50 protein-coding genes, 1 tRNA gene and 1 pseudogene (1 of these 52 only partly in view) are annotated in these 57,327 nt (G+C 71.2%); 25 read left to right on the forward strand and 27 right to left on the reverse strand.

The window, feature by feature from the left end; translation table 11 throughout:
* Positions 1-85: 85 nt before the first annotated feature.
* A complete protein-coding gene (gene leuA / locus ABD143_RS01910; RefSeq protein ID WP_343970274.1) occupies positions 86-1,882 on the reverse strand; it encodes a 2-isopropylmalate synthase in 1,797 nt (598 codons plus the stop codon).
* A 237-nt stretch (positions 1,883-2,119) separates the two neighbouring features.
* Between leuA and ABD143_RS01915 the strand changes: the two genes are divergently transcribed.
* From ABD143_RS01915 to ABD143_RS01925, 3 genes are all read left to right on the forward strand, one after another.
* Positions 2,120-2,452, forward strand: coding sequence for a hypothetical protein (locus tag ABD143_RS01915; RefSeq protein WP_343970277.1), 333 nt, complete (start codon positions 2,120-2,122; stop codon positions 2,450-2,452).
* A 207-nt stretch (positions 2,453-2,659) separates the two neighbouring features.
* Positions 2,660-3,940, forward strand: coding sequence for an aspartate kinase (locus ABD143_RS01920; protein ID WP_343971572.1), 1,281 nt, complete (start codon positions 2,660-2,662; stop codon positions 3,938-3,940).
* Positions 3,937-5,016, forward strand: a complete 1,080-nt coding sequence (locus ABD143_RS01925) for an aspartate-semialdehyde dehydrogenase (RefSeq protein ID WP_343970280.1) — start codon at positions 3,937-3,939, stop codon at positions 5,014-5,016. The genes ABD143_RS01920 and ABD143_RS01925 overlap by 4 nt, the downstream gene beginning before the upstream one ends.
* A 25-nt stretch (positions 5,017-5,041) precedes the next feature.
* On the opposite strand, the gene ABD143_RS01930 is transcribed toward ABD143_RS01925, so the two are convergent.
* The 3 genes from ABD143_RS01930 to ABD143_RS01940 all read right to left on the reverse strand — a co-directional run bounded on the left by ABD143_RS01930 (position 5,042) and on the right by ABD143_RS01940 (position 7,368).
* The gene (locus ABD143_RS01930; RefSeq protein WP_343970283.1) at positions 5,042-5,989 is read right to left on the reverse strand and encodes an endonuclease/exonuclease/phosphatase family protein; all 948 of its coding nucleotides are present in this window, start codon (positions 5,987-5,989) and stop codon (positions 5,042-5,044) included.
* Between the two features lie 186 nt (positions 5,990-6,175).
* Positions 6,176-6,376 (reverse strand): hypothetical protein, encoded by a 201-nt coding sequence (locus ABD143_RS01935; protein ID WP_343970286.1) that lies wholly within the window; start codon positions 6,374-6,376, stop codon positions 6,176-6,178.
* Positions 6,373-7,368, reverse strand: coding sequence for an MFS transporter (locus tag ABD143_RS01940; RefSeq protein ID WP_343970289.1), 996 nt, complete (start codon positions 7,366-7,368; stop codon positions 6,373-6,375). Before ABD143_RS01940 ends, ABD143_RS01935 begins: the two co-directional genes overlap by 4 nt.
* A gap of 297 nt (positions 7,369-7,665) precedes the next feature.
* On the opposite strand from ABD143_RS01940, the gene ABD143_RS01945 reads away from it, so the two are divergent.
* Complete coding sequence (locus tag ABD143_RS01945; RefSeq protein ID WP_343970291.1) at positions 7,666-8,577, forward strand: SCO4651 family lipoprotein; 912 nt, start codon at positions 7,666-7,668, stop codon at positions 8,575-8,577.
* Between the two features lie 3 nt (positions 8,578-8,580).
* On the opposite strand, the gene ABD143_RS01950 is transcribed toward ABD143_RS01945, so the two are convergent.
* The 4 genes from ABD143_RS01950 to ABD143_RS01965 all read right to left on the reverse strand — a co-directional run bounded on the left by ABD143_RS01950 (position 8,581) and on the right by ABD143_RS01965 (position 16,307).
* Positions 8,581-12,777, reverse strand: a complete 4,197-nt coding sequence (locus ABD143_RS01950) for an nSTAND1 domain-containing NTPase (protein WP_343970294.1) — start codon at positions 12,775-12,777, stop codon at positions 8,581-8,583.
* 58 nt (positions 12,778-12,835) lie between these two features.
* On the reverse strand, positions 12,836-13,756 hold the full coding sequence (locus tag ABD143_RS01955; RefSeq protein WP_343970297.1) for a carbohydrate ABC transporter permease: 921 nt from the start codon (positions 13,754-13,756) through the stop codon (positions 12,836-12,838).
* Positions 13,757-13,864: 108 nt separating this feature from the next.
* On the reverse strand, positions 13,865-14,833 hold the full coding sequence (locus tag ABD143_RS01960; RefSeq protein WP_343970300.1) for a carbohydrate ABC transporter permease: 969 nt from the start codon (positions 14,831-14,833) through the stop codon (positions 13,865-13,867).
* 88 nt (positions 14,834-14,921) lie between these two features.
* On the reverse strand, positions 14,922-16,307 hold the full coding sequence (locus ABD143_RS01965; RefSeq protein ID WP_343970303.1) for an ABC transporter substrate-binding protein: 1,386 nt from the start codon (positions 16,305-16,307) through the stop codon (positions 14,922-14,924).
* Between the two features lie 254 nt (positions 16,308-16,561).
* On the opposite strand from ABD143_RS01965, the gene ABD143_RS01970 reads away from it, so the two are divergent.
* Positions 16,562-17,647: an ABC transporter ATP-binding protein gene (locus tag ABD143_RS01970; RefSeq protein WP_343970306.1), complete on the forward strand. Its 1,086-nt coding sequence runs from the start codon at positions 16,562-16,564 to the stop codon at positions 17,645-17,647.
* Between the two features lie 85 nt (positions 17,648-17,732).
* Here the strand turns inward: ABD143_RS01970 and ABD143_RS01975 are convergent, their stop codons facing one another.
* Entirely contained in the window at positions 17,733-18,779 is a 1,047-nt protein-coding gene (locus ABD143_RS01975; RefSeq protein ID WP_343970309.1) for a GNAT family N-acetyltransferase, read from the reverse strand.
* Positions 18,780-18,906: 127 nt separating this feature from the next.
* Here ABD143_RS01975 and ABD143_RS01980 point away from each other — a divergent pair, with 127 nt between their 5' ends.
* Positions 18,907-19,326 carry an organic hydroperoxide resistance protein gene (locus tag ABD143_RS01980; protein WP_343970311.1) on the forward strand — a complete coding sequence of 140 codons (420 nt, stop codon included), beginning with the start codon at positions 18,907-18,909 and terminating at the stop codon, positions 19,324-19,326.
* Between the two features lie 75 nt (positions 19,327-19,401).
* Here ABD143_RS01980 and ABD143_RS01985 read toward each other — a convergent pair whose 3' ends face one another.
* A complete protein-coding gene (locus ABD143_RS01985) occupies positions 19,402-21,243 on the reverse strand; it encodes a S9 family peptidase (RefSeq protein ID WP_343970313.1) in 1,842 nt (613 codons plus the stop codon).
* A 50-nt stretch (positions 21,244-21,293) separates the two neighbouring features.
* On the opposite strand from ABD143_RS01985, the gene ABD143_RS01990 reads away from it, so the two are divergent.
* The 4 genes from ABD143_RS01990 to ABD143_RS02005 are packed head-to-tail and all read left to right on the forward strand — an operon-like array spanning position 21,294 to position 24,129.
* A complete protein-coding gene (locus tag ABD143_RS01990; RefSeq protein WP_343970315.1) occupies positions 21,294-21,650 on the forward strand; it encodes a hypothetical protein in 357 nt (118 codons plus the stop codon).
* A 9-nt stretch (positions 21,651-21,659) separates the two neighbouring features.
* Positions 21,660-22,571 (forward strand): hypothetical protein, encoded by a 912-nt coding sequence (locus ABD143_RS01995; RefSeq protein WP_343970317.1) that lies wholly within the window; start codon positions 21,660-21,662, stop codon positions 22,569-22,571.
* The gene (locus ABD143_RS02000; protein ID WP_343970319.1) at positions 22,572-23,786 is read left to right on the forward strand and encodes a hypothetical protein; all 1,215 of its coding nucleotides are present in this window, start codon (positions 22,572-22,574) and stop codon (positions 23,784-23,786) included. It abuts the gene before it with no gap.
* Positions 23,787-23,790: 4 nt separating this feature from the next.
* Positions 23,791-24,129 (forward strand): YnfA family protein, encoded by a 339-nt coding sequence (locus ABD143_RS02005; RefSeq protein ID WP_343970320.1) that lies wholly within the window; start codon positions 23,791-23,793, stop codon positions 24,127-24,129.
* On the opposite strand, the gene ABD143_RS02010 is transcribed toward ABD143_RS02005, so the two are convergent.
* Positions 24,119-25,042, reverse strand: coding sequence for a cation diffusion facilitator family transporter (locus ABD143_RS02010; protein ID WP_343970321.1), 924 nt, complete (start codon positions 25,040-25,042; stop codon positions 24,119-24,121). The two genes, ABD143_RS02005 and ABD143_RS02010, sit on opposite strands and share 11 nt — an antisense overlap.
* A 528-nt stretch (positions 25,043-25,570) precedes the next feature.
* On the opposite strand from ABD143_RS02010, the gene ABD143_RS02015 reads away from it, so the two are divergent.
* The 9 genes from ABD143_RS02015 (at position 25,571) to ABD143_RS02055 (ending at position 34,764) form a co-directional block, all read left to right on the forward strand.
* Positions 25,571-26,746 (forward strand): P-loop NTPase family protein, encoded by a 1,176-nt coding sequence (locus ABD143_RS02015; RefSeq protein ID WP_343970324.1) that lies wholly within the window; start codon positions 25,571-25,573, stop codon positions 26,744-26,746.
* Positions 26,743-28,473, forward strand: coding sequence for an ABC transporter ATP-binding protein (locus tag ABD143_RS02020; protein WP_343970327.1), 1,731 nt, complete (start codon positions 26,743-26,745; stop codon positions 28,471-28,473). Before ABD143_RS02015 ends, ABD143_RS02020 begins: the two co-directional genes overlap by 4 nt.
* Before the next feature lie 29 nt (positions 28,474-28,502).
* Positions 28,503-29,303 carry an alpha/beta fold hydrolase gene (locus ABD143_RS02025; RefSeq protein ID WP_343970329.1) on the forward strand — a complete coding sequence of 267 codons (801 nt, stop codon included), beginning with the start codon at positions 28,503-28,505 and terminating at the stop codon, positions 29,301-29,303.
* Positions 29,288-30,427 (forward strand): CapA family protein, encoded by a 1,140-nt coding sequence (locus ABD143_RS02030; RefSeq protein ID WP_343970332.1) that lies wholly within the window; start codon positions 29,288-29,290, stop codon positions 30,425-30,427. The genes ABD143_RS02025 and ABD143_RS02030 overlap by 16 nt, the downstream gene beginning before the upstream one ends.
* The gene (locus ABD143_RS02035; protein WP_343970334.1) at positions 30,424-31,548 is read left to right on the forward strand and encodes a CapA family protein; all 1,125 of its coding nucleotides are present in this window, start codon (positions 30,424-30,426) and stop codon (positions 31,546-31,548) included. The genes ABD143_RS02030 and ABD143_RS02035 overlap by 4 nt, the downstream gene beginning before the upstream one ends.
* Before the next feature lie 55 nt (positions 31,549-31,603).
* Positions 31,604-32,731 carry a CapA family protein gene (locus ABD143_RS02040; protein ID WP_343970338.1) on the forward strand — a complete coding sequence of 376 codons (1,128 nt, stop codon included), beginning with the start codon at positions 31,604-31,606 and terminating at the stop codon, positions 32,729-32,731.
* Positions 32,698-33,633, forward strand: coding sequence for a hypothetical protein (locus tag ABD143_RS02045; RefSeq protein WP_343970341.1), 936 nt, complete (start codon positions 32,698-32,700; stop codon positions 33,631-33,633). The genes ABD143_RS02040 and ABD143_RS02045 overlap by 34 nt, the downstream gene beginning before the upstream one ends.
* Positions 33,634-33,768: 135 nt before the next feature.
* Positions 33,769-34,191, forward strand: coding sequence for a DUF1707 SHOCT-like domain-containing protein (locus ABD143_RS02050; protein WP_343970344.1), 423 nt, complete (start codon positions 33,769-33,771; stop codon positions 34,189-34,191).
* A gap of 33 nt (positions 34,192-34,224) precedes the next feature.
* A complete protein-coding gene (locus tag ABD143_RS02055; protein WP_379659780.1) occupies positions 34,225-34,764 on the forward strand; it encodes a DinB family protein in 540 nt (179 codons plus the stop codon).
* A 51-nt stretch (positions 34,765-34,815) separates the two neighbouring features.
* Here ABD143_RS02055 and ABD143_RS38100 read toward each other — a convergent pair.
* Both ABD143_RS38100 and ABD143_RS02060 read right to left on the reverse strand, forming a co-directional pair.
* Positions 34,816-34,974: pseudogene (locus ABD143_RS38100) on the reverse strand (CysS/YqeB C-terminal domain-containing protein); the annotation flags it as partial.
* A 133-nt stretch (positions 34,975-35,107) separates the two neighbouring features.
* Positions 35,108-35,503 carry a PPOX class F420-dependent oxidoreductase gene (locus tag ABD143_RS02060; RefSeq protein WP_343970347.1) on the reverse strand — a complete coding sequence of 132 codons (396 nt, stop codon included), beginning with the start codon at positions 35,501-35,503 and terminating at the stop codon, positions 35,108-35,110.
* Positions 35,504-36,189: 686 nt separating this feature from the next.
* Between ABD143_RS02060 and ABD143_RS02065 the strand changes: the two genes are divergently transcribed.
* Genes ABD143_RS02065 through ABD143_RS02080 form a run of 4 tightly spaced genes read left to right on the forward strand, consistent with a single transcriptional unit; the run spans position 36,190 to position 40,178 of the window.
* Positions 36,190-38,013, forward strand: coding sequence for a multicopper oxidase family protein (locus ABD143_RS02065; RefSeq protein WP_343970350.1), 1,824 nt, complete (start codon positions 36,190-36,192; stop codon positions 38,011-38,013).
* A gap of 22 nt (positions 38,014-38,035) precedes the next feature.
* Positions 38,036-38,665, forward strand: coding sequence for an SCO family protein (locus ABD143_RS02070; RefSeq protein WP_343970353.1), 630 nt, complete (start codon positions 38,036-38,038; stop codon positions 38,663-38,665).
* Positions 38,665-39,306 (forward strand): TlpA family protein disulfide reductase, encoded by a 642-nt coding sequence (locus ABD143_RS02075; protein WP_343970356.1) that lies wholly within the window; start codon positions 38,665-38,667, stop codon positions 39,304-39,306. The genes ABD143_RS02070 and ABD143_RS02075 overlap by 1 nt, the downstream gene beginning before the upstream one ends.
* Positions 39,303-40,178 (forward strand): cytochrome c biogenesis CcdA family protein, encoded by an 876-nt coding sequence (locus tag ABD143_RS02080; protein ID WP_343970359.1) that lies wholly within the window; start codon positions 39,303-39,305, stop codon positions 40,176-40,178. Before ABD143_RS02075 ends, ABD143_RS02080 begins: the two co-directional genes overlap by 4 nt.
* A 158-nt stretch (positions 40,179-40,336) precedes the next feature.
* On the opposite strand, the gene ABD143_RS02085 is transcribed toward ABD143_RS02080, so the two are convergent.
* From ABD143_RS02085 to ABD143_RS02100, 4 genes are all read right to left on the reverse strand, one after another.
* Positions 40,337-41,323 carry a hypothetical protein gene (locus ABD143_RS02085; RefSeq protein WP_343970362.1) on the reverse strand — a complete coding sequence of 329 codons (987 nt, stop codon included), beginning with the start codon at positions 41,321-41,323 and terminating at the stop codon, positions 40,337-40,339.
* A 75-nt stretch (positions 41,324-41,398) separates the two neighbouring features.
* Positions 41,399-41,998, reverse strand: a complete 600-nt coding sequence (locus ABD143_RS02090; RefSeq protein WP_343970365.1) for a hypothetical protein — start codon at positions 41,996-41,998, stop codon at positions 41,399-41,401.
* Between the two features lie 547 nt (positions 41,999-42,545).
* Positions 42,546-42,622: transfer RNA gene (locus tag ABD143_RS02095), tRNA-Pro, on the reverse strand.
* A gap of 24 nt (positions 42,623-42,646) precedes the next feature.
* Complete coding sequence (locus ABD143_RS02100; protein WP_343970368.1) at positions 42,647-43,588, reverse strand: metallophosphoesterase; 942 nt, start codon at positions 43,586-43,588, stop codon at positions 42,647-42,649.
* 45 nt (positions 43,589-43,633) lie between these two features.
* On the opposite strand from ABD143_RS02100, the gene ABD143_RS02105 reads away from it, so the two are divergent.
* Positions 43,634-44,104 carry a GatB/YqeY domain-containing protein gene (locus tag ABD143_RS02105; RefSeq protein WP_343970371.1) on the forward strand — a complete coding sequence of 157 codons (471 nt, stop codon included), beginning with the start codon at positions 43,634-43,636 and terminating at the stop codon, positions 44,102-44,104.
* Positions 44,105-44,133: 29 nt separating this feature from the next.
* On the opposite strand, the gene topA is transcribed toward ABD143_RS02105, so the two are convergent.
* The 5 genes from topA to ABD143_RS02130 all read right to left on the reverse strand — a co-directional run bounded on the left by topA (position 44,134) and on the right by ABD143_RS02130 (position 51,743).
* A complete protein-coding gene (gene topA / locus ABD143_RS02110) occupies positions 44,134-46,977 on the reverse strand; it encodes a type I DNA topoisomerase (protein WP_379659782.1) in 2,844 nt (947 codons plus the stop codon).
* A 274-nt stretch (positions 46,978-47,251) separates the two neighbouring features.
* Positions 47,252-47,845 (reverse strand): hypothetical protein, encoded by a 594-nt coding sequence (locus ABD143_RS02115; RefSeq protein WP_343970374.1) that lies wholly within the window; start codon positions 47,843-47,845, stop codon positions 47,252-47,254.
* A gap of 93 nt (positions 47,846-47,938) precedes the next feature.
* Positions 47,939-48,556, reverse strand: coding sequence for a hypothetical protein (locus ABD143_RS02120; protein WP_343970377.1), 618 nt, complete (start codon positions 48,554-48,556; stop codon positions 47,939-47,941).
* A gap of 180 nt (positions 48,557-48,736) precedes the next feature.
* Complete coding sequence (locus ABD143_RS02125) at positions 48,737-49,288, reverse strand: hypothetical protein (RefSeq protein ID WP_343970380.1); 552 nt, start codon at positions 49,286-49,288, stop codon at positions 48,737-48,739.
* Between the two features lie 142 nt (positions 49,289-49,430).
* Positions 49,431-51,743 carry a sodium-translocating pyrophosphatase gene (locus ABD143_RS02130; protein ID WP_343970383.1) on the reverse strand — a complete coding sequence of 771 codons (2,313 nt, stop codon included), beginning with the start codon at positions 51,741-51,743 and terminating at the stop codon, positions 49,431-49,433.
* 353 nt (positions 51,744-52,096) lie between these two features.
* On the opposite strand from ABD143_RS02130, the gene ABD143_RS02135 reads away from it, so the two are divergent.
* Positions 52,097-54,442, forward strand: a complete 2,346-nt coding sequence (locus ABD143_RS02135) for a DEAD/DEAH box helicase (RefSeq protein ID WP_343970385.1) — start codon at positions 52,097-52,099, stop codon at positions 54,440-54,442.
* A 191-nt stretch (positions 54,443-54,633) separates the two neighbouring features.
* On the opposite strand, the gene ABD143_RS02140 is transcribed toward ABD143_RS02135, so the two are convergent.
* The 5 genes in view from ABD143_RS02140 to ABD143_RS02160 are tightly spaced (at most 59 nt apart) and all read right to left on the reverse strand, a layout consistent with a single transcriptional unit that may run on beyond the window.
* The gene (locus tag ABD143_RS02140) at positions 54,634-55,134 is read right to left on the reverse strand and encodes an Rv3654c family TadE-like protein (protein WP_343970387.1); all 501 of its coding nucleotides are present in this window, start codon (positions 55,132-55,134) and stop codon (positions 54,634-54,636) included.
* The gene (locus ABD143_RS02145) at positions 55,131-55,538 is read right to left on the reverse strand and encodes a TadE family type IV pilus minor pilin (protein ID WP_343970389.1); all 408 of its coding nucleotides are present in this window, start codon (positions 55,536-55,538) and stop codon (positions 55,131-55,133) included. Before ABD143_RS02145 ends, ABD143_RS02140 begins: the two co-directional genes overlap by 4 nt.
* Positions 55,538-55,753: a DUF4244 domain-containing protein gene (locus ABD143_RS02150; RefSeq protein ID WP_343970391.1), complete on the reverse strand. Its 216-nt coding sequence runs from the start codon at positions 55,751-55,753 to the stop codon at positions 55,538-55,540. The genes ABD143_RS02145 and ABD143_RS02150 overlap by 1 nt, the downstream gene beginning before the upstream one ends.
* Positions 55,754-55,812: 59 nt before the next feature.
* Positions 55,813-56,547 (reverse strand): type II secretion system F family protein, encoded by a 735-nt coding sequence (locus tag ABD143_RS02155; RefSeq protein WP_343970394.1) that lies wholly within the window; start codon positions 56,545-56,547, stop codon positions 55,813-55,815.
* Positions 56,544-57,327, reverse strand: the 3' portion of a protein-coding gene (locus ABD143_RS02160; protein WP_343970397.1) for a type II secretion system F family protein. The gene runs 8 nt beyond the window's last position; the window shows 784 of its 792 coding nt (coding positions 9-792); its start codon lies off the right edge, out of view — the gene reads right to left on this strand; it ends in the stop codon at positions 56,544-56,546. The genes ABD143_RS02155 and ABD143_RS02160 overlap by 4 nt, the downstream gene beginning before the upstream one ends.

Genomic DNA, 57,327 nt, shown 5'->3' on the forward strand with positions numbered 1-57,327 from the left:
AGACCCGGCTACCACCGGCGGCTGCCTGACACTCCGGACAAGTGCCAAAGTTCTAGCGACCAAGGATCCCTAGCCGGGTAGCGCGTCAGCGCAAGGCGCGGTTCACCGCGGACACCACGGCCTTGAGGGAGGCGCTCACGATCGAGCTGTCGACCCCCACACCCCAGAGCACGGTGTCCTCCACGGCGCACTCCACGTAGGCGGCTGCGCGGGCGTCGTCACCGGAGGACATGGCGTGCTCGTGGTAGTCGAGCACCCGCACGTCGAAGCCGATGCCCGCGAGGGCGTCGACGAACGCGGCGATCGGACCGTTGCCGCTGCCGGTGATCTCGTGCAGGTCGTTCTCGACGCGCACCGTGGCGACGATCTCGTCGGTGCCCTCGCCGTCGCTCGTGAGCCGGTGGCGGATCAGCTTGAGCGGGGTGACGCGGTCGAGGTACTCGGTGTCGAAGACGTCGCGCATCTCCTTGGGGGAGACCTCACCGCCCTCGGAGTCGGTGACCTCCTGGATCACCCGGCTGAACTCCATCTGGAGCCGCCGGGGCAGGTCCAACTGGTGCTCGGCCTTCATGATGTAGGCGACCCCGCCCTTGCCGGACTGCGAGTTCACCCGGATCACGGCCTCGTAGCTGCGGCCGATGTCCTTCGGGTCCACCGGCAGGTACGGCACCTCCCAGCGGAGCTGGTCGACCTCGACTCCCGCCTCGGCCGCGTCGGCCTCCATGGCCTGGAAGCCCTTGTTGATCGCGTCCTGGTGGCTGCCCGAGAACGCGGTGTACACGAGGTCACCGCCCCACGGGTGGCGCTCGGCCACCGGCAGCTGGTTGCAGTACTCGACGGTGCGGCGGATCTCGTCGATGTCGGAGAAGTCGATCTGCGGGTCGATGCCCTGGGTGAACAGGTTCATCCCCAGCGTCACCAGGTCGACGTTGCCGGTGCGCTCGCCGTTGCCGAACAGGCACCCCTCGATGCGGTCGGCGCCCGCCTGGTAGCCCAGCTCGGCGGCGGCGACGCCGGTGCCGCGGTCGTTGTGCGGGTGCAGCGAGAGCACCACGGCGTCGCGGCGGGCGAGGTGGCGGTGCATCCACTCGATGGAGTCGGCGTAGACGTTGGGCGTGGCCATCTCCACGGTCGCCGGCAGGTTGACGATCATCGGCGACTCGGGCGTCGGCTGCCATATCGCGGAGACCGCGTTGCATACCTCTACGGCGTACTCGAGTTCGGTGCCGGTGTAGGACTCCGGTGAGTACTCGAAGCGCCAGTCGGTGGACGGGTACTTCTCGGCGAACCGCTGCACGTCCTCGGCGCCGTCGGTGGCGATCTTGCTGATCCCGGCGCGGTCGGCCCGGAAGACGACCCGGCGCTGCAGGATCGACGTCGAGTTGTAGAGGTGCACGATCGCGCGCGGCGCGCCCTCGCAGGCCTCGTACGTGCGCTCGATCAGCTCAGCACGGGCCTGGGTCAGCACCTGGATCGTGACGTCGTCGGGGATCAGGTCCTGCTCGATGATCTCGCGGACGAAGTCGAAGTCGGTCTGGCTCGCCGCCGGGAAGCCGACCTCGATCTCCTTGTAGCCCATGCGTACGAGCAGCTCGAACATGCGGCGCTTGCGGGCCGGGCTCATGGGGTCGATGAGGGCCTGGTTGCCGTCGCGCAGGTCGACGGCGCACCACAGCGGGGCCTTCGAGATGCGCTTGTCCGGCCAGGTGCGGTCCGGCAGCGACACCGGCTCGACCATCTCGTGGAACGGGCGGTAGCGGTGCACGGGCATGTGTGAGCCGCGCTGCGGGTTCCAGACGGGCTGGCCGTCGGGTACGGAACCGGATGGCGTGCGCAGTCTGCTGGCCGACGACGAGACGAAACTGTCGGGGGAGGGGGTCATCGCGGGGTGCTCCTGGGTGTGGGCCGATCAGAGAGGACCGGCGCACGCCAAGAACCCGCGACGAGGGGCCGGTCGGTCAGACCCCGCCGCGGCGGCGAAGGAGCAGGCGCACCACGTCCCCGAGGGTAACCCCATGCCGGGGGATCTCCGCAAGCCGCCCCTTGCCCGGCCCACCGAACACGTCACCCGAACGGGTGGTACCCGCGGGAAGGGCGCACAGCGGTCGACCGTGACACTATGGCTGTCTTCGATCTCGGGAGGGCACCAGTGGCAGTGGGGAGCACGGCACGCCGGGGCGTCGACGCCCTCGGGAACGTCCTGCGGATCGTGGGGATGCTGATCGTCACCGTCCTCGTCGTGCACATCGTGCTGACGCTGCTGGGCGCCAATCCGCAGAACTCGCTCGCCGGCCTGATCAGCGAAGCCGCGAACACGTTCAACCTCGGTCTGCAGGATCTGTTCGTCCCGCCCGACCCGAACCTCGCGGTGCTCCTGAACTACGGCACCGCCGCCTTGATCTGGTTCGCGATCACCACGGTCGTGGTGCGGTTGGTGCGCCGCATCCCCTGACGCGTCCCGCCGCGAGCCTTCGCCTGTGGTCTGCCTTTGCCTGTGGTCTGCCTTTGCCTGTGGTCTGGGCCATTCACATCGGCCAGGGGATCAGCGGCCGGTAGGGTGGGTTTCCGACCAGCGCCCGGTGGGTCGCGCCTGAAGGCGCGACCCTGAGCGATGAGCCCGATGGCCGCGGACGCGCGCGGCAAGGACAGGAGGTCGGCGGTGGCCCTCGTCGTGCAGAAGTACGGCGGATCGTCAGTCCAGGACGCGGACCGCATCAAGAAGGTCGCCGAGCGGATCGTCCGGACCCACAAAGAGGGCCACGACGTCGTCGTCGTGGTGTCGGCCATGGGTGACACCACGGATGACCTCGTGGACCTCGCCGACCAGGTCTCTATAAATTCATTTGGCCAGGCCCCGCCGCCGCGCGAGATGGACATGCTGCTCACCGCGGGCGAGCGCATCTCCAACGCGCTCGTCGCGATGGCGATCCACTCCCTCGGCGCCCAGGCCAGGTCGTTCACCGGCTCGCAGGCCGGAATGATCACCACGTCCAAGCACGGCGACGCGCGGATCGTGCAGGTCAACCCGCAGCGGCTGCGTGACGCCCTCGACGAGGGCGCCATCGTGCTCGTGGCCGGTTTCCAGGGCGTGAGCCAGGACTCGAAGGACGTCACCACGCTCGGGCGCGGTGGCTCGGACACCACGGCCGTCGCGCTCGCCGCCGCCCTCGAAGCCGACGTCTGCGAGATCTACACCGACGTCGACGGCATCTACAGCGCGGACCCGCGGATCGTCCCCGACGCCCATCTCCTCCAGACCATCACCTACGAGGAGATGCTCGAGATGGCCGCCTGCGGGGCCAAGGTCCTGCACCTGCGCGCGGTGGAGTACGCGCGCCGCTACAACGTCCCGCTGCGCGTGCGCAGCTCGTACAACGACAAGCCGGGCTCGCTGGTCAGCGGCTCGATCGAGGAGATCCCCATGGAGAAGGCGATCATCACCGGGGTCGCCCACGACCGGTCCGAAGCCAAGATCACCGTGACGGACGTGCCGGACACCCCCGGTATGGCCGCGCGCATCTTCCGTACCGTGGCCGATGCCGAGATCAACATCGACATGGTCCTGCAGAACATCAGCCGCACGTCGGCCAACCGCACGGACATCACGTTCACGCTGCCGCGCAGCGACGGGGCGCGGGCCGTCGCGGTCCTGTCCGCGGCGCAGCCGGAGATCGGCTTCGCCGACGTGCTGCACGATGCCGAGGTCGGCAAGGTGTCGCTGGTTGGCGCGGGCATGCGCTCGCACCCCGGCGTCACCGCCACGTTCTGCGAGGCGCTCTCCAGCGCCGGCATCAACATCGAGACCATGAACACCTCCGAGATCCGGATCTCGGTGCTCTGCCGCCCCGACCAGCTCGACGACGCGGTGAGCGCCCTGCATGCCGCGTTCGAGCTGGGTGGCGACGAGCAGGCCGTCGTGCACGCCGGGACCGGCCGATGACCGGGCGGCACGACAGTGGCCCTGTCGTCGCGATCGTCGGCGCGACCGGGGCCGTCGGCACCACCATGATCGACATCATTGACGCCCGCGCATCGGTGCCGTGGTCGGAGATCCGGCTGATCGCCTCCCCGCGTTCCGCGGGCAAGGTGCTGCGGGTGCGCGGTCAGGACGTGGTCGTCCAGGCGCTCGCCCCCGAGGTCTTCGACGGCGTGGACGTCGCGATGTTCGACGTGCCCGACGAGGTGAGCAAGGAGTGGGCGCCGATCGCGGCGTCCCGCGGCGCGGTGGCCGTCGACAACTCCGGCGCGTTCCGGATGGATCCCGAAGTGCCGCTCGTGGTGCCGGAGGTGAACGCCGGCAAGGTCACCGAGCGGCCCAAGGGGATCATCTCCAACCCCAACTGCACCACCTTGTCCATGATGGCCGCGATGGGGGCGCTGCACCGCGAGTTCGGCCTGGAGGCGCTGGTCGTGGCCTCCTACCAGGCCGCGTCGGGCGCAGGGCAGGGCGGCATCGACCGGCTCTACGCCGAGCTCGCCGCCGTGGCCGGCCAAGAGGTCGGCGTCCGCGGCGGTGACGTGGCCGCCACGCTGGCAGCGGCCGGGCTCGACCCGGCCGAGTCCCCGTTCCCGGCCCCGCTCGCGCTCAACGTCGTGCCTTGGGCGGGCTCGCTCAAGGACGATGGCTGGTCGTCGGAGGAGTTGAAGGTCCGCAACGAGGCCCGCAAGATCCTCGGCATTCCCGAGCTCAAGGTGTCGGCGACCTGCGTGCGGGTGCCGGTGGTCACCACCCACTCCCTGGCGGTGCACGCCACCTTCTCGCGCGAGGTGAGCGTCGACGCGGCCCGCAAGGTGCTCGCGGAGCAGCCGACGATCGTCCTTCGCGACGACCCCGCGGCCGGGGAGTGGCCGACGCCTGCGGATGCGGTGGGTGGCGACCCGACCTGGGTCGGGCGGATCCGGCAGGCGCTGGACTTCCCCAACACGCTCGAGCTGTTCCTGTGCGGCGACAACCTGCGCAAGGGCGCCGCGCTCAACACCTACGAGATCGCCGAGCAGGTGGCGGCCACACTCTGACGCCCGGCGCCTCCGTCTCCCGGCGTCAGGCCGGGAGACGGAGGGTTGTCAGCACGGCGCGGTGGTCGCTGCCGGTGATGTCGTGCACCTCGTACGTCTCCGCGACGATGCCGTCGGTGGCGAACACGTGGTCGATCTGCGGGCCGGCGAAGCGGGTGCGCGGGCTCGGACCCCAGGTCGGCACGAGGCCCTGGCCACGCTGCGCCGCCGCGTCGCCGCAGCCTGCGGTCCCCGCGCGCAGCACGGAGTGGTCCAGCGTGGCATTGAAGTCTCCCGCCACGATCGCGGGGGTCGGCCCGGCGCACCATTGGCCGAGCAGGGCCAGGTCGGAGCGCCATTGCGGTACCGAGCCGGGCACCGGTGCGACCGAGTGGAAGCTCACCACTCGCAGGTCGCCGAGCTCGCCGCCGCTCAGCTCGATGTACGGGAAGCTCGATGTCTCCTCGCCGATCCGCACCTGCACGTCACCGAGCCGGTCGGAGACCGCCATCGCAACGCCATCCACATCCTTGCGGCGGGGGCCCGTCGAGGTGTGCAGCCGGTAGCCCAACGGCTCGACGAACGGGGCGATCTTGTTCGCGAAAGGGACCCCGGTCTCGGTGAGCGCCACGACGTCGGGCCGGCGCGCCTCGATCAGAGCGGCCAGCTCTGCCGGGTCGGCGCTGCCGAGGTAGGTGTTGAAGGTGAGCACTGTGAACGGGGTGCCGTCGGCGGGCACCGGGTCGGGCACGATCCGCGGCAGGACGACGCTGCCGCCGATGACGAACACCACGAGCATCCCGGCGGCGAAGGGCAGCACCCGGCGCTCGAAGACGAACACGACGGACAGCAGCACGAACAGCGCCGCCACCCCGACGAGGATCCACGGCCGCATCGCGACGAGCTGTGCGAACGGGCTGCGCTGGTCGAGCCCGAACAACAGGTCCGGAGCCGCGAACACGGCCGCGACCAGCGTGAACATCGCAGCGGTCACATAACGGACCGCCCACCGCCTGCGTCGCGGAGCGGGCGCTGGTGTGGGTGGTGGGGATGCGGGAGTGAGCCGGCCCGGCGGTGCGGTCATCGCCGCTGAGTGTGCCCTAGATCGGTTGAGAACCGGCTGAGGGACCCTGTTGGGAGCGGTCGCGCGGGCTGATAGGAGGTCCTGTTCAGGGCGCTCCTAGGGGCGGCGCCTGGCGAGCCCCGCCACCGCGGCGAGCGCGATGCCGACAGTTCCCACGGTGAGCACCGCGGCCGCCGGCGACGCGTTGTCGATCAGCAGGCCGGTGAGCGGGGTGGCGATCGCCCCGCCGAGGGTGGTGGCCGACCCCTGCAGCCCGGTGACCAAGCCACGGGCGTGCTCAGGCGCGAGCCCGCTCACGGTCTCCGAGCTGGCTGTGAGGGAGGGGGCGCAGAGCAGCCCGGCCGGCACGAGCAGCAGCGCGAAGGACCACCAGGAGCCGCCGAGCGCCACGGGGAGGGTGGCCGCGCCGAGCCCTGCGACCAGCACGGGGAGCGGCAGGGACCGGCGCGCGGCGCCGTAGGCGAAGCCGCCGGCGAGCGATGCCACGCACCAAACGGCGTTGACGATGGGGATCCAGCCGCCTGCCCGGACGTCTGCAGCCCCGCGATCATCGCCAGCTCGGTGCCGAACACCACGAACACCGCAGCCGTGGTGGCGGCGAGTGCGCCGAGCAGCCGCAGGTCGAGCCACTCCCGCACGGGAGGTGCGGGGGCGTCGGTGGGCGAGGGCGGCGTGCGGGTGGGCGGGTTGAGCAGCATGAGAGCCGCACCGGAGACGAACCAGCCGGCGCCGACCGCCCACATGGCCACGGACGTCGAGACCTGCAGCGCGAGCAGCGCGCCGAGAGCCGGGCCGATGATGTAGGTCGTCTCCACGGACATCGAGTCGAGCGCGAACGCGGCCCGGCGTCGCACGGGAGGCACCATCGCCGCGAGCGACTGCCGGATCACGGAGTAGACGGGCAGGCCGAGCAGGCCGCCGAACAGCGCCCCCGCCAGCAGCGCCGGATACGACAGCCACGGCGCCACACCCCAGAACACCGTCTCGGCGAACATCGTGATGACCAGCATCGGACGCAGCCCGCGCCGGTCGACGAGCCGCCCGAGCAGCGGCGCCCCGATCGCCATCCCGACGGTGGCCGCCGCTCCGACCAGGCCGGCGGCGGCGTAGCCGTGGTCGAGGGTGAGCACCACGTGCAATGTGAGGGTGATGGCCGCGGCGGCGGACGGGATGCGGGCGAGGAACCCGACGGCGGTCAGCGCGCCGACGCCCGGCAGCCCGAGCACCGCCCGATAGGCGGCAATACCTCTGTGCGCCCCGGGTTCTGCCTGCTCCGTCGCTACCCCCACGCCGCACATCGTGCCTCGCCCCCCCGACAGGACTCGACCGGATTGGCGGCGAGGACGCCGACTACCAGCAGCGCGACGTGTACGAGGCGATCGAGCGCGGGGAGTTCGGAGCAGCCGACGGTCGGCTGACCGCCCGGCGCGCAGCTCTTACCGCGAAGTCCGGCTCTATGATCCCGATCACAATCTCCCAACGAATTCGGTTCTGCTGGGGTCCACCACCATGCTGGCCGGGCTGGAACGCGTTCGGGGGGACGGTCCGGCCAGCCCTCGCTCGAACCCCCGGCTGAGGAGGACTGGATGATCAGGATCGGCACGCGGCGCAGTGCGGGCGCGATCGGGGCCTGTGTCGCGGCGCTCGCGCTGCTCGCCGGCTGCGGCGGTGGCGCAGGGGAGGGAAGCGCGTCCGCCGGCTCCTCCATCGCGGGCCTCGCCCCCGTGCAGGTGGCCCGGCAGGCACCGGACGTGACCCGCGCGGCCGGCACGTCGCGGTACGCGCTGGAGATGACCTACACCTCCACGGGCGGGCCGGTGCCGATGGACGCGCCGATGACGATGTCCGGCGAGGGCACGTACGACTTCGGCAGGCAGATCGGCGACGGCAAATACAGCAGCTCGGGTGGTGGGCTGCCCAGCGAGCAGCTCGAGACCGTCTTCCGCAACAACGTGCTCTGGCAGCGCGCCGGAGGGCAGACGCGGTGGCAGGAGTGGGACTACTCCGAACTGGTCAACACACCCGTCGGCCAGCACGACCCCAGCCAGCAGCTGGATCTGCTGCGCGGCGTCTCCGACGACGTGCGCGAGGTCGGCACCAGCGAGATCCGGGGTGCCGAGGTGCGCCAGTACGCCATCACGATCGACCCGACCCGGCTGGCCCAGGAGTCCGGCGTCGTGGTGGCGGGCGGGCTGACCCAGGCCGCCCTCAGCGCGTCCGGGCCGATCCCGGCCGAGGTGTTCGTCGACGAGGACGGCCGCGTCCGCAGGCTCGCCGTGGCGATCTCGGTGTCCGGGGCGGACATGGCCGCGTCGCCCGAGATGCAGGAAGCGCTGGGCGACATCCTCGCGGACCCCCGGTTCGCGGAGATGATGCGCGACCGCAAGACGGAGATGAAGCTCTCGATCGAGTACTTCGACTTCGGCGTCCCGGTCACGGCGGAGGTCCCGGATCCGTCGACGGTCGACCGGGGGCCGTCGATCCCCGGTCCGCGCTGACAGTCAGCAGGGCGGGTCGGTGCCGGCCCCAACCGGGAGCATCGCCCGCTCTGCGTCCGTGAACGGGCGATCGGACACCGCGCACAGCCGGTCGAACCACTGCTGCACCGTGAGTGCCATCCGATACGGCAAGGGCCCGCCGGCCGCGCCGCCGACCCCGGACACGCTCATCCACGTCCCGTCGTCCATCGAGGTGTCGGCGTCATGGGCGGCCGAGAAGCGGATCGTCCCGTTCTCTGCTCCCGTCGCCATGTCCCAGAACGTCTGCAGCTGGTCCTCCCCCTGAGCGGTGCCCGTAACGACACGCCCGTCGGTCGTGATCCCGAGAGGCAGCTGGTAACCGGGCACCGGGATCGGACTGCCGACGAGTTCCTGGCGGTCGAGGTCCCAGACGTCCAGAACACCCACCTGCGTCGCGGCGACCAGCCGGGTGCCGGTGTGGTCGACCACGAACGAGTACGGCAGCCTGCCCTCGATGTGCGGGAGCGCACCCAGCTGCTCGCCGCGCGCCACGTTCCACAGTTGGAGGGAACTGTCCGGCCCCCACACCACGACCTGGTCGGGGTGGCCGGGTCGAGCCTCGAAATTGGCCTTGGTCCGGTACCAGTCCCGTGCCGCCGGCGTGGTCGCGAGGTCGATCGGCGTGCCGATCGGTGCGCCCGTCGTGCGGTCCCACTCGGCGAGCAACCCGTCGCCGAAGGTGAAGAGCCGGTCGCCCGTGGATACGGCGCCGACCGCCGACGGCGGGCCGCCCGGGCGCCGCGGCACCGCGACGCGAAGAGCGAGCGCCAGGGAAGGCAGCTGGTACTGCGACAGCGTCCACCCCTCCTCCGGCGTTCCGGCCAGAATGGTCAGGCGGTCCCCGTCGACAGTGGAGCCACCGCGACCGGGCGGCGGGACGGCGCTGCTGTCCAGCCGTCCCACGGGCCGCACCGTCTGCCTGTCGAACGTGAAGAACCCCTGCTCGGTGTCCGTCGCGACGAGCGTGCGCTCGTCCTGGCTCAGTGACAGCCGCGGCGCGGTCACGTCGATCGCGACGAACGGGTTGGGTTCCGCTCGCAGCCGCAGGACGGACGTGCCGCGCGGGAAGAGGACCGTGCGCGTGCCGTCCGGGCCGGGGAGGACGAAGATCCGCGGTCCTATGCCCACTCGCCCGTCCTCGGACGCCGTCGGGTCGGGCGGGATCGTCACGTCGTAGGCACTGGCGTCGCCGAGATCCCGGATCCGGACCACGTCGTAGTCACCGGGCGGGCCGATGCGTTCGGCGACGTGCCTGCCATCGCGTGTGATCCGCTCGTCGAAGTTCGCGCAGTCGGGGCCGAGCAGCGGTACGCGCCGCAGCTCGCCGCCGAGATCCGGGCGCAGGAGCACCACCGCGGTCGGGTCGGTCGCAGAGGTGCCGGGCTCGCACACGGCCGCCCAGTCGCCGTGGTCCGGGACGGCACTGTCCTGGGGCAGCATGCCGAGTTCGGTGCCATCGGTGAGGCGGCGTACCGCCGTGCGGGACGGGGACTGCTCGGGGTTGCCGAGGCGCACCAGGACGAGGTCCGATTCCGGGATCGGCACCGCGCCGGCGACGTCGGGATCGGACAGCAGGAAGCCGTCGTGCGCTGCCGGCCTCCCGGTGGGGAGGTCCCAGATCCTCAGGCGCGCCGCCGCTCCTGTGTCGTCCCTGTCCAGCCAGACGACCCGGTTGTGGACTATCGAGATCATGGGCCTGGGCGGGCCGGTCCGCGCCGATCGCGAGAGCACCTGCGGGCCTGTGTCCGTCGCGAGGTCCCACAGCAGCACCTCGCCATCAGAACCGATCATGGCGGCCCAGCGGCCGTCGTCACTGAGCGCCATCCGGAGGATCGCCGAGGAGACCCCGGGCAGCACCTGCCGGTGGACCGGGCCGAGGGGCAAGCCGCTGACCGCGACGATGCCGCCGCCTTCCGGGAGGAGCAGAGTGCGTCCGTCGTCGGACAGATCGAACCCGAGCAACGGTTCCGTGGTCACGGCCGGGACGATCCCCTCGACCGACGACATCGCCATGTACTGGTGCAACAGCGCGGTGCGGGCCGATGCGTTCTCCGGGTTCAGGCGCCATGCGGCGAGCGCCAGCTGGGTGGCCGCGGCCGGGTCGTTGGGGGCACGCGCAAGGGCGGCCTGGGCGAGGATCTCCGCGTTCGCCAGCCGGAGCTGAGCGTTGACTTCGTTGCCCCGAGCGACGGCCACGGCGGCGAGCGCCCCCGCCGCGAGCGCCAGCACGGCGAGCACTGCCGTGACGACCCGCCACCGGCGCACCTCGCGGCGCTGCCGGGCCCGGCTGCGCTGGACGTACTCGTGATCGGGCCCGGACACGTCTGATTCCCGGCGTGGCAGCCAGTCCTGCGCGACGGCGAGTGCGGTGCCGCGAAGCAGGGCGCCGTCGTCGCGGCCCGCGGCCTCCCAGCGCTCCCGCTGCTGGTCGAGCTGGTCGCGCCAGGAGAGAAAGTCGCGGTCCTCGGTGAGCCAGTCACGCAGCCGCGGCCAGTGGGCGATCAGCGCCTGGTGGGCGAGCTGGACGGTCTGCTCGCCGGTCGGTGCCCGCTCGACGACGAGCAGCCTGCCCGCCGCGAGCCGCTGCACGAGCGGCCGGAGCTCGGGGGCCAGCTCCTGCCATTGCCGCGGCCTGCGGACGAACCGGCCGTCCCGGTCCGACCTCGACAGTGCGGTGAACAGCCGCTTCAGCCGCGGCGCGTCGGCTGGGTCCGGGAAGCCGGCCATGACGTTCTCGGCGTGCGTCGCGACCACGCCGGCCACTCCCCCCGCCTCGTCGTACGCCCGCAGCGTGAGGTGGCCGCCCTCGCGACGCTCCCATAGCTCCGTGAGCAGCGACTCCACCAGCGGCAGCCCGCCTGGTTCGCCCGCGGCGTCGTCGAGGATGCGGTCGACGAGCCCGGGCTCGAACGACAGGCCGGGCGCACGCTCGGCCGGCGCCACGATCGCGTCGCGGAGCTGGGCGCGGTCCATCGGCGGCAGCAGTACGGTGCCCGCGCCCAGGAGTCCCGCGACCCGCGGCACGACGACGTCGTCGAGCGTGGCGGAGCGCAGCGTCAGCACCGCCCGCAGCCGCGGCGTCGCCGGTTCCGGATCGTCGGTGGTGACGAGATGGCCGATCAGCTCGAGCAGCTCCTGCGCGGCGTCCGGGTCGGCTGCGGCCAGCTCCTCGAACTGGTCCACCAGGAGCACCAGCTCGGTCGTCGTCGCCGCGGCGAGCTGCCGCACGCGCGCCCGGTCGTCCGCGTCGGACGGCAGCGGGAGATCCGTGGGCGCGTACGGCGCCAGCGCGGTGACCAGCGACTCGCCCACCGTGCGGCCGGGCACGGGACGCAGCTCTGCCACCTCGGTGCCCGCTGCCCGGAGGCGCGGGAGCAGCCCGGCACGGACCAGAGAGGACTTGCCGGCTCCCGACGGTCCGGCGACCGCCACCAGCGGTTCCCGCTCCACGGTGGCCGCGAGCAGGTCGACGTCCGCGTCGCGTCCGAAGAAGTAGGCGGCGTGCTCCTCGCCGAAGGGTTCGAGGCCGCGGTAAGGGCAGGGCAGCAGCTCGGGATCGAGGCCCAGCACCTGGTCGATCGGGATGAGGTAGGCGGTGGTGGTCGTCCCGCTCGCGTCGGCGGCGACGGTCATACCCACGACCGCGCCGCTGTCCTCGTCCCAGACCGGTGCGCCGCTGAAGCCCTCGATGATGGGCTGCTCGCCCGCCGCGGTCTGCAGCTGGAACCAGCGGGTGCCCTGCTCCCCGCGGAAGCGCCCGGTGGACCAGACGCCGTCCGCCATGCCCTCCGGGAAGCCCAGAACCCGGAAAGGGAGGTCCCACAGCTGGTCGACGCGCCGCAGCGGCGGCATCCGCGCGCCGACAGGCAGCGGCCCGCGCACCCGCAGCACGGCGATGTCGCCGGTGCCGTCCTCACCGATCGGGACCCAGCGCACCACCTCGGCCTCGGCGGCGGGCAGGGTGTCCTCGTCCCGGAGGAGGGGGAAGTCGATCCGGACGTCGCCGCCGGCCGGCTCGGGTGCGTAGGGGTCGGCGCGCTGGGCGCTCGCCACGACGTGCGCGCAGGTGGCCACGAGGTCGGGCCCGATGAGGAACCCCGCCCCGACGGCGTCCCCCGCCCCGTCGAGCACACGCACGACGACTCTGGCCGCGATCGTCTGGTCTCTCGTTGCCGTCACGTTCCCCCCGATCGCGGGGAAGCGTATCGACGCGTGATCCACGTCGATGTGATTCAGGTCATCCCTTCACACTGCCGGCGAGCAGCCCGCGCACGAAGTAGCGCTGCAGGCTGAAGAACACCACCAGCGGCACGATGATCGAGACGAACGCCCCGGCGGACAGCAGGTGCCACTGCGAGTTTCGGGTGCCGACGAGCTCGGCGACCCGCACGGTCAACGGGGCCACGTCCGCGGTGCCGCCCGCGAACACCAGCGCCACGAGCAGGTCGTTCCAGACCCAGAGGAACTGGAACACTGCGTAGGCGGCGATCGCGGGACGAATGAGCGGCAGCATGATCGTCGTGAAGATCCGCACGTGCCCTGCTCCGTCGACGCGAGCCGCCTCGATGAGCTCGGCGGGGATCTCCCGCATGGCGTTGTGCAGCAGGAAGATCGCGAGCGGGAGCGCGAACGTCGAGTGCGCGATCCACACCGTCCAGAAGGTGTTGTTGAGCCCGGCGCCGACGAAGATCTCCAGCAGCGGCAGCAGCGCGACCTGCAGAGGCACGATCTGCAGCGCGAAGATCGCGACGAACAGGGTGTCCCGATACGGGAACCGGGTCCACGCGAACCCGTAGGCCGCCAGCGTCGCGAGCACGATGGGGATCAGCACCGCGGGGATCGTGATCAGCAGGGAGTTCACGAAGTAACCGATGAGCGGCTGGTTGCCGCCGAACAGCACCTCGTCGTAGTTCTCGAGGGTGAGGGTCGGGTTGGTGAAGAAGGTCCACCAGCCGGTCCGCTGAACCTCGCGCTGCGGGCGGAACGAGGAGAGGAACAGCCCGAAGGTCGGGAGCGTCCACAGCACGGCGATGACGAGCGCGGCGATCGACGCCCACCGTGACGTGAGCCCCGACTTCGCGGCGGCCGAACGCGTCGTCGCGGCGGTCGCGAGGTCAGGCCCGGCGGCGCTCCCCGGCGTCTTGTCGAGGACGGTCATGACTGCCCCTCCGCGGGACCAGGTACGTCCGAGCTCATCGCTCGTCCTCGCTGCGCTCGGCCGGCGCTTCGCGCAGGCGCTGTGTCTCTGATTCGCTCGCGAGCTCGCTCATCGGGCGTCCGCCTTCCGCATCTGCCGCACGTTGTAGATGACGATCGGCACCACCAGCACGAAGAGGATCATGGCGAGCGCGGATCCCATGCCGAGATCGGAGAGCCGGAAACTCTGGGAGTAGAACTCGTTCGCGATCACGCTGGTGCCGAACTGCCCGCCGGTCATCGTGCGGACGATGTCGAAGACCTTGAGCACCGCGATGCTGATCGCGGTCACCACGACGACCACGGCGGGCCGGATGCTCGGCAGCGTGATGTACCAGAACAGCCGGATCCCGCCGACCCCGTCGAGCCGGGCGGCCTCCACGATGTCGGACGGGATCGCCTTGATGGAAGCCGAGAGGATAGTCATCGCGAACCCGGCCTGGATCCAGATCATCACCACGATGAGCAGCAGGTTGTTCCACGGCTGCTGGAGGAGCAGGTTCACCGGCTCGAAGCCGAGCCACACCAGGAACTGGTTCACCAGGCCGATCTGTTGGATGTTCTGCTGGTTCGGGCGGTACTCGTAGACGAACTTCCAGATGATCGACGCACCGACGAACGAGATGGCCATCGGCAGGAAGACCAGTGCCTTGGCCAGCGACTCGAAGCGCGTCCGGTCGATGAGCACGGCATAGACGAGCCCGACCGCCGTCGCGAGGATCGGGGTGACCACCACCCAGAGCAGCGTGTTTCCCAGCACGGCCAGCAGGTCGGGCTGGGTGAACATCCGCACGTAGTTGTCGAGCCCGACGAACCCCGCGCTGCGGGCGTCCAGGAACGACTGCAGGGCCGTTCGGGCTGCCGGGTACAGCAGGCCGCCGAGCAGCAGGAGCACGGCCGGCGCGATGAACGCGAGACCCTGCACGCTGTCGCCGCGCCTGCCGCGCGCGCGGCTCGCGACGAGGAGCACGACACCCATGACGGCGGCGAAGACGACCACCGCGACCAGCAACTGCGCGAGCTTGTCGAGCAGGGTCATGCCGGGCCACCTCCGGGTGCACCGATGACGGCGCCGGGAGCGGGTGGGTCGGTACCCGCCCCCGGCGCCAGTTGCCGCACCGCCGGAGCTACTGCCCGGCCGGCCAGGACTGCTCGATGAAGGTCAGCGAATCCGCCGTGCTCTGGCCGGTGATCCAGTCCGTCATGCCCCGCCAGAACGTGGCGGCGCCGACGGCCGCCGGCATCAGGTCGGAGCCGTCGAACCGGAACGTGTTGTTCTGGTCCTGGAGGATCTCCGCGGAGAACCGGTCGATCGGGCTCGACAGGTTGGCCGGGTCAAGGCCGGTGTTGGCGCTGATCCAGCCACTCTGCCCGAGGTCGGAACCGGCCTTCGCCTTGTTGTTGGCCCACTCGGGCGAGGACAGGTACGCCTGGAACGCCTGCACCTCGGGCCGGTCGGAGAATGCGGCCACGAACTCGGCGCCGACAAGGATCGTCTGGGGCGCCGTCGGGTCGATCGGGGGCAGCTCGAACGCGTAGAGCTGACCGTTCTCCGAGATGTCGGTGCCCTCGGGGAAGTTCGCCGCGTAGAAGTTCGCCTGCCGGTGCATGTAGCAGGTCTCTTCGAGCAGGGGCAGCCCCGCGTCCTGGAAGGTCGTGGTGGCGATCGAGGAGACGTCGCCGAACCCGCCGTTGACGTAGGCGGGGTTCTTCAGCACCGAGCCGACCCGGTCGAGCGCCGTGGCCACCTGCGGGCTGTTGAAGGGGATCGCGTGGCTGACCCACTGGTCGTAGACGTCGGCGCCGTTGACCCGGAGCATCGTGTCCTCGAGCCAGTCGGTGAGCGGCCAGCCGGTGGCCTCACCCGAGTTGATCCCGGCACACCACGGCTTGCCGCCCTCGGCCACGATCCGGTCCGACAGGGCGACCATCTCGTCCCACGTGGTGGGGACCGTGTAGCCCTTCGCCGCGAAGGCCTGCGGGGAGTACCAGACGAACGACTTCACGTTCGCCCCGAGCGGCGCCGCGTAGAGCGTGCCGTCGACGCTGCCCGCCGCCTTGAACGTCTCCGAGTAGTACTGGTCGACGTTGGTCGTGACGGTGGGCGGCACCGGCTTCACAGCCCCGGTGTTGCGCACGAGGGTGGCGAGCAGGCCGGGCTGCGGGACGTAGGCGATGTCCGGCGGCGCGCCGGCCTGCACCCGGACCGGCAGCTGGGCCTCGAACTCCTTGGAGCCCTCGTACACCACCTGGGCGCCGGTGCACTCCTCGAACGGCTTGTAGGAGTCGATGTGCGGCTGGTCCTCGGGAGCGGTGATCGAGGTGTAGAGCGTGATGCGGGTGCCTGCCAGGTCGCCGTACTGCTCGTACGCGGCGCAGTCCGCGCCCTGCGCGGCGGGGCCCCCACCTGCGACGTTGCTACCGCTGCACCCTGCGAGCACCAGGCCTGCCCCGAGAGCCACCGCCAGTAGGCTCGTCTTGCGGGCGGGCCTTCGCCCAACCAGTGCAGTCATCGCACACCCTTCTGCTCCGATGCTGGGCGCGGGCGTTCCGCTCGCTCCCCGGGATCGGGTCATCGAATCCGGTGCACGTTGTGCGGGGCAACATACTAAGCCGTTACGATCACATAACGTTCACGCTTTGCGTCCAGCCGCTGACCTTTCGTAGTCGCTCTGGCCGAATGATGTTCCGCGTGGCAGGCTGCGGGGGCTTTACTCCCTCTCACTCGGATCGTCCGGCACGTTCCTGCCGGTGGAAGGAGCACAGCATGGCTGCTGTGACCTACGACAAGGCGAGCCGTATCTACCCCGGCTCCACCACCCCCGCGGTCGACTCACTCGACCTGGAGATCGCCGACGGGGAGTTCCTCGTCCTGGTCGGCCCCTCCGGATCCGGAAAGTCCACCGCCCTGCGCATGCTCGCGGGCCTGGAGGACATCGACCAGGGGTCCATCCACATCGGCGGCCGTGACGTCACGCGGGTCCCTCCGAAGGACCGCGACATCGCGATGGTCTTCCAGAACTACGCGCTCTACCCACACATGACCGTCGCGGAGAACATGGGCTTCGCCCTCAAGATCGCGGGACGGCCCAAGTCGGAGATCCAGGAGCGGGTCCGCGAGGCGGCGAAGATCCTGGACCTCGAGGACTACCTGGAGCGGCGCCCGAAGGCCCTCTCCGGTGGCCAGCGCCAGCGCGTAGCGATGGGCCGGGCGATCGTCCGCTCCCCGCAGGTGTTCTGCATGGATGAGCCGCTGTCCAACCTGGACGCCAAGCTGCGGGTCTCCACCCGCACGCAGATCGCGTCCCTGCAGCGCCGCCTCGGCACCACCACCGTCTACGTCACCCACGACCAGGTCGAGGCCATGACGATGGGCGACCGTGTGGCCGTCCTCAAGGACGGGCTCCTGCAGCAAGTCGGCACGCCGCGGGAGATGTACGACCGGCCGGCCAACGTGTTCGTTGCGGGCTTCATCGGTTCCCCCGCCATGAACCTGCTGCCGATCGAGGTCGACGGCGACGTGCTGCACTTCGGTGGGGCCGACGTGCGCGTGCCTCGCTCGGCTGTCGAGGAGGTCGGGTCCACCAGGTCCATGACCGTGGGCGTGCGCCCGGAGGACATGGACATCGTGGAAACCGGTGCCGGGCTGCCCACCGAGGTCGAGGTCGTCGAGGAGCTCGGCGCCGACGCCTACGTGTACGGCAGCACCGAGGTCGGGGGCGAGCGCCGTCCCATCATCGCGCGGGTCGACGGGCGCACGCCGCCGAGCAAGGGCTCCGTGCTGCACCTGGTGCCGCGCTCCGGCGGACTGCACCTCTTCGCGGGCGACTCCGGCGAGCGCATCGACATCTGACGCTCGATTTCGCTCGATTTCCACGCGGCCCCGGAACCCCTTCGTGGTTCCGGGGCCGTCGTCGATCCGCTGGGTCCGGCGCAGGTCAGGCGACGGGGGCGGGCAGCGCGGCGCGCAGCCGCACCTCCCCTTCGACGATCTCGGCCGAGGGTCGCATCCCGGCCCGGCGCAGCAGCCGCGTGACGCCCACGTCGTCGGGGCGTGCGGCGCCGGTCAGCTCGGTGATGCCGTGCTCGCCCGCGATGTCGGCGATTCGGCGTAGCAGCGCCGTACCGAGCCCGCGGCCCTGCCACGCGTCATCCACGAGGATGCCGGCGCGGCCGCAGCCGGCCTCTTCGGGCCCGGTGCACGTGTCGAGGTTCGCGATGCCGACAGCGCTCCCGCCGTCGGCGGTGAGCGCGAGCACCGCGTGCAGCGACCGCGGGGTGTCGCCGAGCAGCGCGTCGAGCTGGCCGGGGGCGAGCTGCGGCGTGGGGCTCAGAAAGCGGGAGCGGCGCGACTCGGGCGCGCAGCGGGCGTGCAGCGCGGCGACCAGCGGGCCGTCGCCCTGGTCGGCGGTGCGCAGGCGCACCTCGGAGCCGTCGCGAAGCAGCAGGATCCGGTCGGGTGACGGGCGCCGGTCCGGGCGCATCTCGATCTGGGCGGCGAGCTCCAGCAACGCCGCGGCTCGGGACAGCTCGGTTGCGGTGAACGCCCACGCGCGGCCGAGACGGAGTTGCCGCGCACCGATCCGCATGACGTGTTCGTGCCCGCCGGCGTGCTCAGCGGCCGGGTCCACCAGCCGCGCCCGGAGCATGCTCGCCACGGCGCTCGGGGCGCTGCCGGGGTCGGCGACCACCATCCTCGCCAGCGCTAATGCGGTGGTGGCCGTGTCGGAAAGCTCAGTGGCGTCGGCGCGAACGATGAGCGTGCACGGGATGCCGACGCCTTCCACGGCCTCCACCAGCGCCGCCGGGTCGATCGAGTCCGGCACCTTGACCAGCAGCTCGTCGGTGATCGAGCCGTCGTCGGCCGGTTCGCCGACGACGTGCAGGGAGATGATGTTGCATCCGGCGGCCCCCACCGCCGTGGCCAGCTCGCCGAGCCGGCCTGGCCGGTCCTCCAACTCGACGTGCACCCGCCAGAGCACCACGCACTCCACCTCCTCGGGGACGCTTCCAGCGTTCCCCCGGAGTGTTTCCGGCTCGCTACCAGTTCATGACGCCGACGGGTCGGGCCGATATGTTGTGCGCGACATAACCGGCTGCCAGGATGGCGGCATGGCAGATGCGATCTACACGGCGGAGGCGACCTCGACGGGCGGTGGCCGCAACGGTCACGTGCGCTCGAGCGACGGGATCATCGATCAGGATATGAAGCTGCCCACCGAGATGGGCGGCCCCGGCGGCGCCACCAACCCTGAGCAGCTCTTCGCGGCCGGCTACGCCGCGTGCTTCCATGGGGCACTGCGTCTCGCGGCGAAGAAGAAGGACGTGAAGCTCGGCGACACCTCGATCGACGCCGCCGTCAGCCTCACCCCCGACGACACCACGTTCACGATCAGCGTCGTGCTCACGGCGCACCTCCCAGGCCTGGACCAGTCCGAGGCGGACGAGGTCATCGAGCTGGCCCACCAGCTCTGCCCGTACTCGAAGGCCACCCGCGGCAACGTCGACGTCCAGCTGAAGGCGACGGTCTGACCTTCCCGTCCACCCCCGAATGCCAGGACAGCCACGTTCAGGACAACTACCGCCCTGAACGTGGCTTTCCTGGCATCAGGAGGAGGGTGCCAACGCGCGGAGGGCGAAGCCGATCTCCGTCGCCACGTGCCGGATGGTCTGATCCACCACCAGGGAGCCGTGGCCCGCGTCGAACCGGCTCACTTCGTAGTGCACGTCGCCGCGCGCGGCCAGCGCGTCGAGGTAGTTGTCCACCTGCTGGATCGGGCAGCGTGGGTCGTTCTCCCCGGCGAGCACCAGCACCGGCACACGCACCTCGTCGACGTAGGTGAGCGGCGACGAGGAGAGGTACGCGTCGGGCCGCTCCTCCGGCGACCCGCCGAAGAGCGCGCGGTCGAACGCCCGCAGCTGCTCCATCTCGTCGGCATACGCGGTGAGGTAGTCGGCCACCGGGACCCCGGCGAGCCCCGCCGCCCAGCGCTCGGGCTGCGTGCCGACGGCCAGCAGCGCCAGGTAGCCACCCCACGACCAGCCCTCGACCACACAACGGGCCGGGTCGACCAGCCCCTCGGCGACGACGTGGTCGTACACCGCGGCCACGTCCTCCAGCTCGGTCAGCCCCGGCCGGCCCTCGATGGCGTCGCGCCACTTCGAGCCATAGCCCGTCGATCCGCGGTAGTTGACCTCCACCACCACGAACCCCGCATCCACCCACGCGGCGCGCATCGCGCTGAATCGGTCCTCGTCGGCCGCGTGCGGGCCGCCGTGCAGGCTGAAGACCGCGGGCGGCGGGCCGTCGGCGGCCGGGGGCCGGGCGACCAGGGCGTGCACCCGCCCGCCCGGGCCATCGACCCACAGGTCCTCGACCGGCATCGACCCGGGCGCCCGCTCGCCGGGCGGCGTGAGCAGCACGCGGTCGGTGCCGTCGGGGTGCAGCGCGCGCACGGTGGAGGGCTCCGCGGCGGACGAGCACGTGTACTCGACGGTGCCGTCCGGGCGGACCTCCGCCGACCCCACGCACCCCGGCGCCACCGGCAGCTCGGTCAGCTCGCCGGTGTCCAGGTCGTAGCCGTACAGGCGGGTGCGGGCGGCGTAGGTGTGCCAGACCAGCAGGTTGCGCCCGTCGGGGTGGAAGTCGGCCGCGACCTCGCCCGGGAGGTCGAGCGTGAGCTCGCGCTCCTCGTCCGCCAGCACGTCCCAGAGCAGCAGCTCCTCGCGGCCGTGCCGCTCGTGCAGGAGGAGCAGCCTGCCGTCACCGCGGACCGGCGCGAAAACAAGCGGCGTGAGCCCCTTGCCTGCGCCGTCGGACTTCTCCGCCACCACGCCCCCGTCCGCGACCCGCAACACCCGTACCGCGGGGTGGCGGGAGTCGCCGTGCTCGGAGTGGCTGATCGCGAGCAGCGTCTCGTCCTCGGAGAGCGCGCCGACCCCGGCGTCCTCGGCGTGCTGGTAGACAACCTCCGCGGGAAGGTCGCCGCGGTGCAGCCAGATCTTCGTGCCGTCGTCCGTGGAGGTGCCGACCGCCACCGTCTCGCGTCCGATGGCCAGGCCGGCCGGGTAGCCGTCCTCGACGCCCGGCACGGCAGGCTCGGCATCGGCGGCGTAATGCAGGCCGCCGAACGGCTCGCGCACCCAGTGGCCGAACTCGTCGCCGTCGGTGTCGGCGAACCACCAGATCGCCTCGCCGTCCGGGGGGAGCGTGGCCGCGTGGGTGCCGCTGCGCCGGTCGGTGACCTGCCGGTGGGCGTCGGTCGCCCGGTCCCACACGTAGACCTCGGTCGTGCCGCTGGCGTTCGACGTGTAGACGGACCGGTCGGGCGCGTCCCGTGCCCACGCCGGGCGCGACATGCGGGGCGCGGTGAACCGGGCGCGCCACCGCGGCTCACGCTCGTCGGGGAAGAGCGGGTCGGGCACCGGCGCGATCGGGTGGTCGGTCACGATGGGCGATCATGCCCCACCGGCGTCGCGTTGGGAGGACCCATATGGCGATGAGGGCTCGTCCGGCTGCCGTGCTCGTAGCCTGCCTGGTGCTCATCGCCGGCTGTGCGGGTGGGGCCGCCGCCCCGCAGGTCACGGCCGAGGGTGTGCAGCGGATCGAGGTGACCTATGCCGGGGGAGCCGTGACCGATGGGGTGGTCCGGTACGCGGTGCCGCTCGGATCGCCCGTCGAGCTGATGGTCGCGAGCGACGTGGCCGACGAGGTGCACGTGCACGGCTACGACCGGCGCACCTTCGTCACGGCGGGCGCATCCACGACGCTCCGGTTCACGGCCGACCTGCCCGGCGTCTTCGAGGTGGAGCTGGAGCAGCGTGGCATGCCCTTGACGGAGCTGGAGGTCTCGTAGGGTGGAACCGTGGGGGCGCGGTTCGTGCGGACGGTTCTGCTCCTCGCCCTGACCGCTGTGCTCCTCCCCGGCGGCGCGACCCCGGCGGCGGCACACGCCGGAGGGCTGTCCTCGTCCACGAGTCAGGCGGGGGTGCTGGCGCTCGACCCGCCCGTACCGGGCCTCGACGTCCGCGCCGTCGAGTTCGGCGCGCGGCTGCGGCTCACCAACGGCACCGCCGCGCCGGTGGTCGTCACACCTGGGCCGGACGGCGTAGCGCTCCCGACCGTCCCGCCCGGTGGCATCGCCTACTGGTTCGACCCACGGATCGCGGCGGCTGCCGCGGCGGAGCGCCCGGAGGGCGACCGGCTCGGATGGGCCGTCCCGCTCCGGGTCGGCGACGCTGCGGTGACCGTGCGCGGCGAGCAGTACTGGCCGCCGCCTCCGGCGACCGTTGTGTGGACCCTGCTCGCCCTGCTCGCGCTCGCGGTGCCCGCCGTGGCCGGATTGCTCGGTGCGTCTCGTGTCTGGGGCGGGGTCGTGCTCGCTGCCGCGACACTCGTCGTGCTTGCGGCGCATCTCACGCACGTGCTCGGCTCCGCCGGCGTGCCGGAGGACCAGCCGTACGCATTGATGCTGCTCAGCGCGGCCGGCTACGCGATGCTGGGCTGGCCGCTTGGCGCGATCGGAGCCTGGCTCACGCTGCGCGGGCACAGTGCCGGCCCGCTGCTCTGCGTCGCCGCGGGCGGGCTGTTCGCGATCGTCATCGCGCCGGTCGACGCGTTCACGCTGTTCGAGGCCGTGGTCCCGTTCTCATGGGGCGCCGACTTCGATCGCGCGCTCGTGGCGCTGACGCTCGGCGGTGGCCTCGGGGTGGTCGTCGCGGGTGTGGCGGTACTGCGCCGCGGCCCGGTGGCATCGACGCCCGGGCCGGCGGCGTAGGTGCTGCTCGCGCACGGCATCGGCGGAGTCGAGGGCCTGCCGCTCGACGGTGAGCTCGTGCTGCAGACCGGCGGTGTGGTGGTGCTGGTGTCGTTCCTCGCCGTGGCGTTGCTGTGGCGGCGACCGCGGTTCACCGGACCGGTCACCGGGCGCCCTTTGCCCGCCGTGCTCGACGCCCCTGCTGTGCGCACGGCGTTGCAGGCGCTGACGCTCGCGCTGGGGACGGCCGTCGTGGCCCACGGGCTCGCGGGCCCGCAGGATCCGGACGCGAACCCGGCCCCGCGCGCTCTCTACGTCCTGCTGTGGGTGGGGCTCGTTCCAGCGTCGCTGCTGTTCGGGCCGGTGTGGCGGGTGCTCAACCCGCTGCGGTTGCTGCACCGCGCTGCCGCGGCCGTGCTCCGGCGGCCGGTGCAGGGGAGCGCGCCCATGCCCGCGGCGCTCGGGTACTTGCCGGCCGCCGCCGGTCTGCTCGTGTTCGTGTGGCTCGAACTGGTGGCACCGGACCGGGACCGGCCAGCCGTGGTCGCCGGGTTCCTCCTGCTCTACGCCGTGGTGAACACGGGCTGCGCGCTGCGGTTCGGCGAGCGCTGGTTCGCCCGCGGCGACGCGTTCGAGGTGTACTCGACTCTGACGGGTGCTCTGGCCCCGTTCGGCAGGCTCGGGGACGGACGGATCGGGCTCCGCAACCCGTTCCGCGGCCTGGCCGCCGTGCGCGTGGCACCGGGGCTCGTTGCGTTCGTGTCGGTCTGGTGGGGCTCCACGGTCTTCGACGGCCTGAGCGGCTGGACCGGCTGGCGGACACTCGGTGTCCCGCTCGACACGCTCGTGCTCGTGGGCATGGTGCTGGTCGTCGGGGTGCTCTACCGTGCCGCGACGGGTGCGCTCGCCGGACCGCTCGCGAGCACGCTCGTGCCGATCGCCGCCGGGTACACGATCGCCCATTACGCCGTGCTTCTGCTCGTCGAGGGTCCCCGCGGGATCGCCCAGCTCGCGGGGCAGGAGCTGGGCCCAGTCTCGGCCGTGCCCGCACCCGGCCTGGTGGCCGGCATCCAGATCGCGGCGGTGCTCGCCGGACATGTCGTGGCGGTGGTGGCGGCCCACGACCGCAGTGTGGCGCTCCTGCCCGAGCACCGGCGGCTCGCCGACCAGGTGCCGCTCGTGCTGCTGATGGTGGCCTACACGATGGCCGGGCTGTTCCTGCTCGTGATCTCCTGACGCCATGACCGTGCTGCGATCGGTCCTGCTGTTCGCGCTCGCGGCCCTCGCCGAGATCGGCGGGGCGTGGCTCGTCTGGCAGGGCGTGCGAGAACATCGCGGGCTGCTGTGGATCGGGGCCGGGGTGCTCGCGCTCGGGGCGTACGGGTTCGTCGCCACGCTGCAGCCCGACCCTCATTTCGGCCGCATCCTCGCGGCGTACGGTGGCGTCTTCGTCGCCGGATCGCTGGCGTGGGGCGTGGTGGTCGACGGGTACCGCCCGGACCGCTACGACTACATCGGCGCGGCGCTGTGCCTCGTCGGCGTACTCGTGATCATGTACGCGCCGCGGGTCACCAGCTGAGCTCGGCGCAGCCGGTGCGCGCCCCCGGCGGCTCGACCTGCACCGTGAAGTGCGCGAGCTGGTGCTGCTCGGTGAGGAGCCGCTGCGCTGCGGTGAGCACGGCCGCAGGGTCGGACATCGCATCGACCGTCAGGTGCGCCGATCCCACCTCCATGCCAGACGTCAGCGTCCACACGTGGACGTCGTGCACGTCCTGCACACCGTCGAGCGCGGCGAGCCCGGCCCGCACCGCGGCCACGTCGACGTGGGCCGGCGCGGCCTGCACGAGGATGTGCACCGCCTGGCGCCCCAGCGCGAACGTGCGCGGCAGGATGAACAGCCCGATGGCGATCGCGACCAGCGGGTCGGCGTAGCGCCAGCCGAACACCAGCGTGATCGCCCCCGCGAGCAGCACACCCAGGGAGCCGACGGCGTCGGCCACGACCTCGAGGTACGCGCCCCGGAGGTTGATGTTCTCCGCGGCGCCGCGGCGCAGCAACCCGAACACCACGAGGTTCGCGGCGAGGCCGGCCACGGCCGTGAGCATCAGCGGCAGGCCCGGTACGTCGGGGGGATTCGCGAAGCGCTGCACGGCCTCCACCACGACCCACGCTGCCACGCCGAACAGCAGCACGGCGTTGGCGAGTGCGGCGAGCACCTCGGCGCGGTAGAGCCCGAACGTCCGGCGGTCGTTCCTGGCGGACGCCCGCGCCGCCGTGATCGCGGCGAGCGCCATCACGATCCCGAGCACATCGGTGAAGTTGTGCCCGGCATCCGACAGCAGGGCGAGGGAGGAGGTCGCCAGCCCGACGACGACCTGCAGCACGAGCGAGGCGGCGAGGACGCCCAGGGAGATCGCGAGCCGGCGAGAGTGGCGCCCGGAATTGGATGTGTCGCGGCCCGCGTCGATGCCGTGGCCGTGTCCTGCGCCCATGGCGACCAACATATGCGGGTTTATGCATGTGTGCAACACTGATCGCCTCGGTATGGCTCGCCGCTCCGGTGGCCCGCCGTGCGCGTGCTACCCCACTTCCGTCGGGCCGAACGCATCAGGCCTCGCAACGGGCGAGTCAGCCGGGATCCATGGGCTCGTCGGATGCTCTCGGCCCGAGCGGTCCGGACCGAGCCTCCCGGTCGACCCTCTCTGCCAGGGCTCATGGGCGTCATCGCGCTGGCGGGACAACGACGGATCCGCACTCATTTCGGAAACTGTCGGCATCCGTTTTGCGAGATGGCGTGACTCCTCACTGAACTTGATCTGCCGGGAAGGCGGAATTGTTCTAATTCGGAACTAAATCGATCCAGTAAGCTGAATGGCTGAGAAACGTAATGGGATGTTAACGGTACCGCCCGTCCTATCGACGTCCCGCAGCGGGCGCACTCGTGATCTCAGACCATGAACAACCTCTTGGAGGTGTTGATGACCAATGACCGGACATCGCCGCACGGTCGACGGATCGCGGTGCAGACTTTCGGCGAGGAGCGCTTGGAACGCGCGAAGATGGGTTTCGCTCTCCGCCACGTACCGCGCTCGGCCATGGGGACGCTGATCGGCGGGATGGTACGACCGCGATCGGGCGACGTCGTGCTGGCCGTCGTCTCGCGTCTCGGTCAGCACCGCAGGATCGAGCAGCCGAGCGGCCGCCGCGCTGCTTTGCACGTCGGCGATGAGGTCCTGGTGGCCTACGCGGACCGGTACGCCCCGGACCAGTACGAGGCCGAGGTTCCGAACGACCTGCGCAAGACCCAGCTCGTGGCCTCCGGCGGCATCGCCTCGGCCGCACTGAGCCGCAGTCTCGACGTGCGCAACGCCACGGACTTGCTGCCGGTCGGCCTCGTGGGCGACGACCAGGGACGGCCGCTGAACGTGGCGGACTTTGCCATGAAGCCTGTTCGACCACAGCGGGACCGGCCGCTCACGGTCGCCGTGATCGGAACGTCGATGAACTCGGGCAAGACCACGATCATCCACTTCCTCGTGCGCGGGCTGAGCCGGGCCGGCGTGCGGGCCGGCGTCACCAAGGTGACCGGCACCGGCTCGGGCAACGACTACTGGGTCATGATCGACGCGGGTGCACACCTGATGCTCGACTTCACCGACGTCGGGCTCGCCTCGACGTATCGGCAACCGATGCAGCAGGTCGAACGCACCTTCGTCGAACTGCTCGACCACCTCACCGCGTCCGGCACCGACGTCAACTTCGTGGAGATCGCGGACGGCATCTACCAGCGCGAGACGTCCCGGTTGATCGAGGCGGAGGTCTTCCGATCGTCCGTGGACGTGGTCATCTTCGCCGCCGCCGACGCGATGGGCGCCGCCGCCGGCGTCGCTCACCTGCGGGGCCTCGGTCTGAAGGTTGCGGCGGTGAGCGGCCGGATCACGCGGTCCCCCCTCGCGACCCGTGAAGCGGAGCGCGTTCTCGGGCTCCCGGTCCTCGGCATCCCCGAGCTCGTCGACCCGGTGGCCGCAAGCGCGGTCATCGGTCTGCCGCCGGAGCTGCTCGACAAGCAGGCACTCGACGCGGCGACACCGTGGCCGTCGGTGCAACCCGAGTGGGAGGCCGACGGGCCTTTCTCAGACCACGCCGCGATCCTTACGAACGAGGAGGCCATCAGCACGGTGGGGGACCCCCGATGAATCCGCAACCCCGCCAGCTCGATCCCTTCCGGCTGCCGCCCCTCAGGGTGGCCGTTGTGCTCGGGCTCGGGCTCGGACAGGCCGGCACCCTCATTGCGTTCGTCCTCCTCGTAGCGTCGGTCGCGAACTCCCTTGGTTCTCCGGTCATCGGCGCACAGGCCGACGCGGCCTGGCGGGTCACCCTCGTCCAGCTGGGCATCCTCGTGGTGCTGGTGCTGTTGCACGGCTGCCTGCGGGCGTGGGAGTTCTCCGTCTCGGAGAAGATCGGTTACGACATCGTCCAGCGGCTGCGGATGCAGATGTACAGCCACCTCCAGGGTATGACCCCGCGCCAGGTCCAGCACCGCTCGCGCGGCGGTCTGATCCTGCGGATGATCGGCGACCTGTCGATGCTGCGGACCTGGATCAGCCGCGGCCTACTCGGCGGTGCAGTCGCGCTGATCATCCTGATCCCGACCCTGACGGTGCTCACGGTGCTCAACTACCGGATCGGGCTGGTCCTCATCGCGGTGCTGTCGGCGGGAGCGGCCGTGTCCCTCGCCAGCGGGCGGGCCATCCGCCGAGCAACCCGGACGATGCGGCGGCGCCGGTCCCTGCTGATCAGCAACCTCGACGAGCAGGTCAACGCGCTGCCGGTCGTGCAGGTCTTCGGACGAGCCGGTGGGGAGTACACCCGGTTGTCCCGGCAGAACGACTCGCTCACCCGCTCCCTATACCGCGTCGCCGAGCTGCGGGGGCGGCTACGAGGGATCGCCTCGGCGACCGCGCTGCTCGCCGTCGTCGCCGTCCTCGCCATCGGTCTGCTGGAGATCCGGCGCGGCACGGCCACGGTCGGGCTCGTCGTTGCGTCTGTGGTCGTGAGCAGGCTGCTCACCTCCCCGGTGCGCACGCTGGGGCTCGCGCACGACTACTGGCACCGATCGCAGGTATCGCGCCAGAAGGTCCTCGAGTTCCTGCGCAGCTCCAGCCACGGGCTCGATCCCGCACAGCTTAGGCCGCTACGGGTGGGCAAGGGGCGGATCGAGTTCCGGGACGTCCGGGTGGAGGGCGCGCTCGACGGGGTCACGGCGACCGCGGGACCCGGGCAGCTCGTCGCCCTGGCCGGGCCCTCCGGTGCCGGGAAGTCGACCGTCCTCGGACTGCTCGCACGACTCGTCGAGCCGACCGGCGGGGAGGTCCTCGTCGACGGGCAGGTCCTCGCCACGACGACGCCGCGTTCGACCTTCCGGAAGATCGGGATGGTCAGCCCGGATCTGCCGCTCATGCGGGGCACGATCCGGCGCAACGTCACCTATGGCAGACCCGACGTGGACTCCTCCGAGCTGTCCCGCGTGATCTACGCGAGCGGCCTCGACCGCGTGATCAGCGAGCTGCCCGGCGGCATCACCACCTGGGCGGTCGAAGGCGGCCGCAACCTGTCGGCCGGCGAGCGACAGCGCATCGCGCTCGGGCGTGCGCTCCTCGGCAACCCACCCATCCTGCTGCTCGACGAACCTTCGGCCAACCTCGACCCGGCAGGCAAGGAGGATTTCCGGCGGATGGTTGCCCGGCATCGTGGGACCGTCCTGCTGGCGACCAACGACCCGGCGGAGCTGGCGATGGCCGACCAGGTCTGGGTCCTGGACCGGGGCCGGGTCGTCGCGACCCTGACCGGCGGGGAGTACGACGACCGGACGTGGCGCCACTCACAAGGGGAGGTGCCGTGGCCGCAGCTCGCCTCCCGTTGACCACTCGGACGCCCGAGGACGGGCCGCCCATGAGCTACCGGGCCTTCGTGCCGCCCACCGGCCGGTACCAGCCGCCGCTGGTCCTCGTCCATGGCCACGGCCGCGGGGCGAACCGGCAGTTCAGGGCATTCTTACCGACGGCCATCGCGCACGGTATCCCGCTGATCGCGCCGATCTTCGCTCCGGACCGGTTCGAGGGCTACCAATCCCTCGCGGGCGCGGACGGCCCGCTCGCCGCCATGGACGCCCTCGTGGGCGTCCTGGAGGACGCGTCGTGGCACCTCCGTGTGCCGACCGACCGGGTCGACCTGCTCGGATTTTCCGGAGGCGCCCAGTTCGTGCACCGGTTCGCGATGCTGACGCCCTCCCGTGTCCTGCGCGTCGTGGTCGCCTCCGCCGGGTGGTACACCTACCTCGACGAGGACCGCCCCTTCCCTCGTGGCGTGGGTGCGAGCGTGCAGAGCGGTGGCCGTGCTGTCGACGTCGCAGGCTTTCTGGGCATCCCGGTGCACGTGCTCGTCGGGGAACTCGACCTCGATCGCGACCGGAACCTGCGCACGGGCGGCGGGATCGACCGCCGTCAGGGGCCCGACCGGCTCACCCGCGCCCTCCGGTGGATGGACCACCTGGAGGACGAGGCGAGGGCCCGCGACCTGCGCCCGCAAGTGACGTTCGACCTGCTGGCCGATACCGGCCACTCGTTCTCCGAGGCGGTGGAGCGCGGAGGGCTCGTCACGCGTGTCTTCGACTACCTACACACCGCGCAGACGGCGGCCGCGCCCGAGGGCGACCCGTCGCCAGCGGACCCGCCGACATGGCCGACGACGTGACGCGGGACCAGAAGCTGATGGGTGTGTTCGTGGCCCTGGCGGTGCTCGCGGTCAGTGCGGCCGGAGCGGGCGCCGCCCTCGACAGGTCGCAGGTGGACGTGGTGTCGCGTGATGTGCCGGTCGGCCCGGACGGCCGGCTGACCGTGCAGTTCCTTGGAGACACGATGCTCGGCGACGAGGTGCAGAACCTCATCGATCAACGCGGACAGGGCTACGACTGGCCGTTCGACGCGACCCGACCGGCCGTGACCGCTGACTACACGATCGCCAACGCCGAAGGGCCGGTCAGCGAGCACACCGCTCCGTGGAACCCCGCGAAGAAGTATTCCTACACCTCCCGGCCGGAGTCGGCAGGCGCTATCGCGCGCTCGGGCATCGACGCGGTGACCCTCGCGAACAACCATGCCTATGACGCAGGACCGGAGGGCCTGGCGGACACGATGCGACACTTCGACGCGGTGGGGATCCCCTCGATCGGGGCAGGCCCTGACATCGCGCGGGCGGAGCAGCCGCTGCTGCTGCGGACCGCTGCCGGGACGGTCGGCGTCATCTCCATCGGTGAGAGCTTCGGGCACCGGGCCGCCGGGGACCAGGGCGGCACTCTGGTGCTCAGCCCAGAGGCGGTCCTTCGCGGCGCTGCGATGGCCCGGACGGCGGGCGCCGACTGGGTGATCGCCGCTGTGCACTGGGGCGGCAACTACGCCCAGATCGATCCCGCGCAGCGGGAGTTCGCCCGGGTGTTCGCCGATGCGGGGTACGACATGGTGGTCGGCACCGGTCCGCACACCACGCAGCAGATCGAGTTCGTCGGTTCGATGCCTGTGTTCTACAGCATCGGCAACTACGTCTTCGGGACTCCAGGGCGCTGGGCGACCAACAACGCGCGCGGTCTCGGTCTATCCGTGGAGCTCGAGCTGAGCCGCGATCAACCTGCGCGGATCGCAATGCGTTGCCTGGTGACCGACAACATGGTCATCAACTTCCAGCCCCGGCTCTGTTCGGCACCGGAGGCACAGGCGTTCCTCCCGACCTTGAGCGCACATCTGGCCATGGAGGGGGACGTGGCAATCCTGCGCTGCGACGGCTGCTTCGCCAGACGGAACGAAAGCTCAGGTCGATCATGACGCGCGACCAGAAGCTGATCGGTGTGTTCGCAACGCTCTTCGTGCTCACCGCAGGCGTCGTCGGGGCCGAGGTCGTGCGGGAAGCGCCTCTACCGCCGGTGCCGACGATCTTGCGGGACGTGCCGACGGGGCCGGACGGACGCCTCTCGATCCAGCTCTTCGGCGACACCATGCTGGGCGGTGAGTTCCCGCTGCTCATTCAGCAGCGTCAGCAAGGGCCCGACTGGCCCTTCGACGCCGTCCGGTCGCATCTCGCGGGGGCGGACTACGTCATCGCCGCTGCCGAGGCTCCGATCTCGGATCATGTCGAGCCCTGGGATCCGTCGTCCGCCTCCGTCTTCGTCTCCGGGCCGGAGGCGGCGGCCGTGATGGCGCGCGCAGGGGTCGATGCGCTCAGCCTGGCGACCGACCACGCGTTCGACACCGGACCGGTCGGCCTCGCGGACACGATGCGGCACGCGGATATGGCCGGCGTGTCGACCTTCGGTGCCGGTCCCGACCTTCCCCGGGCGGAGCAGCCACTGATGCTGCGCACCGAGTTCGGCACGATCGGGATCGTGGGCATGGGCGAGAGCTTCGGCCACCGAGCTGGGGCGATTTCCCCGGGCACGATGGTCCTGAGCCCGGAGGCCGTGCAGCGCGGCGCCGACCTCGCCCGAGCCGCCGGAGCGGACTGGGTGGTCGCGGTGGTGCATTGGGGTGACAGCTACCAGCCGGTTGCCCCGCGGCAGCGGTACTGGGCCGAGGTCTTCGCCACCGCCGGATACGACCTCGTCGTGGGCAGCGGCCCGCATTACGTGCAGCCGATCGAGGTCATCGGGTCGATGCCGGTGCTGTACAGCGTCGGCAACTTCGTCTACGGGACCAACGGGCGCTACCAGCAGCTAGGGATCCCGGGGTTCGGCCTGTCGGCGGGATTCGAGCTGAGCCGCGACGCGCCGCCGCGGCTGGCGGTCCGGTGCGTCGCGGCCGACAACCGAGCGGTGGAATTCCAGCCGCGGCCGTGCAACCCGGCCGAAACGCTGGCCTTCCTTCCAACGCTCAATGCGGAGCTAGAGGTGCAGGGCGGCCTGGCAGTCCTGCGCTGCGGTACGTGTTTCGCAAAGCCGGACGAGGAATGAGCCCGAGGCGGCAATCTCGTTCGGGCAACCACTCAAGCGAGCCTGAGGAACGGTCATGAAGCGCAACCCAAGGCTCATCGCAGTGGTCGCCGCCGTGGCCGCCGTGGGCACCATCGGCGCGGTTGGCGCCTCGATGGCGCTCACCGCACCGCAACCGGCCGTCCCGATGACCCCACCGGTGATCTCCCGCGACGTCGCATTGGGTCCCGACGGCCGATTGTCGGTGCAGTTCGTGGGGGACACGATGCTCGGCGACGCTGCTCAGCCCCTCATCGACCAGAAGGGCTACGACTGGCCCTTGCAGGCCGCTCGCGACTCGCTCGTGGGGGACTTCGCCATTGCGGTGGCCGAATCGCCGATCACGACGCTCACGCTGCCGTGGTCGATCGACAAGGAGTACAGCTACTCCACCAGGCCGGAGGCGGCGGGCGCGCTGGCTCGCGCCGGGATCGACGCGATGACGATGGCGAACAACCACGTCTTCGACGTCGGCCCGGTCGGGCTCATCAACACCATCAGCAACCTCGAGGCGGCGGGTGTATCGGCTTTCGGCGCGGGACCCGACATCGAACGCGCGGAGCAGCCGCTCCTGCTGCGGTCCGAGCTCGGGACGCTCGCCGTCGTCGGGATGGGGGAGAGCTTCGGAACCAGGGCGGGCCCCGACGAGCCGGGCACCGTGGAGTTCAGCTCGGAGGCGATCGCCCGCGGGGCCGAGACCGCGCGTCTGGCGGGAGCGGACTGGGTTATCGCCAACGTGCATTGGGGCGACAACTACCAACCGATCAACGCTGAGCAGCGGCATTGGGCCCAGCAGTTCGCCGAAGCGGCTTACGACATGGTGGTCGGCAGTGGATCGCATTCCGCGCAACCGATCGAGTTCATCGGGTCGATGCCAGTGGTCTACAGCGTAGGCAACTTCGTCTTCGGTTCCCCTGGGCGGTTCGACGATATTCGGGTACCTCCCATCGGTCTGGCCGTCGGGGTCGAGCTGAGCGCCGAGGGCCCGGCGCAGCTGTCGATCCGCTGTCTACAGTCCGACAACGACGTCGTGGGGTTCCAACCGCAGCCGTGCACCCCCTCCGAGGCGCAAGCCAACCTTCCTGCGCTCCACGCTGACCTGACCGTGCACGGAGACGTCGGCGTGATCCCGTGCGGCTGCTTCGCCCGGCGGGCCGGGGAATGAGGGGCGGCAGGCGGTTGCTCGGCGCCGTCGTCGTCGTAACAGTGCTGCTGGCAGCGTGCTCGTCCGGCGGGAGCCCGGAGCGCGAGGACCCACTGATCCGTCCAGGGCTCGGCGACTTCACGTTCAAGGGCTATGCGCCGCTGGGGGACCGTCCCGTCCGGGTCTGGTACGACGCGCCGGCCGACCCGAGCACTGCGCAGATCCTGATCGTGATGCACGGTATGGGGCGCAACGCCGAGGGATACCGCGCCGCCTGGCACGAGTATGTGGAGCCCAACAACGTCCTCGTCCTCGTGCCAGAGTTCAGCGAGGAGTTCTACCCCGGCGAGATGTACAGCGTCGGCAACATGGTCGACGGCGACGGGGACCTGCAGCCCGAGGCGAAGTGGAGCTTCCACGTCGTAGAGGCGCTGTTCGACTTCGTCGTACGGGAGATGGGCAGTCGCACCCGGGACTATGCCCTGTTCGGGCATTCCGCCGGGGCGCAGTTCGTGCACCGGTTCGTCGAGTTCATGCCGGCGCATCGGGCCCGGATCGCCGTCGCGGCGAACGCCGGCTGGTACACGACGCTCGACAACTCCGTGCCGTTCCCCTACGGCTTGGATGGAGCGCCGTCCCAACAGAGCGTGCCGAAGCGCGCCCTCGCCTCGAACCTCGTCGTCATGTTGGGTGCCGACGACATCGAAACGGAGAGCGACTCGCTGCGTCGTGACTCCCAAGCCGACGCCCAGGGGCGCAACAGGCTGGACCGCGGGATGAACTTCTACCAGACGTCGCGGACGGTCGCGGCGCGCGAGTCCATCGAGTTCCGGTGGCGGCTGGCAGTCCTACCTGGCGTCGCCCATTCACACCACGACGTCGCACCGCTGGCAGCACCACTGCTGCTCACGAATGCGCGCTGATGTGAAGGCGGGCGGCGACGGCTGGATAGAAGGGCGTCGGCTGGATAGAAGATGGACGGGTTCGCCGGCGGCGGGCCGGATCTGATCGGTCGATCGGATGACCCAGCTGAATGGGGTCCATGCGATCATGGCCCCGTGACGGAGCCGGTGCGCCCCGAGGATATGCGAGTGTCGGACGTCGAGCGGGAGAAGGTGCAGGACCATCTGCGCCGGGCCCACGAGATCGGCCAGCTCGACCTCACGGAGTTCGACGACCGTGTCCGTTCGGTGTGGGCCGCCCGGACGAAGGGCGAACTGGAGGGCGTCACCGCCGACCTGCCCGCGCTCCCGGAGGGCCCGGGCCCCCGCCCGGTCTTCTCGGACACCGGCGGCGGCACCGCCATGCGAGTGCTGACGATCGTCTGGGCCAGCCTTGCGGCGGTCAACCTCATGGTCTGGGGCCTTCTCGCGCTGACCGTCGGATTCGTCTATCCCTGGTGGCTCTGGGTGGCCATCCCGCCCGGCGCCGCGCTCGCCGTGCTCTACGCCGCCGGCATCGGCCGCCCGCCCCGGACCTGACCGCCCTCAGCGGGGTCCGCCACTCTTCGCTGCGTGTCCGACGACGCCGTACCGCAGCTCGCTCTGCCGTTGGTCGACGATTCCCGAACGACGCCGCCGCTGGTCGGCGACGAACGCGAGATCCTCACGGCCTACCTCGACTGGCAACGCGAGACGTTCGCGCTCAAGTGTGCGGGGGTGGCGCGGGATCGGCTCTCCGAGCATCTGGTTCCGCCGTCCCGGCTCACGCTCCACGGCCTGCTCAGGCATCTGGCCGGTGTGGAGAGGTGGTGGTTCCGCATCCAGTTCGCGGGGGAGGACGTCCCGCTCCTGTACTACTCCGACGACGACCCGGAGCAGGACTTCGAGTCCCTCGATGGCGACGTCGAGGAGGCCTTCGCCCTGTGGCGGGCGGAATGCCGGCGCTCCCGGGAGATCGTGGCGGCAGCCGCGCTGGACGACACGGGCGTGAATCGGGCATCGGGCGGGCCGGTTGCTCTGCGCCGCGTGATGGTGGGCACGATCGCGGAGTACGCGCACAACGGCCACGCCGACCTGCTCCGGGAACGGATTGACGGAGCTACGGGGTACTAGCGTCGCGGCTCGGGAGCGACACCGGGCCACTAGCGCCCGGCGGTACTCCTGGCCGCCGTCCCGGTCTCGGACGGCTACCCCCATCACGCGGAGCGCGTCCAGCGCTTCCCCGGCGGCCCCGCTCCGCTTGTCGGCCATCGCCCGCTTGCGAGCGCGCAGTAGCGCGTGGACGGGCTCGTCGAGGTCCGGGCTGCGGTCCACCCACCGCACGAAGTCGCCCTCGCGCGGGTCGGCAGTGCCGCGCCACGGGTGGTCGAACCCTCTTGAACGCCGCGCGTAGCTGCCCGGTGAGCAGCCCTTCGGCTTTCAACCGGGTCAGCTCGCCCCCGTCGTTCAAATTCGGTCATCGGATGTTGCCTGCAACCTTGTCGACGTGGAGCCGGACGATCACCCGCTCGACCTCTGGCCCCTCCGACGGTGGGTCCTCGCCGAGGTACTTGTGGCTGAGCGTTTTCGGCAGGGTCTTGTCCGGGTCAGGGGTGATCGTCACCGTGCCGCGCAGCTGGGTGTGTCGGTATGGATCGGCCACGTCAGTGATCGACACGCTCACGCGCGGGTCCCGCCGCAGGTTGCGGACCTTTCGCCGGTCCTCGGTGGCGCTGAACACCAGGTCGTCGTCCTCGAGCCCGACCCAGACGACCGATGTCTGTGGACCTCCGTCCGGGTTCAGCGTCGCCACGGTCGCGAAGGTCGGGCCGTCGATCAGGATGCGTACGGCGTCCGAGAGTCTGAGTGCCATACCCCGCCGAACCTTGCGCCGGCCTGGCGCTATTCCGCCTCTTGGGTGAACCCCTACCGACCGGTGGCCGCAGCCCGGTCGGGGCGGATCTGGCCGATGCGCACGATGGGGCAAGGTGCGGCGGCTGGAGCGGCTTGTCTCGCGGAACAGTGGCAACTCCTCGATGCGGCCCTCAGCGATGGTCTCCGGGCAGGACGGAGCCGGCACTGAAGCGGGCGAAGAACTCGGGGCGCAAGCGCGGAAAGCAGCAGGGCGCGAGGGGCACCGGGATGGGGGGTCGTCGGCCCCTCATCTGTGGTCTATACGGCGAGGTCGTGGAAGTCAAGTCTTCACACAGTCCAGTAAGTGCCACCACACCACTTTCCGCGTCGACCACTTGCGTCCGCCGCCCTGCAAGCGGAGGGCAGAGGAAAGACCACACCGTCCTTCACAGAAAAGCAGCATGCGATGTCCAGATCACTAATCGCGGCGAGCAAGCTGCCGCGGCCCTTCGCCGTCCCGCCCGTATTGACCCCGGTCGCTACCGGGGACATCGACGTATCCGCCTGTGTGCGACGTCATGACGACAATGGGGTGAGGGGCGGATGAACCTTCTGAGGTTCCAAGTGGACAGGGCGGCGTTGCGCGCGCGCAGGAATCGTCAGGAGCTGATCGCAGCGGGGTTGAACCGGCGTGACATGCTCACGATGGCTCTGCTGACCGGTGGTGGTTTCCTGGTAACCCAGCAGGGGCTGAGCGCGTGGGCGAGCGGTAGTAGCGCCACTCCCAGCAGCTTCGGGCTCGGCTTGAGTCCGAAGGTGACGCCGTTCGTCGAGCCGCTGCCGATCATGCCGGTGCTGCCGCTGCGGCCGGCGTCGGCGTTCACCCCGGCGCCGACGATCGCGGCGAACCGCACCATCAACCCGGCGACGGGCTTGCCGTTCGAGGGCCGGACCGAGTCGCACCAGTTCCGGGAGCGGTTTCCGGTGCAGCAGCAGTTCATCACCCGGATGGGCGCGAACCCGAACGTGAGCGTCCACCCGGACCTGCCCGCGCAGACCTTCTGGGGCTTCAACCTGGGCGACACGGACTTCGCCGCCGACCCGCCGCTGTCACCCGGCCCGACGATCGTCACTCGCTACCATGCGCCGACCCTGATCCGGCGCTACAACCAGCTGCCGCCGCAGGCGCAGAACGGCGGCTTCGGCGTACCGGAGACGTCCACCCACCTGCACAACTTCCACAGCGGACCGGACAGCGACGGCGGCGCGTGTGATCCGGTGCAAGCGCGGTTCTTCCGGCGTGGTCAGTTCTATGACTACTACCAGACCATGCAGTACGCCGGCTTCGACTCGACGCACCCGCCGCTCGGGAATGTCGAGGAGGCGCTGTCGACGCTGTGGTACCACGACCACCGGGTGGACCACACGGCGGAGAACGTCTACAAGGGGCTGGCCGGCTTCCATCTGGCGTTCAACGAGTTCGACACCGGTGACGAGAACACCGGGCTGCGGCTGCCGAGCTTCCCGGCCTTCGACATCCCGCTGTTGCTCGCCGACAAGTTGTTCGATCCCGACACCGGACTGCTGGTCTTCGACACCTTCGGGCTGGACGGCCTCGTCGGCGACACCCAGCTGGTCAACGGGAAGGTGCAGCCGTTCCTCGAGGTGCGCAAGCGCCGCTACCGCTTCCGGGTCCTGGACGCCGGCCCGTCACGCACCTATCGCCTCTTCCTCACCAACCCGGACAACCTGTCCCAGAGCATCCCGTTGTGGCAGATCAGCTCGGACGGCAACCTGCTGCCGCGGCCGCTGGAGATCAAGAGCTTCCTGCTCGGCGCGGCCGAGCGGGCGGACGTGATCATCGACTTCAAGAAGATCGCCGAGCGGTTCGGCAACCCGTCGAGGATCTGGCTGGAGAACCGGCTGGAGATGGTCAACGGCCGCAAGCCGACCGGCACGATCTTCCCGGCCGGCCAGGGCACCCCGGTGCTCGAGTTCCGCCTGCTTGGCGGCAACGTGGTCGACAACAGCTTCGACCCCGAGCCGGTCGCCAGCCCGCGGGTGCCGGCCTCGGTCACCGACAACGTCTTCGCGCCGATCGCACTGCCACGGATCGACAACCTCACACCCCGACTGACGCGGACGTTCAGGTTCGAACGTGGCAACGGCCAATGGCAGATCAACGGCCAGCTGATGGACTGCACGAAGTTCCGCTTCACGGTCCAGCGGAACACGACGGAGCGCTGGATCCTGCAGAACAGCTCCGGCGGCTGGGAGCACCCGATCCACATCCACCTGGAGGAGTTCCGGATCGTTCGCCGGAACGGCCGGCTGGTCCGACCGGGAGAGGGGGACTTCGGTCGCCAGGACGTCGTCCAGCTCGGTGATGAGGACATCGAGATCCTGATGCAGTTCCGCGACTTCCGCGGCGGCTACCCGATGCACTGTCACAACACGGTTCACGAGGACCACCAGATGATGCTCCTCTTCGAGGTCGCCGACGTCGGCGACAACAAGACCGCACCGTGAGGGGGCGACTGACGTGGTGACAATGACGAGACGCGGCGTGCTGGGCGTCTTGGGCGCGGCTCCGGTCGTCGGCGGGTTGGGTGCGTGGGCGACCCGCCGGTCGACCGACCATGGCGGGCAGCTGTCGGCGCGAGAGCGGTTCCAGCGGCTCCACCTGCCCGACGTACCGCTGGTCACGGCACCGGGCCTCGCGGTGCACTTCTACACCGACCTGGTGAAGGACAAGAAGGTCCTGATCAACTTCATCTACACGTCCTGCACCGAGCAATGCCCGCTGGCCACGGCGAACATTGCGAGGGTTCAGCGGATGCTGGGCGCGCCGGTCGGCCGTGAGATCTTCATGTACACGATCACCCTCGACCCAGTGGTCGACACCCCGGCGGTGCTGGCGGAGTACGCCTCGCGGTACGACGTCGGCCCGGGCTGGTCGTTTCTCACCGGCAAGCCCGCTGACATCGATCGGCTCCGCCGCGCGCTCGGCTTCACCTTCCAGAACGCCGAGGAGGACGCCGACGTGGACAACCACGTCGGCATGCTCCGCCACGGCGACGAGCCGGCGATGAAGTGGGCGGGCGTCCCAGTCCTCGGGAACCCGCAACACATCGTCCGCGGGCTGCGCTGGGACCTCATGGACGCTGCCTCGGAGGCATAGTGATCCGGCTCATCAGCCGCCACGGCGTAGTACCTGTCGCCACGATCGTCGCGGTTACGGTCGTGGCGGCCATGACGGTCGTCGCGTGGCCCAACGACTTCTGGAGTTCTCTCGCAGCCAACCAGCGCCCGGCGCAGACGTCGCCCGGTGCATCGGGCGCGGTGACCGTCTACCCTGCGCGCAGTCGTCCGCAGGGTCCTGAGCTGCGGGGCCAGACCCTGGACGGCGACGAGCTGGCGTTGGTCGACCTGCGGGCACACGTGGTGGTGATCAACGTGTGGGGCTCCTGGTGCCAACCCTGCCGCAAGGAGGCACCGGACCTGGCCCGCGTCGCCCGCGAGACCGCCGCGCTGGGCGTGCGATTCGTCGGCGTCGACACCCGCGACAACATCGACGCCGCGCGTGCGTCCGTCCGCACCTTCGAGATCCCGTATCCGAGCCTCATCGACGACGACGGGAGTCTGATGCTGACCTTCAACGGAGTGATCCCGGTCAGTGCCGTGCCGAGCACGGTCGTCGTCGACCCGGCAGGACACATCGCCGCCCGGGTCGTCGGCATCATCAGCTACGGCACGCTCCACGGGCTTGTCGACGACGTCCTCGCCGAGGAACCCCCCACCGGGCAGAAGGGCGGATCATGATCGCCACCCTCGCTTCCGGGGCTGCCACGGCCAACCCTGGTGACCTGGTGACCTACGGCCCGCTGCTGGTCGCGATCCCGGTCGCTGTCACCGCCGGGCTGGTGTCTTTCCTCAGCCCGTGCTGCCTGCCATTGCTGCCCGGTTACCTCGCCTACGTGACCGGCAGCGCCGGCGCCGATGCGCACCATTCACAGTCGACCTCGACCACCGACGTCCAGACGACCGCCGGCTCGACCACGGGCACATCGACCACCGCGGCGGCGACAGCCACGCGGGTGCGTCGGGTGCCGAGCCGGACGATGCTCGGCACCGGCCTGTTCGTGCTGGGTTTCGCCGCCGTTTTCACCAGCTACGGCGCGGCGTTCGGCGCCGTCGGAAGCACGCTACTCGAACATCAAGTCGTGGTCGTTCGGGTCCTCGGCGTGCTCACGATCGGGCTGGGCCTGATGTTCGCCGGGCTCCTCAGCAGGATCCCCCTCGCCGGCAGAGCCTGGCGGGTCGGCTACCGGCCGCCGGTTGGCGTCGCCGGCGCGCCGCTGCTGGGTGTGCTGTTCGGCGTCGGCTGGACGCCATGCATCGGCCCCACGCTGGCCGCCGTACTCGCCCTGTCCACCAGCACCGCAGGCGCCGGTCGGGGTGCCGCGCTGTCGTTCGCCTACAGCGTCGGCCTCGGTGTGCCGTTCCTGCTCGCCGCGCTCGGGGTGCAACGCGCTTTCGCGGTGTTCGAGCTCGCGCGTCGCCACGCCCGCACCGTCATGCGGGTCGGTGGCCTGCTCCTCGTGCTCGTGGGTGTGCTGCAGGTGACCGGCGCCTGGTCGACGCTGATCTACCACCTGCAGAGCCTCGTCGCGAACTGGCAATCGCCGCTCTGACTACGCCCACCACTGCCGTCCATACTCCGGTAGGGGGCAGTCAGCCTTTGCCGACCTGGATGAGCTGGTCAGCAAGCGTACGGCGTGGCGTGACCGCGGATGGGTGAAGCTCCCGGTGGACGGGCGATTGACTAGATCAACACGCCTGGCCAGGAGCTTCACATGCTGTCGTACCCCTCGGGGATGTCCGTGGCCGGCATAGCGGACACCCCTTCGATGGCGCAGGTGGGGCGGGTGCGGGAGGCGTAGGAGCGGGCGGCCGTGATGAGGCCGAGGCCAAGCCCACCGAACGCCAAGCCGCCGAACTCGACCATCCAGGTCACCCCCGTGCTGGTGAACCCGCCCGACGGCTCGATCCTCGGCAGCACACCGAGCGCGCTAAGCGGAGCGTAGATCGTGAGCGCGATCCCGTACACCGAAAGGCCAGGGGCGGTCAACCAGGCCGGGATCAGCGGCAGCAGTCGCGGGACCCGCACCCCGGACAGGAACAGCGTCCACCGGGGGAACACCATCCCCCACCGGTACATCAGGCCGAGCAGCAGGAAGACCACCAGCATGGCGGCCAGCACGGTGATGTCGATCCCCACCGATGCGAGCGCCTTCACCGACCCGGACGCGCCGGCGTTGGCCTCCCGCCACTCCTCCGCCGTGACGCCGAGCGCATCGCCGCCCAGCGTCCAGATGGTCTTGACCCCCGCCCAGGGCAGGATCCCGCACATCAGGACATAGACCGCCACCCGGGTCCGTCGCGGAGCGACCGAGGCGGCGGGGTGGGCGAGTCGGTCGCCGCCCATGCCCGGGTGGAGCCGGCCGCAGCGGGCGCACCTGCCCTGCAGGCGGCGGCGGAAGGTCACCGCCGAGACGGCCAGGACACCTACGCCGGCCGAGTCCAGCAGGGCATGGGACAGGCCGGTGGCGCTCTCCACTCCCGAACCCGACGCCAGCGTGACGACATAGAGCGGCAGAGAGATCGTCCCCACCGCGAACACTGGGATGGTCACCGTCAGGAGCGCCGTCACCGCCAGCCGACCGGCATGAGCGCGAGGCCTGGTGCCGGCCAGGCAGGCTCCGGCAGCCATGACGGCGAGCAGGGCCAGGACGAGCTGGCCCGGCGGCGCGTACGGCGTGTGCGGTGTCCAGGGCACGACAGTGCCCGTCGCCGCCCAGGTGACCTGAACGGTGGCGTACAGCGCGCCCCACGCCGCAGCGGCGAAGGGCGCCTACGCCGGCCGGCGTCGCCACCGAGAACCCCGCCCCGGGTCCTCGGCCGACCGCCGATGACCGGCTTCTGCGGCGCGGGTGCGGCGACGGTGGTAGGCGACGGTGACCGCGGCGAGCAACGGCCCCCACAGCAGCAGCGGCGCGTAGGCTGCGACGGCCAGGAGACCCTGCCAGTCGTGGAAGCCCAGGGCGAAGTCCGCGGGGAGTGGGTCGCCGTGGACGTCGCGTCCGAGCGAGATGGTGACCGCCGCCAGCGTCCACATAAGCGTCAGGACGGCGGCGCCGAGAGCGGCTGGGACGACGGCGGCGAGTACCGGTACCCGCCGGCCACGCAGCCCCGGGATCCAGCGGGGGAACACCTCTCCCCACATGGAGATGAGCCCGATGGCGGTGAATGCCAGCAGCTCGGACAGGACCGACAGGAGCACCACGTACAGCTCGATAGGCAGCCAGGGCGGGATGTCTCCGGCACCATGCCGCTCGCCGCGAGCGATCGGCAGATGGAAGGTGACCGCTGCGATCCGCCAGATGCCGGAAGGCAGAACGGTGAACGGGATGGTGAAAGCGGCGATCCGCGCCCACTGGGGAACCCCGGCCACGGGCTTATGAGCGGCCGACCAGGCTGCGCGTAGCCGCTTGGGCCGGGGCGGTGCTTCGGTGAGGATGGGCATGTCCGCTTTCCGGATCGGCGGGCACGGCTTGCCCGATCTGTTCCGAAGATCGCAGCCGACCCGGGCCGGACTGATCGCCCGCCGGAGGGAACCGAGTCCCTCGCACGGGTGAACGGCATCGCTCGCGGCGTCGCGACGCTCCCTGAGTCGCGGCTCGACCACACCGTCGACAGCGGCGACGGCATGCCCGGATCGATTTCGCCGTGCGAATGTCGAGAGCCCGTCGCTCTCCCCGGCGCCAGTGCCCAGCTCGTCGAGCAGCTGCAGGGCGAGCCGCCAAAGCTATGCCCCGGTCGTCTCCACGCCGGAGTGCTGCCCCGCACGGGTTCTTCCAACCTGCCGCACGGCTGGTACCCAAAGAAGGCGCCACACGAGCCTCATCCGGCGGCCGGCTCCCAGATTTCTCCCGAGACGGGCCCAATGGCGTCAGGGCCGGTTTCCCGAGTGAGGAAACCGGCCCTGACCTGGAGTTACGTGGTCGGGGTGACAGGATTTGAACCTGCGACCTCTTCGTCCCGAACGAAGCGCGCTACCAAGCTGCGCCACACCCCGATGGCCCGAAGGCCGTGTTTCACTCTAGCCGACGTCTGCGGCGGCCGACGCGGGGGTGGCCCTCGCGGCCGCCGCCACCGACGGGCGGGGCACGAGGGTCAGCAGGCTGGCCTCGGGCGGGCAGAAGAAGCGCACCGGGGCGAACGGGGATGTGCCGAGTCCCGCCGAGACGTGCAGCCAGGTGTGAGCGCCCCAGCGGGAGGCTCCGCGGGCGCGGGAGCGGTCGATCCCACAGTTGGTGACGATCGCACCGACGCCGGGGAGCCGCAGCTGCCCGCCGTGGGTGTGGCCCGCCATCACGAGGTCATAGCCGTCGGCTGCGAACCGGTCGAGCACCCGCGGCTCAGGGGAGTGCGTGAGGCCGAGGCGGAGGCCGGGCTCGCCGTCCGGACGCCCCGCGATGCGGCCGTAGCGGTCCAGCCCGAGGTGTGGGTCGTCGACGCCTGCGGCGCTGACGTGGACGCCGCTCACGGTGAGCTGTACCCGGCTGTGAGTGGCGTCGTCCCAGCCGCGCTCGATGAGGGCTGCCCGCAGGTCCCGCCACGGCAGCGGCTCGCCGTGGATGCGGCGCTTGCTCTTCACGAGGTAGCGCGCCGGGTTCTTCGGGGTGGGACCGAAGTAGTCGTTGCTGCCGAACACGAACAGGCCCGGCCGGTCCAGCAGCGGGCCGAGCGCGGCGACGGCGGCGGGCACGGCCCGCGGGTGCGCGAGGTTGTCGCCGGTGTTGACCACCAGGTCGGGCTCGAGTGCGGCCAGCTCGGCGACCCAGCGCTGCTTGCTGTGCTGGCGCGGCGTGATGTGCAGGTCGGAGACGTGCAGGACGCGCAGCGGCCGCGCCCCCTCGGCGAGCACCGGGAGTGTGACCTCACGCAGGGTCCAGCGGCGACGCTCGACGCCGGCCGCGTAGGCGACGGTGGCCGCTCCGGTGGTGGTGGCGCCGATTGCCACGCGAGCCCAGCTGTTCACCTCAGCAGAGTACGTCGAGGGCGCGTTGCATTAGCGTTTGATCCTGTGAGCACACTCAAGGCGCAGCTTCGGGCGGACCTGACCGCGGCGATGAAGGCCAGAGACGAGCTGGTGAAGGCCACGCTGCGGATGACGTTGACGGCGATCGGCAACGCCGAGGTGGCCGGCGAGGAGGCGCGGGAGCTCGACGACGCCGAGGTGCTGCAGGTGATCACCAAGGAAGCGAAGAAGCGCGCCGAGTCGGCGGAGGCCTTCGCCGCGGCCGGACGTGGTGAGCTCGCGGCGCAGGAGCGCGCCGAGGGCGAGGTGCTTGCCCGCTACCTGCCCGCCCAGCTCGGCGACGACGAGCTCGCCGCGATCGCGCGCGAGGCCGTCGACCAGACCGCTGCCGAGCTCGGGGAGCAGCCTGGCCCGCGCCAGATGGGCCAGGTCATGAAGAAGGCGACGGCTGCTGCCGCCGGCCGGGCAGATGGGCGCCGGGTGGCGGCGGCGGTGAAGGCACTGCTGGCCGGCTGAGGCCAGGCGCCCGTCCCCGTCCAGGCCGGTCAGCCCGTCGGGGCCTTCTTCTTGCGCGCCGCCGGCTTCTTGGCCGGGGCCCGCTTCGTGGTGCCGCCGCGGGCGCGGCGCTCGGCGAGCAGCTCGCTGGCCCGCTCGTCGGTGATCTGCTCGACCGAGTCGCCCTTTCGCAGCGACGCGTTCGTCTCGCCGTCGGTGACGTACGGGCCGAACCGCCCGTCCTTGATCACCATCGGCTTGCCGGTGGCCGCGTCCTTGCCCAGCTCCCGCAGGGACGGGGTGGCAGCTGCTGTGCGGCGCCCGCGCTGCTTGGGCTGCTTGTAGATCTCCACCGCCTCGTCGAGCGTGACGGCGAAGAGCTGCTCCTCGTCGGCCAGGGACCGCGAATCGGTGCCCTTCTTCAGGTAAGGGCCGTAGCGGCCGTTCTGGGCGGTGATCTCCTCGCCGCTCTCCGGGTCGACGCCGACCAGCCGGGGCAGCGACAGGAGCCGCAGCGCGTCCTCGAGGGTGACTGTCTCCGTGGTCATGTTCTTGAACAGCGAGCCGGTGCGCGGCTTCGGCTTCGCGGCGGCCTTGGCGGAGGTCTTCTTCTTCGCACCGCTTCCATTGCTGGCGGCAGCCGGCTCGGCGGGCGCCTCGGGCTCGGGGAGAAGCTCGGTGACGTAGGGCCCGTAGCGACCCTCCTTCGCCACGATCTCGTGGCCCGTGACCGGGTCGACGCCCAGCGAGCGGCCCTCCTGCGGCACGGCGAACAGCTGCTCGGCGACCTCGGGCGTGAGCTCGTCGGGCGGGAAGTCGTCGGGCAGGTTCGCCCGCTGGGACTCCCCGTCGCGCACGCGCTCCAGGTACGGCCCGTACCGGCCGACCCGCACGACGACGTCGTCGAACACCGGGACCGAGTTGATCTCGCGGGCGTCGATCTCCTCGAGGTTGACGCCCACGAGCTTCTTCAGCCCGCCTGCGCGCGCCACGGAGCCTTCCCGGCCCTCGTCGGCGCCGAAGTAGAACCCCGACAGCCACGCGGTGCGCTGCTGGTTGCCCTGGGCGATCGAGTCGAGCTCGTCCTCCATCGCCGCGGTGAAGTCGTAGTCGACGAGCCGGCCGAAGTGGTGTTCCAGCAGCCCCACCACGGCGAACGCGATCCAGGACGGGACGAGCGCCTGCCCCTTCTTCCACACGTAGCCGCGGTCCTGGATCGTCTTGATGATTGACGCGTAGGTGGACGGGCGGCCGATGCCCAGCTCCTCCAGCGCCTTGACCAGGCTCGGCTCGGTGTAGCGGGCCGGCGGGTTGGTGGTGTGGCCCTCCGGGGTCAGCTCCGCCGCCGTGAGCGCCTGGCCCTTCGTCAGCTCCGGGAGCCGCGACTCGGCATCGTCGGCCACGCCGCCCAACTGGTCGTCCAGCGTCTCGACGTAGGCCTTGAGAAAGCCGGGGAACGTGATCGTGCGGCCGGACGCGGCGAACACGACGTCCTCGCCGGTGGCCGCGCTGCCGTTGATCCGGATGCTGACCGTGGTGCCGCGGGCGTCGGCCATCTGGGAGGCGACCGTGCGCTGCCAGATCAGCTCGTAGAGGCGGAAGTCGTCGCCGTCCACCTCGCGGGCGATCTCGCCGGGAGTCCGGAACCTCTCACCGGCGGGCCGGATCGCCTCGTGGGCCTCCTGCGCGTTCTTGACCTTGCGTGTGTACTGCCGCGGCTGCGGTGAGACGTACGCGTCGCCGTACAGCTCGCGGGCCTGCGCACGGGCGGCCTGGATCGCTGCGTCGGACAGCGTGGTGGAGTCGGTGCGCAGGTAGGTGATGTAGCCGTTCTCGTAGAGCCGCTGCGCGCTGCGCATGGTGCGGTCGGCGGAGAAGCGCAGCTTGCGGCCGGCCTCCTGCTGCAGCGTGGACGTCATGAACGGCGGGTACGGCTTACGCGTGTAGGGCTTGGACTCGACGGACTCCACAGCCATGTCGCGGCCGGCGAGCGCCTCCGCGAGACGGCGGGCGTCGGCCTCGACGAGGGCGCGGACGTTCTTGCCCTTGAGCTGCCCGTCCGGTCCGAAGTCGCGGCCCGTAGCCACGCGGGTGCCGTCGACGGTCACGAGGCGGGCCGGGAACTGGCGCGGGCTCGCGTCGGCGCCTGCGTCGAGTTGGGCGGCGATGTCCCAGTACGAGGCCTGGACGAACGCCATCCGCTCCCGCTCGCGCTGCACGATGATGCGGGTGGCCACCGACTGCACGCGGCCCGCCGACAGCCGCGGCATGACCTTCTTCCACAGCACGGGGGAGACCTCGTAGCCGTAGAGGCGGTCGAGGATGCGGCGGGTCTCCTGGGCGTCGACGAGGTCGTGGTCGACGTCGCGGAGGTTCTCGACGGCGGCCCGGATGGCGGGTTCGCTGATCTCGTGGAACACCATCCGGCGCACCGGCACCTTGGGCTTGAGCGTGTCGAGCAGGTGCCAGGCGATGGCCTCGCCCTCGCGGTCGGGGTCGGTGGCGAGCAGGACCTCGTCGACGGACTTCAGGGCGTCCTTGAGCTCGGCGACCTTGCCCTTCTTCTCGGGCGTGATGATGTAGAGCGGGGTGAACTGGTTGTCGACGTCCACCCCGAGGCGGGCCCAGGACTCGCCCTTGTACTTGGCGGGCACGTCCGCCGCGCCGCGCGGCAGGTCACGGATGTGCCCGACCGACGCCTCCACGATGTAGTCCTTGCCGAGGTACTGCTGGATCTTCTTGGCCTTCGTGCCGGATTCGACGATCACCAGCCGGCGCGTCGGATGCCCGTTCGCGGTGGCGGTGGGCGTGCCGGTACCCCGGCTGCCACCCGCCTTCCGGCGGCCTGCTCCGTTTGCGGTAGCGGGCTTCGAGCTCGTCGTTCCGGTTGTCACGTGGTCCTACTCCATCGTCTACGGCCGTGTCGGCGCTGCGCCATTGTCGGCGCCGGGACACGGGCCGTCCGGCAGGCCCGCCGCGCCGGCTGCGCGGGTGACCCAGAAACATTGACCCAGAAACATCGAGTATGCGTCGCCCGCGAACCGGGCACCTACCGGTTCCCCAACTTCGCACGCCCACCCCTTGTGTTGTGCTCGTCACACTCCGGCCAGGTAGACCGGCGAGCGACTGCGCTCGGCCGAGTTGCGCGGCGCGAGCCTAACGAGCCCGTCAAGAAGCGTGACGACCCCAGTATCGCGGCCAGTCCGCCGTGGCCGCCCGGGGCGGGACCGGGCCGACGAGCTCGACAAGCCGCTGGACGCGGCGGGTTCCGCTGATCCGCAGGGCAGGTTCTCCGCCCACCCGGGCCGGCGGGATGCCCGCTCGGGTGCACGCCGCCACCAGCGGGAGGTGGGTCTCGGGTGCATGCTGATCCAGCGTCAGAACGTAACCGCCCCGCTCGTCGGGCCTGCCCGCAGCCAGCGCCCACATCCTCAACGCCGGACCGTCCAGCTGCCATTCCGCCGGGACCGTTTTCGTCGCGCCTCGGGTCCATTCCCTTGCGAGCTCGACCAGGTCGCAGCGGAACGCCGTGCGCAGCGCGGTGGCGCCGCTCTCGGTACGGACGGCGGTGACGGGGATGCCGGTGGCCGCGCAGGCCGCCGTGACGGCGGGCGCCCTGGCCGGGTCGGGCAGCACGATCGACAGCCGCGCCTGATCGCCGGCGCCGAACCGCACGATCTGTCCCGGCCCGCACAGCAGCCCCGCCAGATCGGCCACCTGCGGGGGACGCGCCTCGGCGGAGAAGATGGAGAGCTGTGACACGCTGCGCACAGTAGAACACGCGTTCGATCGAGCGCGAGGGACTCGCCGAAGATCGGTCGCTGCCGGGCTGCTGCCGGGCTGCTGCCGGGACCGCTACTGGGGCACGACGGCGGCGAGGCTCGACAGCTGCTGGCACTGCGTCGCCCGCTCGGCCGCGCGCTGGAGCCTCGGAGTGGTGCTGAGATCGCGCAGCAGGTCCGGCGGCGCGATCGCGGCCAACGTGGTCTCGACCTGGGTGAGCACCGCCATGAAGGATTGCCTGTCACCGGGGTTGGCGGTGTCCATCGTCGTCTTCGCGCCGCTGAAGTCCTGTTCGAGGAACTGCATCGCGCTCTCGGTCCGCCCGATCGCCTCGTCGCCGCCCTGCACCGGCGACTGCCCGACGGCGTCGAGCTGCGCCCGGCCCTCCTGGACGCCCGCGACGACGCTGCCCAGGTAGTCGCTGACCGTCCGCTGGACCGCCGGCAGGTCCTTCGACCCGCTGAAGTCCGGCGCCGCCGTCGCGGGCACCGCGAAGCTCAGTACTGCTCCGCAGACCCGGTCGACCCACACCACGGGGTCGCTCCCCGGGCCCTCTGTCGGCGCGGGCGCGGGGTCGGCGGTGGGATTCCCGCCCACGCTGCTGGTGCACCCGGCGAGCCCGGCCAACACGGCGAGCACGAGAGCGATCGGGACGAGGGCGCTCGGGGTGGCGCGGGATGGAGGGGTCATGCTCCAGCTCCAGCTCGGGGGCAGGACGGCCACCAGTGTGCCCGGCCCGGTGAACCGATCGGCGGAGCCCCCTTGGTACGCCAGGCCTAGCGTTATGCCCGCGCTCGTGTCGCCCGAGTACGGGGCCGGCCGGAGTCTCGCGGTCAACTCGACCATGGCAGCGGGCACAACGTTCGGACGTCACCCCGCTGGTGAGCTCACCGAGCGGAGCTGCTGGCAGTTGACTGCCTGCTCGCTCGCCGTCCTGAGCGCCTCGTTCGCCCCGAGACCTTCCGTCGGGCTCGGCATGGTGCGTAGCTCCTGCAGAGGTGCCGTTGCGGCAGGCAGAGCGGTCGCCAAGACCTCAGGGCTCGTGGTGTCGACGCTCGCGAGCTGGGTCCTTGCGGCCTCGAAGCTGGTACGGATGCGGGCGAGAGTGTCCCCCAACCGGGCCACGTACTCGTCGCCGCCGTCCACCGGTGAGTGCCCGACAGCGTCGAGCGCGGTGATCGACTGCTGGAGGCCGTCGGAGGTGGAGGCGAGGTAGTCGCTCACGCCCTGCACTGCGGCGGCGGGGTTGGTGCGGTCGATCCGGGGCTGCCGCGCCGCGGCGAGCGTGAAACCGCTCAGCGCACCGCAGACGTCGTCGGTCCACGCGACGGCCTCCGCATCCGCGCCGCTACCGCCGCCGCAGCCAGCGACGAGCAGCGCGAGCGCCGAAAGGATGGTGCAGCCGTACGTGCGAGTCCTCATGGGTCCTCCGCCGCGGTGCGCTGGGACGCGCGGCGCGCGTCGCGATCAGCGGACCGCTCTGTTGACCGGTTCAACGACGGAGGCCGCTCACCCGTACGGGTGCGCGGCCTCCGAAGTGTTCTGTGTGTCAGCGGTTACCGCGTCAGCTGACGGAGCTCTCCGCCGGCGTGTCGATCGACGTCGAGCGCCGCTTGGACACGACGACCGCCGCGACGATGATGACGACCGCGACGAGCGCGATCGCGATGCGCAGCGGCGTTGAGGCCGAGGCGCCCACGGAGAACGTGACGACGGCCGGAGCGATCAGCACCGAGACCAGGTTCATCACCTTGATCAGGGGGTTGATGGCCGGGCCTGCGGTGTCCTTGAACGGGTCGCCGACCGTGTCGCCGATGACCGTTGCCGCGTGGGCCTCCGAGCCCTTGCCGCCGTGGTGGCCGTCCTCGACCAGCTTCTTGCCGTTGTCCCAGGCCCCACCGGAGTTGGCGAGGAAGATCGCCATGAGCGTGCCCGACGCGATGGCGCCCGCGAGGTACCCCGCGAGCGGGCCGACGCCGAGGCCGAAGCCGACGGCGATCGGGGCGAAGATCGCGAGCAGGCCCGGCGTGGCCAGCTCGCGCAGTGAGTCTCGGGTGCAGATGTCCACGACGCGGCCGTACTCCGGCCGGACCGTGCCCTCCATGATCCCGGGGTTCTCGCGGAACTGGCGGCGCACCTCGAACACGATCGCGCCCGCCGCGCGCGTCACGGCGTTGATGGCGAGGCCGGAGAACATGAACACCACGGCGGCGCCGATGATCACGCCGACCAAGGTGTTGGGCGAGAACACCTCGAAGGCGAACGCGGTGCCCGCGTCCTGCAGTGCGACTCCTGCGCTCCCGAGTGCCTGAGTGATCGCGTCGCGGTAGGAGCCGAACAGCGCGGTGGCGGCGAGCACGGCCGTCGCGATCGCAATGCCCTTCGTGATGGCCTTGGTCGTGTTGCCCACCGCATCGAGCTCGGTGAGGATGGCGACTCCGTCGCCCTCGACGTCGCCGGACATCTCGGCGATGCCCTGGGCGTTGTCGGAGACCGGGCCGAAGGTGTCCATCGCGACGATGACGCCCACCGTGGTGAGCAGGCCGGTGCCGGCCAGCGCCACGGCGAAGAGCGCCACGGTGATCGAGCCGGTGGCGAGTGCGAACGCGCCGAACACCGCTGCGCTGATCACGAGGGCGGTGTACACGGCCGACTCGAAGCCGATCGAGATGCCGGAGAGGATGACCGTGGCCGCGCCGGTGCGGGAGGACTCGCCGACGGTCTTGACCGGCTTGTACTCGGTGCCGGTGAAGTAGCCGGTGAGCCACAGGATGATCCCGGCGAGCACGATGCCGATGATCACGGCAACCGAGGCGATGAGCCGCGGGTCCGCACCTGCCATGGCCGCGACGACCGTGCGGTCGGTCGGGTTCACCAGGTCGCCGAAGCTGCCCGGCAGGTAGATGTATGCGGCGATGACGCACAGCACCGCAGAGATGACCGCGGAGATGTAGAAGCTGCGGTTGATCGTGGTCAGGCTGCTCTCGCCCTCGCGGGTGCGGGTGATGTAGACACCCACGACCGCGGTGAGCACGCCGATGGCCGGCACGATCAGCGGGAACAGCAGGCCCTGCAGGCCGAACGCCGCAGTGCCGAGGATCAGCGCTGCCACCAGCGTGACGGCGTAGGACTCGAACAGGTCCGCCGCCATGCCGGCGCAGTCGCCGACGTTGTCGCCCACGTTGTCGGCGATGGTGGCGGCGTTGCGCGGGTCGTCCTCGGGGATGCCCTGCTCGACCTTGCCGACCAGGTCGGCGCCCACGTCGGCCGCCTTGGTGAAGATGCCGCCGCCAACCCGCATGAACATCGCGAGCAGCGCGGCGCCGAAGCCGAAGCCCTCGAGCACGCGGGGAGCGTGACCGGCGTAGGTCATCACGACCAGCGCGGCGCCGAACAGGCCGAGGCCGACCGTGAACATGCCGACCGCTCCGCCGGTGCGGAACGCGATGCGGGTGGCCTTCTCCCTGCCGCCCGGCTCGCGCGCGGCCGCGGCGACCCGGATGTTCGCCCGCGTGGCGAGCCACATCCCGAGGTAGCCGATCGACGCCGAGAACACCGCGCCGAGGATGAAGAAGATCGACCGCCCGATCCGTTCGTTGAGGTTCTCCGCGGGGAGCGCGAATAGCAGCACGAACACGATGACAACGAAGATGCCAAGTGTGCGGAACTGCCGGTTAAGGTACGCCGCGGCGCCTTCCTGGACCGCTCGGCCGATTTCCTGCATCTTGGAGGTGCCCTCGCCGGCGGCGAGCACCTCCCGGAGCAGGACAAAGCCGATGGCCAGGGCAGCGAGCGCGACCACCGCGACCACACCTACGAGGATGTAGTCACCTCCGCCGAGCTCGAGGCCCTGCGCAAGGGTGGTGGGCACGGACATTCGTCCTCCTGGTTCAGCGAAATACCGGGCCAGGGAACTCAGACGGCAACCCTGGCGTCTCGTGATTGCCCGTTGCCGCTGGTGGGCGTCATACAAGCGCGTGCATTGTAAGTGTGTGACCCCGACCTCACGGCAGCGAGGGCCACGTGTGCAGGGTCATAACGATACGGCCACGAACCCTGCGAGCGCTGGACGAACGTGCGTTGCCTGGGGCTGGTAGAGGATCTTGCCCCGGATCAACCGCCAGCGGCTCTCCGTAATTCTGCTGCGGGCAGTGCCCCCACCGTCGGTCCGGTGTGCCAACCTCGGTGACCGTGAGTGGCTGGAGCGAGCGTGCCGTGGCGGAGGCTGCCGTGCCTTCAGGCCGTGGTGAGCACCTGCTCCAGCGCGTGCTGGCGGGCTCCGGCGCCGACCCAGGCGTCGAGGGGCCGCTGCGCCACTCCGTGCGCCTCCCACCCCGCGCGGGCCGGCCCGTCGGGTGGCCCTCGTGGGTGCCGCCCGAGTTGCGGGCGGCCCTGGGCGAGCAGGGGGTGGAGCGGCCGTGGAGCCACCAGGCCGAGGCCGCCGAGCTGGCGATGGCCGGCCAGGACGTGGTGGTGGCCACCGGCACAGCGTCGGGCAAGTCGCTGGCCTACCAGCTGCCAGTGCTCGCCGCACTGGCGGCGGAGCGCAGGGCGACCGCGCTCTACCTCTCCCCGACGAAAGCGCTGGCCGCCGACCAGCTGCGTGCGCTCGACGCGCTCGGCCTCCCCGACGTGCGCCAGGCCCCATTCGACGGCGACACTCCGATGGACGCGCGGGACTGGGCGCGCAGCCACAGCCGCTGGGTGTTCAGCAACCCGGACATGCTGCACCGGTCGGTGCTGCCGCGGCACAGCCAGTGGGCGGCGTTCCTGCGGAAGCTCCGCTTCGTGGTCGTGGACGAGTGCCACACCTACCGTGGGGTGTTCGGCTCGCACGTGGCGCTCCTGCTGCGCAGGCTGCTGCGGATCTGTGCGCGTTACGGCTCGCACCCCACCGTCGTGCTGGCCTCGGCCACCGTGGCCGAGCCCGCTGCGTTCGCGTGCCGCCTCACCGGGCGCGATGTCGTGGCCGTCACCGACGACGGCTCGCCGGGCGCCGGGCGCACCGTCGCGATGTGGGAGCCGCCGCTGCTACCGGAGCTGGCGGGCGAGAACGGAGCGCCCGTCCGCCGTGCCGCCGGTGCCGAGGCCGCCCGGATGCTCGCCGACCTCGTGGTGGAGGGGGCGCGGACTCTCGCATTCGTGCGATCCCGGCGCGAAGCCGAGGTGACCGCACTGACGGCGCAGCGGATGCTCGTGGACGTCGACCCCGATCTCGTGCGGCGGGTGGCGGCGTACCGCGGCGGTTACCTGCCGGAGGAGCGGCGCGCTCTGGAGGCCGCACTCGTGAACGGCGAGCTGCTCGGGGTCGCCACGACCAACGCGCTGGAGCTCGGTGTGGACATCGCCGGGCTCGACGCCGTGGTGGTGGCCGGGTTCCCGGGCACCCGTGCTTCGTTCTGGCAGCAGTCCGGGCGCGCCGGGCGGGCCAGGGACGAGGCCCTCGTGGTGCTCGTCGCGAGGGACGACCCGATGGACACCTACCTCGTGCACCACCCCGACGCGCTGCTGGGCGCGCCTGTGGAGGGCTGTGTGCTGGACCCGGCCAACCCGTACGTGCTGGCGCCCCAGCTCGTCTGCGCCGCGGCTGAGCTGCCGCTCACCGAGGAGGACGTGTCGGGTGTGTTCGGTGGCGCCCCTGCCGCGGCGGTACTGGACGAGCTCGTGGCCGACGGCGTGCTGCGACGCAGGCCCACCGGGTGGTACTGGCCGTCCACGCGGGAGCGACCGGCCGGGTCGGTGGACATCAGGGGTTCGGGCCTCGGGCAGGTGGCGGTGGTTGAGGGCGAGACCGGGCGGATGCTCGGCACGGTGGACGGGTCTTCGGCTCCCGCCACGGCCCACCCCGGCGCGGTCTACCTGCACCGGGGCGAGAGCTACCTGGTGGAGGAGCTGGACCTCGAAGCGGGTGTCGCCGTGGTGCGGCCCGCCGACCCCGACTGGCGCACCGACGCCCGCTCCACCGCGGACGTGGAGGTGGCGCGGGTGCTCGAGCACCGCGACCACGGCGGCGTGCGCGTCTCGTTCGGCGAGGTGACGGTGACGTCGCAGGTGGTGGAGTACCAGCGGCGTGCTCCGGACGGCACGGTGCTCGCCACCGTGCCCCTCGACATGCCCGAGCAGGTGCTCCGCACCCGCGGCGTCTGGTACGACGTGGACGTGGGCGTGCTGGAGGCCGCCGGGGTGCCGCACCCCCGGGTGCCGGGCGCGTTGCATGCCGCGGAGCACGCGGCGATCGGCTTGCTCCCGCTCTTCGCCATCTGCGACCGGTGGGACATCGGTGGGATGTCGACGGTCCTGCACCCGCACACCGGGCGGCCCACGGTGTTCGTGCACGACGGCCACCCCGGGGGTGCCGGGTTCGCCGAACGCGGCCACGCCGTGCTGGCTGCCTGGCTCGCCGCCACGAGGGCCGCAATCCGGGACTGCGAGTGCCGTACCGGCTGCCCGTCGTGTGTGCAGTCGCCCAAATGCGGCAACGGCAACGCGCCGCTGGACAAGACCGGCGCGGTGGCTGTGCTCGACGTGGTGCTGGCCGCCCTCGCGCGCCCGCCGCTCGCACGTTCGGACCCGTAGGCCGAGCTGGGGACCGTCGCCGGCCGGCCACGTTGGGGGGGCGGGCCGGCCGACGACGGCCGGGGCACGGTGGAACCGGTTCCGGGGTGGGCGTCAGGGGTAGACGCGCCGGATCCACCGCGGTGTGGGGAGCGGCGGCGATATGGAGAGGTGGGTCGCCGTTCTGCCGGGGGAGACTGACGGGAACTCGGTCAAGTAGGCGCGTCCGCGCCGTGCAGTTGCCAGGGGCTGTCGCCGATCGGTCCGGCAGCCACGACGAACGTGGCGGCGGTGCGCCGAAGCGTCGCCGAACCGGGGGCGAGTGCCGGAACCGGGAGGGGCCCGGAGGCCTCCGGCTCCGGAACGGGACCGGCGCGGGCCCGGCCGCGCGCAGGCCCGGTGCCGGGCAGCGCCAGCGGCACCGTAACCCGCACCTCCACCAGCGCATCCCAGCCGGAGAGTCCGCAGGATGCGATGGTTCCGCCCATCGCAGCCGCGATCTCGCCGGCTCGGGCGCAGGCTGCGTCGGTGCCCTGCACGGCGAGCGCGGCGGCGGCGAGCGCGGCGAGGTCGGCCGCGGCCTCGGCCTGGTGGCGTGCGGTGATGGCCGCGGCGAGGTGCATGGCGATCACCAGCGCGCCCATGACGACCGCCATCCCCGCAACCGCCCAGACGGTGGCCGCCCCGTCGTCGGCATCCCCCTGCGCGCTCACGGCGCGACCGGCCCCGGTTCGAGGGCGGCGACTGCGCGGCCTCGGATTTGCAGCGGGAGCGGGTGCAGCGCGGCGGCCGAGACCTCGGCGACCACGAGTTCGCCCTCGTGCGTGACCGAGACGCGCGCCCCGGGCGGCGCGAGCTGGGCTGCGAGCGCGTGGCCGCGCTCGGGTTCGCCGCGGGCCGCGAGTCTGGCGAGCTCGCGTGCGGCGTCGATGCAGCGGACCGAGGCGCCCGCGGCCGCGATCGAACCGACCGCGAGCGCCAGAAACGCGACGAGGCTGCACAGTGCGAGCGCCGCCTCGACCGTGACGGAGCCGCGGTCCCGGTCGGTGCCCTCGGTGCGGGTGGGAGGGTGCCGGAGCACCGGTTGCCGTAGCTGCGCCGGCACCCTCCCGGGCATCAGAAGGTCACCGACAAGGCGCGCTCCACGAGCCCGGTGAGCGCGGTGAGGATCGAGTCGCCGGTGACGACCGTGTACAGGAGGGCAGCGAAGGCGGCCGCCGCAATTGTGCCGATTGCGTATTCGACCGTGCTCATTCCGGCGTCGTCGTCGCGGAGCAGCCGAAGCCGCCGCAGGTGCGCCGGGATCGTGGTCGGGTTGGTGGGTCGGGACATAGGTTCTCCTCGTTCTTCTCATGGGGTCCGCCGTGGGACATCTCGACGGGTTCGGGTGGTCACCACTGGGCCAGCGCCTCTCCTGCGAGCCCGGCGACAACCGGGGCGATGCCGAGCACCAGGAACGACGGCAGGAAACACAGCCCGAGCGGGCCGGTGATCAGCACACCTGCGCGTTGGGCACTTGCCTGAGCGGCTTCCGTGAGTTCGGCGCGGATTCGGGAGGCCTCGGCGCGGGCCGCCGTGGCGAGCGCCGAGCCGGTGGCGGCCGACCTGCCCGCGGATCTGGCGAACGCGGAGAGCGCCGGGAGGTCCTCGGCGGTACGCCAGGCGGCGGTGGGGTCGGCTCCGAGCTCCAGCAGGCCCGAGACCCGGCGCAGGCGGACGCCCACGGCTCCGCGGAGCGACTCCGCGGCCGCGGTGACCGCCAGCGCGACGGGCAGGCCCGCTTCCAGGCACACCGCGAGCAGCTCCCAGGCGGCCGCGAGATCGGTCGGCGGATCGACGGCCGGGTCCGTGCTCGCAGCGGCGCGCCGCATCGCGGCGACCCCGGCGGCCGCCGCAGCTCCTGCCAGGACGAGGGCCGCGACCGGTCCGGCGGCGACCCAGCCGAAAGCAGCGGCGGCGCCTGCACCGACGACCACCCAGGAGGTACGCAACGTCGGTGCCTGGTGCTCGACGGTGGGCGGTGGGTGGTGGAGGGCGCGCAGCCGTTGCGGCCCGTAGCGGCCGCCCGCCGCCAGGAGTGCGGCGGCGAGCAGAAGAGCCGGGGCGACCAGGTCGGCCGGCCTCATTTCGGCACCGCCGACCGCAGGATCCGCTCGGACCAGGCGTGCCCGGCGGCCGCGAGCACGACCCCCGCGACCAGCAGCACCTGGCCGAGGACCCCGCCGCGCAGCACCCCGACCGGATCGGCGCCGACGAGCTGCCCGAGCCCGATCCCGAGCAGCGGCAGCGCGGTGAGCACGGTCGCGGTGGCTCGTGGTCCGGCGAGCTGGGCACGGACGCCCGCGCCGAACCGCACCCGCCATCGGATGTCCTCCTGGGTCTGCTCGAGCAGCTCGGCGAGGGGGATGCCATGGCGTTCGGCGAGCGACCAAGCCCTGGCGATGCGTTCGACATCGGCAGCCGTTTCCGGCGTGGCAGCCGCAGCGCGCCGGAGTGCGGACGCCACCCCGTCACCCAGCCGAGCCGCTGCGGCCGCGGGAGCCAGCACCGCCTGGGCCCGGGGGCCGTCGGCGCTCACCCCGGCCAGCGCCGCCGCCGGGCTGCTGCCCGACCGCAGCTCCTCCGTGATCCGGGAGATCGCCGCCGCGAGTTGCTGGGCCGCGACGGCAGCCTCACCGTTCGTTCGGCGGTGGGCGCGGTGGCGGCGCAGGACGACCACGACCAGCGCTCCGGCGAAGGCGCCGCCGGGCCCGGCGAGCAGCAGCCCGGTCAGGCCGCCGAGGAGGGCTGGGCCCGCGGCGACGGCATGCCAACGGGGCCGGGCCGCAGGCGCGGGCCAGAGGGCACCGAGTCGGGCGGCAGCGGCAGGGGCGGGCGCGAAGAGCGCCGCCGCTGCTAGGGCGAGA

The organism is Pseudonocardia aurantiaca, assembly GCF_039526725.1.
Taxonomy (GTDB): domain Bacteria; phylum Actinomycetota; class Actinomycetes; order Mycobacteriales; family Pseudonocardiaceae; genus Pseudonocardia; species Pseudonocardia aurantiaca.

Excerpts from the sequence above, each read along its gene's own strand:
- leuA (WP_343970274.1), bottom strand. The coding sequence starts at position 1,882 with ATGACCCCCTCCCCCGACAGTTTCGTCTCGTCGTCGGCCAGCAGACTG.
- ABD143_RS01915 (WP_343970277.1), top strand. The coding sequence starts at position 2,120 with ATGGCTGTCTTCGATCTCGGGAGGGCACCAGTGGCAGTGGGGAGCACG.
- ABD143_RS01925 (WP_343970280.1), top strand. The coding sequence starts at position 3,937 with ATGACCGGGCGGCACGACAGTGGCCCTGTCGTCGCGATCGTCGGCGCG.
- ABD143_RS01945 (WP_343970291.1), top strand. The coding sequence starts at position 7,666 with ATGATCAGGATCGGCACGCGGCGCAGTGCGGGCGCGATCGGGGCCTGT.
- ABD143_RS01955 (WP_343970297.1), bottom strand. The coding sequence starts at position 13,756 with ATGACCGTCCTCGACAAGACGCCGGGGAGCGCCGCCGGGCCTGACCTC.
- ABD143_RS01960 (WP_343970300.1), bottom strand. The coding sequence starts at position 14,833 with ATGACCCTGCTCGACAAGCTCGCGCAGTTGCTGGTCGCGGTGGTCGTC.
- ABD143_RS01965 (WP_343970303.1), bottom strand. The coding sequence starts at position 16,307 with ATGACTGCACTGGTTGGGCGAAGGCCCGCCCGCAAGACGAGCCTACTG.
- ABD143_RS01970 (WP_343970306.1), top strand. The coding sequence starts at position 16,562 with ATGGCTGCTGTGACCTACGACAAGGCGAGCCGTATCTACCCCGGCTCC.
- ABD143_RS01980 (WP_343970311.1), top strand. The coding sequence starts at position 18,907 with ATGGCAGATGCGATCTACACGGCGGAGGCGACCTCGACGGGCGGTGGC.
- ABD143_RS01990 (WP_343970315.1), top strand. The coding sequence starts at position 21,294 with ATGAGGGCTCGTCCGGCTGCCGTGCTCGTAGCCTGCCTGGTGCTCATC.
- ABD143_RS02005 (WP_343970320.1), top strand. The coding sequence starts at position 23,791 with ATGACCGTGCTGCGATCGGTCCTGCTGTTCGCGCTCGCGGCCCTCGCC.
- ABD143_RS02010 (WP_343970321.1), bottom strand. The coding sequence starts at position 25,042 with ATGGGCGCAGGACACGGCCACGGCATCGACGCGGGCCGCGACACATCC.
- ABD143_RS02020 (WP_343970327.1), top strand. The coding sequence starts at position 26,743 with ATGAATCCGCAACCCCGCCAGCTCGATCCCTTCCGGCTGCCGCCCCTC.
- ABD143_RS02025 (WP_343970329.1), top strand. The coding sequence starts at position 28,503 with ATGAGCTACCGGGCCTTCGTGCCGCCCACCGGCCGGTACCAGCCGCCG.
- ABD143_RS02030 (WP_343970332.1), top strand. The coding sequence starts at position 29,288 with ATGGCCGACGACGTGACGCGGGACCAGAAGCTGATGGGTGTGTTCGTG.
- ABD143_RS02035 (WP_343970334.1), top strand. The coding sequence starts at position 30,424 with ATGACGCGCGACCAGAAGCTGATCGGTGTGTTCGCAACGCTCTTCGTG.
- ABD143_RS02040 (WP_343970338.1), top strand. The coding sequence starts at position 31,604 with ATGAAGCGCAACCCAAGGCTCATCGCAGTGGTCGCCGCCGTGGCCGCC.
- ABD143_RS02060 (WP_343970347.1), bottom strand. The coding sequence starts at position 35,503 with ATGGCACTCAGACTCTCGGACGCCGTACGCATCCTGATCGACGGCCCG.
- ABD143_RS02065 (WP_343970350.1), top strand. The coding sequence starts at position 36,190 with ATGGCTCTGCTGACCGGTGGTGGTTTCCTGGTAACCCAGCAGGGGCTG.
- ABD143_RS02070 (WP_343970353.1), top strand. The coding sequence starts at position 38,036 with ATGACGAGACGCGGCGTGCTGGGCGTCTTGGGCGCGGCTCCGGTCGTC.
- ABD143_RS02080 (WP_343970359.1), top strand. The coding sequence starts at position 39,303 with ATGATCGCCACCCTCGCTTCCGGGGCTGCCACGGCCAACCCTGGTGAC.
- ABD143_RS02120 (WP_343970377.1), bottom strand. The coding sequence starts at position 48,556 with ATGACCCCTCCATCCCGCGCCACCCCGAGCGCCCTCGTCCCGATCGCT.
- ABD143_RS02125 (WP_343970380.1), bottom strand. The coding sequence starts at position 49,288 with ATGAGGACTCGCACGTACGGCTGCACCATCCTTTCGGCGCTCGCGCTG.
- ABD143_RS02130 (WP_343970383.1), bottom strand. The coding sequence starts at position 51,743 with ATGTCCGTGCCCACCACCCTTGCGCAGGGCCTCGAGCTCGGCGGAGGT.
- ABD143_RS02145 (WP_343970389.1), bottom strand. The coding sequence starts at position 55,538 with ATGCCCGGGAGGGTGCCGGCGCAGCTACGGCAACCGGTGCTCCGGCAC.
- ABD143_RS02150 (WP_343970391.1), bottom strand. The coding sequence starts at position 55,753 with ATGTCCCGACCCACCAACCCGACCACGATCCCGGCGCACCTGCGGCGG.
- ABD143_RS02155 (WP_343970394.1), bottom strand. The coding sequence starts at position 56,547 with ATGAGGCCGGCCGACCTGGTCGCCCCGGCTCTTCTGCTCGCCGCCGCA.